This window comes from Methylobacter sp. BBA5.1 (genome assembly GCF_000746145.1).
Taxonomy (GTDB): Bacteria; Pseudomonadota; Gammaproteobacteria; order Methylococcales; family Methylomonadaceae; genus Methylobacter; species Methylobacter marinus.
On record NZ_JQKS01000027.1, the window covers coordinates 1 to 57,671 of the forward strand.

Below are 57,671 nucleotides of genomic sequence, written 5' to 3' on the forward strand. Positions count from 1 at the left end.
TCCAAGGACAGGAAATGATCCCGTCATTTCTCTGCATTCACCCCATCCATGGGGATTATGGAGGCGGTAGAATTGCGTCTGGAACAGCAATCGAGAGCACGAAGTTTTAAGTTTTTGATTAAGTTAATTTTTTCTTCGTGTCCTCGGCAACTGCTCCTGCGTTGCTCTACCTCCTGCATCCCTGCAGTCGTTCGTGATCTTCGTGGTGAATAAGGCTTTTTATGACGTTTTTCACTAATTCTTTCACACTCTCAGGAGCATGGGAACCAGAAAAACCGCCGTATCGGTCAGACAGATGCCAGCCTCTCAGGTCTCTTCCTTGTCGACCCACTTGGTAACGGCCGGCGGTTCATAACCGCCGAAGCGATCGAGCAGTGCCTTTGAATCGCGCTCAACGATCAGTATTGAATGGTGCGCTGGCTTGATGAATTGTTCCGCGACGGCATGGCCCAAGAACGTGGCCAGCGAATCGAAATAGCCGGCAATGTTCAGCAAGCCGCAGGGCTTTTTGTGCAGCCCGAGTTGTGCCCATGTCCAAACCTCGAACAGTTCCTCAAGCGTTCCTATGCCGCCGGGCAAGGCAATAAATCCGTCGGAAAGCTCGGCCATCAGCATTTTGCGCTCATGCATGGATTGCGTGATGTGCAGTTCGGTCAGTCGCTTGTGCGCGACTTCCCGCCGCACCAGTGCTTCGGGGATTACTCCCACGGCCTGGCCGCCGAGTTGCAGCACGGTGTCCGCCAGCAAGCCCATGATGCCGACGCTGGCACCGCCGTAAACCAGTCTTATATTTCGATCGACCAGCGACCGGGCAAGCTCGCGGGCGGCGTCTGAATACGCTTCTTGCCTGCCGGGGCTGGAGCCGCAGTATACGCAAATACTTTTCATGAATCTGATCCTTTTTATTGATGGGATATGGTGCTTGATTTCACGCGCGATAAGCTATGACGGCTTATAGCCTATTGCTGGTGCAAGGCCCGTACTGAACGCCTTAAAGCGCCTGCTGTGGGGCTGCCGGACTGTGCAGCTTATCGCACGGGGCGGGTTGGGCACAATGGGAAAAGGTTGGTTTTCAGCAGACCGCCGGCGGAAGGCCCGTCCGCGAATTCGAAGGGAGGCTCAGCGGTCGCGATTGATGCATTTTACTTCATCGCCTATGGCTGCCCGGCACAGCCTGCCGCACCGGTAAATTGCCTAAAACAATTCGGCGAAAAAATTGTCTATCAGATATTGCCGATTTGACGCGGCCGGTTATTGCAGTCTGCGCTTGAGTTCCATGCAGCGCCGCGGAACTCCGGAATGTTCACATTGCCGTCATGATGTACCCTTACAGGAATGGCTTGAATGACTAGACGAAATGCGCTTTTTATCGCCAATAAAAAAAGTGGCAAAGCCGATAATGAGCTTAATGGCGCCGTTAAGATTCTTAAAGACGCGGGACTTAACCTGATCGAACAGGAAGCTGAAAATCCCGCCCGGATCAATGACTTGATCAGGCAACACCGTGATCAGGTCGATAGCGTGATTCTCGCCGGCGGTGACGGCACCATGGGCGCCGCTTCGGGCACGCTTTCCGAATGTGGCCTGGCTCTGGGTATTTTGCCGATGGGTACGGCCAATGACCTGGCCCGCACCCTGAAAATTCCGGAATCCATCGAATCCGCCGCGGCCATCATCGCCAACGGCCGCCTGCATGCCATAGATTTGGCCAGGGTGAATGGCCATTGGTTTGTAAATGCCGCGCATATCGGACTGGGCGTCAAAGTAAACCGCGGCTTGACCCGTGACCTTAAATCCCGCTGGGGACGGTTCAGTTATGCGAGAAGTCTGATCGATGCATTTAACTCGATGCGTCCCTATCATGCCGATATCGTCTGTGATGGAGAAGGTATTCGCATACGCTCGATTCATATCACCGTCGCCAACGGCCGGTTTTATGGCGGCGGTATGGCGTTATCCCAGGCAGCGTCGGTCGATGACCATCAATTGAGAATTTTTAGTCTGGAACCGCAAAGCTTCTGGAGTTTTCTCAGTCATTCAGTGGTCATTCTGGGCGGCCAGTTGAAAGGCCGGGAAGGCGTCTGGCTTCGCGGCGGCGAGAACATCCGAATAGATACTTCAAGAAAAATGCCGATATGCGCGGATGGGGAACCTGTTTCCTGGACCCCCGCTTATTTCGAACTGCGGCCGAACAGTCTGCAGGTCTATGTACCGGATGAATATTTCACACAGGAGGAGGCGGACAATGCTGAGGACTGAAAAACAGGTGGCGCTTGACACCGTCATCAACTCCAGCCGCGGATCGATCGATCATTATCGCTGGGTCGCGGACGCCGGCGATGATGAACAGATCAAAACCTTGCTCGACAGGCTGGCGCTGGAGCGGGAAAGGATTGTCGATAAGCTGGCGCCGCAGATGTATAAGCTCGGGGACATGCCGTCCGCGCCTGACCCTGAAAAACTGGCGGTCGAGGAAATGCTTACCCAATTGAAAGCCACATTTTCCGGGGATGAAAAGGATGTGCTGTTGGACAGTCTGGACGAACTCGACTCACAGCTGCTTCAGGAAATCAGCGAGGCCGTCAGACTGGATTTCGATGCGGAGACACTGGCCATATTGCGCGAACTTGAAAAATCGGTAGCCGAAGCGAGGAAGGACAGGGGGAACTGAGCGTTTGATAATGGCTGGTTCAGCGCATGGACGGCTTCCAGCAGCCAGTTTCATGCGAGCTGGAAATGTTATTGCCAAAGCGAAAGGCGAGGTTGTAACTTGCAATGCCTGGGGGATTTTTAAGGGCGGCAAGAATTTGGGCCAAATTTTGCCGCGAGATACCGTTGGATCATGGATTCCCCACTGTATCGCCTGGCTGCGGAAGCCGGCAGAGAAACAGCGGCTTGTCCGTTGCAATGCTTCATCAGGTGTTTACAGGTCCGGCATCTCCTCGTACTGGATGCCGGAACCACAAATTTCCCCTCTCACAGGCCAGTGTTGAGGGTCAATCAAAATCAGCTTCAATAAACGATCATTGCGGCCGATGATGATAGCCACTCCTAACGCTGTGATTTTTGAAAGGGATAAGCCATTTGCCTCAGGTAGCCATTCGGTACCGGATGGCCTTTAATGCCATAACCGCCGGGCCATTCATGGCTAGGCATATAATACGTGCCGAACAAGCGATCGAATAATGGAAAGTGAATGGCAAAATTGATGTCAATCGCTTCTTCCTCAATACCATGGTGCCAATGATGAAATCGTGGCGTCACAATGAAAGGCTTTAACCATTCCACATTGAACCGGATATTCGCATGAAGATAAGTGGAATAGAGATAGACCAGCAACAGATAGGCTTGTATGGCTATTTCCTGGTAGCCAAATGTCATCATGGGAATGACCGTGACGCTGCGCAAACCAATGATTTCAACAATGTGCATTCTGGAACCGGCCAGCCAGTCCATTTTTTGCGCTGAATGATGCACGGCATGAAAGCGCCATAGCCAAGGGATACGGTGGAAAGCCCGGTGAAACCAATATTGGATGAAATCCGTTAACAACATGATTTCGATAAACTGAAGCCAGACAGGTTGCGATCCGACCGCATGGCGGAAGGCGCTCCAGTCGGTATGGGCAACTATGGTATTCGATGGCCATAGCGACAGGTACGTTAAGGTTTGCACCAGCAGGCTGCTAATCAGAAAATACAGCAGATCTTCGCGCCATTCACTCCTGAATAAGGGTTGATCGCGTAACCGGCCAAAAAAGATTTCCAATGGAATAAACACGATACCGGTCATCAAGAGATTTAATACAAACCAGTCCAGGCTGATAATGGCGGTCGAGGCCGTCGAATCATGTGTTGTCGGCATGCTGCCGATGAGAGACGCCATGAATACCAAAACAATGGCACTGATACCTAAAATTCTGTTCTGGCGCAGAACCAGGCTAATGCAGGCCAATAAAAAGCTGGATAGCATGATGCCCTGAGTCAATAAGTCGAACCAGGATTGTTCATACAATGTTCGAAATTGCTGAGCGGCAAGCAAATCCGGGAAGTGCGCGCTTAAAATAACACCTGAAGCCACAACCGATAAGGCTAAAGCGCCCACGCCGCTAATCCATCCCGAGCCAAAAGATCTGGCCTCCACAGGTGATTCCAAATCAGATCGAAGCGCCCGACGTAATTGATTAATCATTCTTTATCACTCTTTTGAATTAAAAACTATCATTATTTGAATATCCAGCGACAGAGCCTTATATGCGCAACACGATAGAATGCGCGGGTCGATAGGATACTGCCGGCGTCAGACCTGTTCTGAGCACAGTTGAAGAGAAGCGCATCGATCGCTATTGATGCGTTTCTTCTTCGTCGGAAGCTTGGGCTACACATCCTGCCGGCCCGGTTCAGTGGATAAGGCGTTGCGGGCAAGAAGTGGTGGCGCCGGTCAAAAATTATCAATCGCTGGCGATTGGCTATAAGCGTTAAAAAACTGCCTGGCAGTACGCCCGCTTTTAGCCGCATTTTGATGAGCGAAATCCAGCGCGGCCTTGTGCAAGGTCTCCCGATCGCCGGTGAACCCGGAGAAATAGCTGTCGACAATCTGAAGGTAGTCCGGGGTTTGCAGGGGATAAAAGGCGAGACGCAAGCCGAACCGGTCAGAGAGCGAGATTTTTTCTTCGATGGCGTCGGAATAATGCACTTCGCCGTTCACCAGCTGCGTCTCCAGATTGTCGCGCATGTGTTCAGGCAACAGATGCCGGCGGTTCGACGTCGCGTAAAACAGCACATTGTCCGGCGGCAGTTCGATGGAGCCTTCCAGCACGCTTTTCAACGGCTTGTAGAGGCTGTCGCCGCTTTCGAAAGACAGGTCGTCGCAATATATGATGAAACGGTGATCGTGCTCACGAATGTCGTCGACGATTTCCGGCAGGTATAAAAGATCTTCCTTGTCCACCTCGATGATGCGCAATCCCCGATCTTTATAGTCGTTCAGCAAGGCTTTGACCAGAGACGATTTGCCGGTGCCGCGCGCGCCCCAGAGCAGGGCATTATTGGCAGGCTTCCCGGCCAGAAAGCGTTCGGTATTGGTTATCAGCTGTTGTTTTTGAGCATCAATCCCTAATAACTGCCGCAGGCGAATCGGGTCTGTATGCCGAACCGGGCGTAAGTAGGCCTGGCGCTGGCGCCAGATGGCCGCATAAGTGGTGTTCCAGTCGATCATCGGTTTTGTTTTAAAGGTTGCTGAGGGTGTCTTGGATTGTATGCTATTCAATTCGGCGAAGGCAATCAGAGAACCGGGCGGGCAGGCATGGGCGGTTCCGAATGCTGGGTTTATTAGGATGCTGCCGACGCCAGGAGGCGCATTTATCGCGATTGCCGCTCCCCAATGCATCCTATCGAGCTGTAGACTCGCGCGAATCACGGAAACATTGTGACAATAGAGCAAGGAAAGAGGGCTTGATTACGCTATATCAAAACATCCAGGCCAAAGCCGTTTTTCATTATCCAGCTTCACTAGCCCTTGTTCTTGTAGAGCGGTTAAATCCCGCCGCTTGGTTTTATCAGTTCGGTTTTCATACAGGGCCATGTACCAAGGCGCTTGCCGTAAGACTGATAACGGAATCGGTCCCGTATTCAAGACTTGGCTGACAATGGCGTACTGCCGAGCGTTAATTGTTTTCTGGTCATACCGGCGCTTGATTTCTATTTCAAACAGCAAGATGTTAATGAGATTATTGGCTCGGTCATGCAATTTATTCAGGCTGATGAACATGCCTTGCAGAAAAAATTCCACAAAGGCGGTATTGGGAAAAGGGCGCTTTTTCATGGCCTGTTTGCGGCACAGATTAAATAGGGCGAAGTATTTGTCTATGTTTTCAAAATAATAGTGCGCCAGAGCAAAAGGCGCGTATTTAAAACCCTCAGCTTGGAGCAGCGTGGCTTCCAGCACGCGGCCGACACGGCCATTGCCGTCCCAGAAGGGGTGGATCAATTCATAATACAAGTGCACCAAAGGCGCCCGAATCAGCGCGGGAATCTTCTGGTCCTTCAGTTGCTGGTGCCAGTCCACCAGGGCTTCCAACAGCTTGATAATATCCTTGCCGTATTGAGGCGGTTTATAACGTCCACCATGTGCCGGATCACCGACATAAGTGGTGATTGATTTTGAATTATCGCGCAAAACCCCAGCTTGGTTGCGCTCATGAGGTAATTGGTCGGTTATGGCGGCATGCATGGTTTTAATAAATTCCACATCCAACTGCCAGTTGGGATCAGATGCCGCCTGACGGCTTAATTGATAAGCCTGTTTAAGGTTAAGGACCCGGCGTTGTTCGATGTCCTGAATTTTCGATGGATCGAGTTCCAGTGCTGATTGTGTTTCGGTCTTACTAAGCGCGCCGCCTTCAATACTGTTGGTGCCGAAAACACTGCTGACGATGACTTCTTTTTCTAAATGATTGGCAATGGGCGACAATGGTGAGGTGTGAAAGCGCTGATGGGCATCATTCACCCGCAATAAAAGCGTTTCCAAAGTTTGCATGTTACAGCCTATTTGCAAATCAAATGGCCCGAAACGGTCAGTTTCTATGCGAGCTAGATAATCCTCATATTCCTCAAGGGAAAATATCACAATTTATGTCTCCAACAATGTCCATAATTTTTTAATTAAAAATAATTATAATACAAATAGTTGTAATAATTTTTTATATTTTATGTCTAAAAAAATGTCCAGATAGATATTCGTTCTAATTATAATTAGAGGCGGAGAGCGTGTCTATCAACGCCAGGAACTAAAGCTGGAACAAGTCGCATGGAGGCTATCAACGCGATAAGTACGTTGGCTTTATCAGGATGCTGCCGATGCCGTGAGGCGCATCCATCGTCTCGGAAGATAGCTCGGCATTTATATCGATCCGCTGGTTCGAATCCATCGAGTTTGACCGCAGCAGGTGCATCAGTCCTCACTCCACCTCATACTCCAATATCCCCTGCCGACCGGCCAGCAAGGTCAGCTCGGCTATCGTGGTCACGCCCAGTTTTTCCTTGATCGCGGTGCCATGGTTGCAGACCGTTTTGTAGCTCAGGCAGAGTTTTTCGGCGGCCTTGTGCGTGTTGTAGCCCCGAGCCAGCAGACAGAAGACATCGAATTCCCGGGGCGACAGCAGCCTGATCTTTTCCGAATCGTCGTGCCCGGTTCCCATCGTGATCGCCAGCTGCTGGGCCAGTTCCGGGTCTACATACGTGCCGCCGCGGGCGATTTTGCAGACCGCCGTCACCAGTGTTTCGGGCATGCTGTTTTTGGTGATGTAGCCTTTGGCGCCGGCCTTGATGGCGCGCGTGACATAAACCAGGCCGTCATGGATGCTGAACACCAGGATCTTGCAGTTCGGGTCCCGGCTTAGCAGCCGTCTGATCGTTTCAAAACCGCCGATGCCCGGCATCGACAGATCCAGCACCACGATGTCCGGCTGATGCTGGCTGAACAGCTGGCAGGCCGTCTCGCCCCGGTCCGCTTCATAAATCTTGCCGATGTTATCGGATAACGCCAGATAGGTCTTGTAGCCTGCCCGGACGACAGCATGGTCGTCCACCAATAATACATTGATCTTGTTTGACACTCGGTTACCCCCTACAAATTCGCCCATGATGCATGGTTTGCGCGGTAAAAAATATGGGAGCTTTTCCCGTTTTGCCGATGCGGGCTGTACAGGGGAAAATTTCATGGGTATTTGGCGCAATTTTCCCGGTCATTTCGGGGCTTATTCCGTAACCCGAGCACAGCCGCCTCCCGTATCATTTCCGCCCAGCATAGCCTTGCGCGCCGAAAATCCAAGGCATTACGTTTTGATCAAGAAAGCTGATTGCTGCAAGTTGACACAAATAAACACATCGGCGCGTTAAGGCTAGGCCTTACTAATCAGTGCATAACAATAACCTGGAGGAAGTATGCGGATTTCGAAATTTGCTCGTCATGTGGGGACGACTACGGCGCTGGCGTCGGGTATCCTGCTGGCCTTGTCGCAACCGGCGCAAGCCAATAAAGAGCTGGACCAGATGTCGCGCCAGAACACCAATTGGGTGATGCAGACCAAGGATTACAGCTCCACGCATTACAGCGAGTTGTATGACATCAATATCACCAACGTCAAGAACCTGAAGCCAGCCTGGTCTTTTTCAACCGGCGTGCTGAACGGCCACGAAGGCGGGCCATTGGTCGTCGACGGCATCATGTATGTTCATACGCCTTATCCGAACAACGTTTTCGCCATCGACCTGAATGATCCGGACAAAATCCTGTGGGAATACAAGCCCAAGCAAAATCCGGCGGCCCGTGCGGTAGCCTGTTGCGACGTGGTTAACCGCGGTCTGGCTTATGCACCGCAGGGCAAGAATTATCCGGCGACGATTTTCCTTAACCAGCTTGACGGCCATATCGTCGCACTGAACGCGAAAACCGGCGAACAACTGTGGAAAATGGAAAACTCCGACATCGCCATGGGCTCGACCCTGACTGTCGCGCCGTTTGTCGCCGAGGACAAGGTCATTGTCGGCACGTCCGGCGCCGAACTGGGCGTCAGGGGTTATGCGACGGCCTATAACATCAAGGACGGCAAGCAGGCCTGGCGCGTGTTCGCGACCGGTCCCGATGAAGACATCAAATTGTCGAAAGACTTCAACAGCGCCAACCCGCATTACGGCCAGTTCGGTCTGGGTCTGAAGACCTGGGAAGGCGACGCCTGGAAAATCGGCGGCGGCACCAACTGGGGCTGGTACGCTTATGATCCTGACCTGAGAATGCTTTACTACGGATCAGGCAACCCGGCGCCATGGAATGAAACCATGCGCCCCGGCGACAACAAGTGGACTATGACCATCTGGGGCCGCGACATCGATACCGGGGAAGCGAAATTCGGCTATCAGAAAACGCCTCACGACGAGTGGGATTACGCCGGCGTCAACTACATGGGCCTGTCCGAGCAGATGGTCAACGGCAAAATGACCAAACTGCTGACCCATCCTGACCGCAACGGCCTGGTTTATACCCTGAACCGTGAAAACGGCGATCTGGTCAATGCCTTCAAAATCGACAACACCGTCAACTGGGTCAAGCACGTGGACCTGAAAACCGGTCTGCCGGTACGTGATCCCGAATATTCGACACACATGGACCACGAAGCCAAAGGCATCTGTCCTTCGGCCATGGGTTACCACAATCAGGGCATCGAGTCCTACGACCCGAACAGACAACTGTTCTTCATGGGCGTGAACCACATCTGCATGGACTGGGAACCGTTCATGCTGCCTTACCGCGCAGGCCAGTTCTTCGTCGGCGCGACCTTGAACATGTATCCGGGACCTAAAGGCACGCTGGGTCAAGTCAAGGCCATGAATGCGGTCACCGGCGAATTCGAATGGGAAGTCCAGGAAAAATTCGCGGTCTGGGGCGGCACCACGGCAACGGCGGGCGACCTCGTGTTCTACGGCACGCTGGACGGCTACATCAAGGCGCTCAACTCCAAAACCGGCGAAGAGCTGTGGAAATTCAAGCTGCCTTCCGGCGTGATCGGCCATCCGATTACCTATAAACACGACGGCAAGCAGTATGTCGCGATTTACTACGGCGTAGGCGGCTGGCCCGGCGTCGGTCTGGTATTCGACCTGAAAGATCCGACAGCCGGTCTCGGCGCGGTCGGTGCGTTCAAAGAACTGGCGCACTATACCCAGATGGGCGGCGGCGTCATGGTGTTCTCGCTTTAAGTATCTGAAAACGTAGGGCGGGCGGATGTTTTTCGCCCGCTATTACCACGAGGACAATATGTCATTTAAAGTAACTATCTTAACTGCTCTCTCTTTGGCGCTGGGCTTTGCGGCATCCGGCGCTTTTGCTCAGGAACCGTTGAAAGTCTGCGCCGCGGAAGACGAAATGCCTTACTCCAATAAAAAAGGGGAAGGCTTCGAGAACAAGCTGGCGCAACTGGTCGGCGAGGAACTGGGCCGGAAAGTCGAATACGTGACCTGGACCGATCCGCGCTTCTACCTGCGCGATTACCTGGACAAAGGGCTTTGCGACGTTTCCATCGGCATGGATAGCGGCGATCCGCGGGTACTGACCACGCGGCCTTATTACCGGTCCGGCTACGTGTTCATCACGCGCCAGAACGACAATCTGGACCTGCGGAACTGGGACAGCGAAGTCCTGCGCAAGGCTGAGCGTATCGCTTATGTGCCGGGTTCGCCGGCTGAAGTCATGATGCGCGCGATCGGGCGTTACAACGACATGTTCAATTACGAACAGGAACTGGTCGGCTACAAGTCCAGGCGCAACCAGTACGTCAAGTACGACAACGCCAAACTGGTTTCCGAGGTCGCCTCGGGGCGTGCCGAAGTCGCCGTGCTGTGGGGGCCTGCCAGCGCCCGTTATGTCAAGGAAGCGACAACGCCGCTGAAGGTGACGGTGATTCCTGACAACAATACCCGCGCCGACGGCGAGAAGGTGGGCTTTCACTACAGCACCTCCATGGGCGTGCGCAAAGGCGAGGAAGCCCTGCTGGCGCAATTGAACCAGGTCATCGAAAAACGACAACACGATATAAGGCAGATTCTGGAAGCAGAAGGGATTCCCCTGCTGCCCGAAACGGAACCCGCTTTAGCCATGAAGAAACAGGATTAACAAAGAAATGAAACATAATTATTTAACAGCCGCCGCATTCGCGGTTCTGGCTTTGTCCAGCGCCGGCGCGCAGGCGGAGATCACGCTGCACCATGCCATCACCGGCGAAGTGCTGGACATGAGCGTCGCCAAATCCGGCGGTAACACCGAGGCGTTCAAGCAGTTCATGGAGACTGGCAAAAACCCCTATAACGGCGACAAGGAAGCGGTCGAGAAGGGTAAAAGCCTTTACATGACGGGCTGCTCCGGCTGCCACGGCCATGAAGCGGAAGGCAAGCTGGGGCCGGGATTGGCCGACGACTACTGGACCTATCCGGCCAACGCCACCGACAAGGGCCTGTTCGAACTGCTGTTCGGCGGCGCCAACGGCATGATGGGGCCGCAATACGTCAACTTCAGCACCGATGAGATGCTGCATATCATGGCCTTTTTGCGGGACATCTACAATGGTGATCCAAAGAAAGCCAAATGGTTAAAAAAATAACGAGGACACGACAATGAAAAAATTACTTTTACTCGGTGCCGCAAGTCTTATGGCCACACTGTCATTTTCCGCATCGGCCTATGACGGCACCAACTGCAAGGAACCCGGCGTATGCTGGGAACCTAAACCAGGCTATCCGGATAAAGTGGCGGGCAGCAAGTACGACCCGAAACACGATCCCAACGAACTGAATAAACAATCACAATCCATCCAGGAAATGGAAGCCCGCAATGAGAAACGCTGGGAGAACTTGAGCAAAACCGGCAAGTTTGTTTATGACGTAGAGGATATCGAATAAGGATTTCCTTTAAGGACAGGCACGAGCCCCCTCTCATGTTTGTCCTGCACCGAAGCCTGAAGCGATAGGCTTTGCCTCAGGCTTCATTCCTCATGCATTTTAAAGATAAGGATACGGCGGAGGATGACTTCCCCGAACTTTGGCAAGCGCGTGTAGGGGCGAATTCATTTATGCCCTTTAGGGTATTCGCCCCTTGTATGATGAATTTTAACATCGGCAAGGTCCATTTCCGATTCCGGGATGGACCGTAGGGGCGGACCTGCGTGTCCGCCCTGTGTCCGGTGCACGACAGGTTACCGGGAAACCATTGGCCGAGGGATAACCGTTGGGCAAGGGCGAACACATAGGTTCGCCCCTACATAAGCGCTGATTTTAGCCAAAGACGTAAACCATACTTACTCCGTTAAGAACCTCCCCTTAACGGAGATTTTTTTGTTAGCCAAACATGACAGACAACCAGCTCAACGACTGGCGCGACAAGGCGCTGCAGTTCGAACAACAGATCAACGGAATTGTGATCGGCCAGCCCTCCGTGGTCCGCAATATCGTCCTCGCCGTGTTCGCGCGCGGCCATGTATTGCTGGAAGGCCAGGTCGGCGTCGGCAAGACGACGCTGCTGCGCGCCATTGCCCATGGCCTGGGCGGCGATTACCAACGCGTCGAGGGCACGATCGATCTGATGCCCGCCGATCTCGTCTACTATACCTACCTGGACGAAGCCGGCAAGCCGCGCGTCGATCCGGGTCCGCTGCTGAAGCAGGGCAGCCGGCTGGCTACTTTCTTTTTCAACGAAATCAACCGCGCCCGTCCGCAGGTGCATTCGCTGTTGCTCAGAGCTATGGCGGAGCGCAGCATCAACGCCTTCAACCGCGATTACGAATTTCCCCACCTGCAGGTGTTCGCCGACCGCAACCGCGTGGAGAAAGAGGAAACCTTCGAACTGCCGGCCGCCGCGAAAGACCGTTTCATGTTCGAGATCGGCATGGCGACGCCGACGGACGACGCGGTACTGGATGAACTGATGTTCAACCAGCGCTTCCATGACGTCGACCGGCTTGTTGCCGGCATGGAAACCGGCGGCATCGCTTATTACGAACTCAACGATCTGGCGGTCATGCTGCAGGAGAATATACAGGGTACGCCGAAGCTGCGCGCCTACGCCCTGGCGTTGTGGAAAGCCTCGCATTATCCGCAGGATTACGGGATCGAATTGTCCGACGTGGACATGAGCGCGCTGCTGCAGGCCGGCGCCAGTCCGCGCGGCATGAGCTACTTCATCCGCGCCGCCAAGGTCCGCGCCTGGCTGGAAGGCCGCAATGCCTTGCTGCCCGAGGATCTGCAGGCGGTTTATCAGGTCACGATGGCGCATCGCATCTTTTTGAGCCCGATGTACGCCTACCGGAAGGACGAACTGATGCCCGAACTGATCGACGGCATTCTCAACCAGATCGCCGCACCGTGATTGAATGGATGTCAGAGTTGAAAAGGTAGGGTACGCATTGCGTACCTTTTGTGGCTGGGCAATTGGAACGCCCGGCATGGTACGCAATGCGTACCCTACAGTTCTCTGTAGGGTCGAATTCATTCGACCTGAGATACTTTAAGTGCGAATGAATTCGCACCTACACAGTAACAGCGATAGCTATCCAGGTGAGCAACCCATGAGCGTTAAAAAATACTTTGATTTAATCAAACCCAAAACGGAAATCGGCGATTTGACCGAACAGTACCTGACCTGGGCCGGCGTCAGTTTCATCTGCTTTTTTATTGCCGACGGCTTTGACCATCTGGCGGAAGCGTCCTACGCGGCCTATTACACGGGCGCCATCAACGAAGCCGTCAGCACCCGGTTCTGGGTATTGCTGGGCGTTACCGGCCTGTTGCTGTTCTCCATGGCGCTGCCTGTCGTTTTTCTGGCGCGCCGGCTGCCCGCGCTCGTTCAGGTCTCCCATTACCTGCGCCGCATCACCCAGGCCTTCTGTCTGATCGCGTTCAAGGTCGGCGCCCTGATTGTCGGCATATGGGCCGCGCATTGGCTGCACTTCAGCGACAAGGACCACATGCTCGCCTCGAAATCGCTGCTGATCGACGATATCGGCTTTTTCTCCATACTCGCACTCGGTATTTTAAACACACTGTACTGGCTGATCGGCGAGGGGATTTACAACCGCGACGACCGGAGCTATTCGGGGCTGGTCGGACTGATCCTGGATTGGCCGGTCAAGTACAGCCTGCCAGCCTACACCGTCTTCACCGGCGCCGTCATGTATCTGATAGCGAGCCAGCAATAAATCATGACAATCGCCCCAGAAACCTTCCGCTACCGGCTGGCCGGTCCCGCCGGCAGCGTTTTTCCCGGCGCGCATCCGGGACAGATGGTCAGCAGCGGCCAGCTGTTCAAACGCCATGAACCGCTGATCGCGGCGCCCGACCCCCGGCGCATCGATCTGCGCGCCAGCGTGCTGGACCCGTTCGGCAGCTATCAGGTGCGCGTCTACCAGCAGAAAAGCACGCTCGATGTCTACCTGATCGCCGACCTGTCCGCGTCGATGTCGTTTTCCGGCAGCCTGAACAAACAACAAATCCTCATCGATTTTCTATTGTCGGCCGCCAGCTCGGCTTTCAGTTACGGCGACAGCTTCGGCTTTATCGGCTGCGGACGACAGCTGGAGCAGCGCTGGCTGCTGCCGGGCTGCCGGCAGATGGGGCGCATTCGGGCGCTGGCGAAAAATCTGGAAAATCATGTCCTGGCACAAGGCTGCGAAAGCCTGCCGCAAACGGCGCGATTGCTGCCCGCGAGCCGGGCGCTGGTGTTTCTGCTGTCCGATTTTCATTTCGGCACGGACCGGCTCAAAACACTCATGCACGGACTCAGTAGGCACGACGTGATCCCGCTGGTGCTGTGGGACAGCGCCGAATATCTCGATCTCCCGCCCTGGGGGCTGATCAGATTCCAGGACATGGAAAACGGCGCGACGCGCACCCTGTTCATGCGCCCGGCGCTAAAGCAGAAAATCGTCCGCGCCTTCGAGCAGCGCCGGCGGCAGCTGCAGCAGGCATTCCGCGCCTTCGGGACCGAGCCATTGTTCATCGACGGGCATTACAAGGCCGAACACATCGATCATTATTTTCAACAGAGGGCCGCATGAGAACCCTATTGACCGGCATCCTGCTGTCGCTGATGCTGCTCGGCTGCTCGGACAGGCCGGCCGTCAGCGATGTCGAACTGCTTACGCCGCGCCCGTTCGGCTATGTCATCGGCGACGAGATTCAGCACCGCATCCGGGTCGAAACCCGCAACGGGGTCAAGCTGCAAGCCGGCAGCCTGCCCCGGCAAGGCGCGCTCAACCGCTGGCTAAACCTCAACGATATCAAGGTCGAAGAAAGCAGGGCCGGCGGCGGTTTCCGCTATACGATCGACCTGACCTATCAGGTCTTCTATGCTCCCAATGAAGTCAAAATGCTGACCATTCCGGGCTTCAACCTCGTGCTCGGGCAAGGCGACAAGACCGCCGAACAGGCCGTGCCGGCTTGGCCTTTTACCTTGTCGCCCCTGCGCGAGCTGGCAGTGAGAATGGACGACACCGGCGAATACAAGCGCCCCGACGCCCTGCCGCCCGCGCTGCGGACCGACGGTCCGGTGCTCGGCTTGCTCGTCGCCGGGCTGATCGCCTTGGCTAGCGGGGCGGCTCTGGCCTATTTGTACGGTTATCTGCCAGGCCTGCCGCGGCGCAGCATTTTCAAGCGCGCCGGCGGAAAACTGGCGCGCCTGTCCGGCCAGGAGCTGGAGCAGGGCCTGACGGTGTTCCATGAGGCCCTGAACGCGCTCAATCGCCAGCCGCTGTTCAAACACAAGCTGGCCGGCTTTTACCGGCAGCATCCGCAGTACCGGCAACTCGGCGACCAGCTGGACTGGTTCTTCAACTGTTCAAACCGTTATTTCTTCGCCGGCGAGGCCGAACCCGGTCCGGAAGCCCTGGGCCGGCTGAGAAAGCTCTGCGCGGCCTGCCGCGAGATCGAACGGGGCAGCCGATGAATTTTGCCGTGGAGACGCCGTGGGTCCTGGCGGGCCTGCTGTTCATGCTATGGCCCTTGTTCGATGACGGAGTGCGGCACAGCCCTTATCCGTGGCTGGCGATGCTGCCGCCCGATGCCTTTTCCACCGGGCTGACCGTTTTGCTGCGCATACTCGGCATGGCGACGATCGCGGCGCTGGTACTCGGCCTGGCCGGCCTGCACCGGACCGAGCAAAGCATCGAGCGCATCGGCCACGGCGCCAACATCGTCCTGTTGCTGGACCGAAGCAACAGCATGGACAACACGTTCGCAGGCAAAGCGCCGGACAGCGCGGAAGAATCCAAGGCTGCGGCGGCCCGGCGCCTGCTGACCGAATTCGTCGCCGGGCGCCCGCACGACATGCTCGGCATCGCCGAATACAGCACTTCGCCGCTGTTCGTGCTGCCGCTGACGGAAAACAAGCAGGCAATCCAGGCGGCCATCAACGCCACCGCCGCGCCCGCGCTCGCCTATACCAATATCAGCAAAGGCCTGGCCATGGCCGTGTCCTTTTTCGACAACAGGGAGCTGACCGGCTCGCGCATCGTGCTGCTGGTGTCCGACGGGGCGGCGGCCATCGATCCGGACAGCGAACTGCAGCTTCGGCAATGGTTCAAGCAGCAGCAGATCCGTCTGTACTGGATTTTTCTGCGCACGGCCAACAGCCCCGGCATTTACGAATTGCCGACGGACTCGCGCAACGACAATGCCGATGCCATGCCGGAGCGCTATCTGCACAAGTTTTTCACCAGCCTGAACATTCCCTATCAGGCTTATGAGGCGGAAAGTCCGGATGCCCTGCAGAATGCCATTGCCGACATCGATCGGCTGGAACACCTGCCCCGGCATTACCGTGAACGCATCCCCAGACAGGATTTGTCGGGGCTCTGCTATCAGTGGGCAGCCGGGCTGATGCTGGTGCTGCTGGCTTTGAAACTGTGTGAGGTAAGAAGGTGACAAGAACCTTGAGGAACGCCGCGTTGTGGGGCGTGCTGGCGGCGAGCAGCTTCGCCGTTATTTATGAACTGTGGGCACTGTACCGGATCGACCGGGAAAACGCCTGGATGCAGCAGCTGGCTTCGGGCCATGATATCGATATCGGCAAACTGGTCGGCGCGGAACCGGAAGTCAGGCTGGCGAGAGCGGTTTACTTCAAGAACAAGCACCGTTACGACGAGGCCCTGGCGACGCTGAGCCTGATCATGGATACGGGCGACCGTGCGCTGCAGGCCAAAATCCGCTATAACCTCGGCAACGTCTATCTGGAGCAGGCGGTCGAACAAGCCGAAGCCAAACATTTCAATGAAGCCTTGCCGCTGGCGGGACTGGCGAAGCAGGCCTACCGGCAGGCGCTGGCGCTGGACAGCCGGTTCTGGGACGCCAAATACAACCTCGAGGTCGCCATGCGCCTGCTGCCGGAAATGGATCGGGTCAACATCCAGGACGACAGTCCCGACAACCGCAAATCGAAGCCGTGGACGACCGTGCCGGGCTTTCCCAGAGGCCTGCCTTGATGAGCTTTTCCGGCGTACACAAGGATTACCGCTTCTGGTGCCTGGTCCTGGCGCTGGCCGCCATGCTGGCGCTGTTCGTGCATCCCCGTGAGCGGCAGAAGCGTCCGGTCTATAACCTGGCCTTCATCGTCGATATTACCCGCAGCATGAACGCTCAGGATTACCGACTGGACGACGGCCCCGTCAGCCGCCTGCATTACGTCAAACAGACGCTGCGCGAGTTGCTGCCGAAACTGCCGTGCCAGTCGAAAGTCGGTCTGGGCATATTTACCGAGCGGCGCTCGACCCTGCTGTTCGAGCCGATCGAAGTCTGCTCGGGCTTCGCCGAGCTGGACGCCGCCATCGCCGAACTGGACTGGCGCATGGCCTGGGCGGCGGACAGCCGGGTCGCCGGCGGCCTGCTCAGCGCGTTGGAAATCCTGCGGAACGGCGATTCCGAAGTGGTGTTCGTGACCGACGGACAGGAAGCCCCGCCCGTCAATCCGCGCTATCGCACCGATTTTTCCGCGATCAAGGGCAAGCTGGACGGCATGATCCTCGGCGTCGGCGGCCTGCAGCCCGTGCCCATCCCGAAATTCAACGCCAAAGGCGAAGCCGCCGGGTTCTACAGCGCCGAGGATGTGCCGCACCGTTCCTCGTTCGGCGAATCCAACCTCAATCCCGAGGAAATCGAAGGCTACGACGCCCGCAACGCGCCGTTCGGCCGGGAGGCGGCGACGGGCAGCGAGCACCTGGCCTCCCTGCGCGAGCCGTATCTGCAGCAGCTGGCGTCGGAAGCGGGCCTGCGCTATCACCGGCTGACCGATATCGATGCCTTGAACGAGGCCCTGCAAACGCCCGAATTCGCCGTGCAGAAACCGGTGGACGCCGATGTGCGCTGGAAAGCGGCCGTCGCGGCGCTGGCGCTGTTGCTGCCGATTTACGGCGGCCTGCTGAAACGATACTTAAACAGAACAATAAACAGAGTTTGACTATGCAAAACTTAACGAAGACCCCGTCCTTTTCATCGCGCGTGCTGCTGTTCGCCGCAGCCCTGGCAAGCAGTCCGGCCTGTTTTTCAGCAGCGCAAAAAGAAGACATCCCCAACCTGGTCGGCATCTGGACCGGAGAAAACAACACCTATTCAGAGCAAAAGGGCAATTCAAGCTGGACCAAGACGGTCGAGATTGACGAGCAGCAAGGGCGCCTGTTCAAAGGCCATTTCGCTTTTGCCGGGGGAACCAAGCGCTTTTTCGGGGTGGTTTTTCCTGACAACGCCTCGTTTGCCTGGGTGGGCGCGGACAGCAAGGGCTACAATCATGGCCGTATTTTCAGCCAGGATCATGTCAGCGCCTGCTATGTCGAGTCCGGGGAGGAAGCGACTGTCGGCTGTGCCGATCTGGTAAGGAAAAAGCCCTGAAGCTTCAAGCGGGACGGGGTTTTCAACCGCGGCCCTAACCCAGATATTTCATGGAACCACAGAGAACACGAAGAACACGAAGAAAATCATGGCGTTATCATTTATCACCGATAACTTCATAAGCTCATCATGAAATATTTCTAAGTATTTGAATTGAAAAGCCTTCGTGTCCTTCGTGTCCTTCGTGGTGAAATATTCAGGCTAACATTTCCGCAATGTTTGAGCCTGGATGCTCCCGTTAATCAAGGCTGCGCGTTTCGGACGGGCGACATTGCCCCGTCTCGTACTTCACAGGCCGATAAGGTCGACCAGCGTGTCGTATTCATAGTGCGTCTTGTAATCGAGCATTTGCCTGGGCGTCACTGTCTCGTCGAACACATTGTAGAGAGCATCATCAATGCGATGAAACTGAAGTGAGTCTGGCGCGTCCATATCAGGAACGTATGAAGATGCAGGATGCCTTTCCTGCCATGCGGCCCAGATGCGGTCCACGTTACAGTGGTGGAGGAAAAAAACCGGGTCATTGGGTGACGAAGACAATTGCATATCGCCTCCGACCCATACATGGACGCTATTATGTGTGCCGGCCGCCCCAATCCAGCCCTCGAGATAATTCCTTGTCCCGCTTGCGGATGATGAGTTAAACGGCATTTGGTCGTACGCCACCTGATTCCTGATGAACGTACGCACCTGGGTTCGGGTGGGAAGCCTGCCGCTAGCGCCAAGGTTGCGTTGCAGCTGTTGATTCACTACCTGCAGATTACCGGTGACCGGGTTCATCGCCAGACGGACCCGCCAATTTCCGCCAACGAACTGTCCCAGATTCTCATTGGCCCAGATTGATGATGTGTTTGGGTTTGTCAATTGAGCGTCGGCATTCCAGTCCCAATAGGGGATTCGAAAGTTCGCATCATCTACCGCCTGTTGTAAAAATCTTTCCAGGGCAATAAGAAAGTAACGATGCCACGGCAGGAACGCCGGTCCGGAATGTGCGGCGTTCCGATCGGTCTGGCCGGGAGGTGTCATTAGCATCATCGATTGATGGTGCCAGAAAACAAAAACATCATAGATGGATAGGTTAGGCTGGCCCGGCCATGGAAACTGCTCAGGGTCTTTGAGCCGATTGACGCCTTCGATAAACTGCCGTGCCGCAGTGGCATCACTAAGAAAGTTGTGGCGGATCATGAATGCCTCCCGTGCCCGTGTTCCTGCCCTTTATTGCCGGCCTTGCTACCGACATCGGAGAACGAATCAGGGTAATAGTCGATGACAGCCTTCATGAGATCGATGGCCGAAGCGTAGGTGACAAATGGTGTGGCGTGAGTGTATACGCGGCCATCTTCATCTACTGAAAAATGAGAGCGGACCGGCTGCCCGTCCACTTCCACCTGGTAAGTGGTGGTTATCTTGACTTTATGCCCGTCGTGGGAGAATTCGCGGATGGCGGTGGCTTCGTGCCCGGTATGTGGAGAAATATACGATGGAAACTGTTCCTTCACCCAGTCGGGATGCGAGTTGATTTCATCGGTTGGCGAGTAGCGGGCCAGAACTGATGTATCGAATTTGCCTATCGCTTTCTTGCGCTTTTTGGATTTCGCTTTCGGCTTTGCGGCTTTGGAAGAATCAGTCTTTTTGGTCATGATGAATCCCCATATCGGGAGAAAATTAAGCCTGGCTAGCTCTATTTCAAAGTTTCATACTTTTGGTCTTTAATAACAATAAAATTACAATTAAAAATCGTAATAAATAATCAAGTTCATACATTGCGGCCATCTCAGAATACGATTTGCAATTATCGGCGGTATTTCCTCCGGCAAAAGCAAGCGGGCTACGTTGTTTTTTTAAGGATTCATCGAAGTTTTTGTATGATGCTGACAGCGCTTTATTGATAATGAAATGTCCTCGAGTAACTGTGCATTAGCGCATTGCCATGGCATCGCTCGCGATACGGTCGAGCGGCGCAGGGAAGAACTGCATGACCCGAGAATCCGCATTGAGCGCAGCGAACGGTCCATAGTCCGCCGCGAGCCGTTGGCGTTCTGTGTCGAATTCTATCGGCTCGGCCATGGGGCCCGATTCTCGCTCATGGTGATATAACGTAAAGCCATCCGGGCGCGGTTGCAATACGTTCGTTTTGTGATATGAAGATGCGCATTGATCGCGATTGATGCGCTTTACTGCGTTCAGGACATCCTTTAATACAGCGACCATGGCAATAAAAGCGATTGCAATTAACCGGTGACATCGTTTGCTCCGTATTTTGCGTGAATATACTAAACTCTTTAAAACCTTGATATCTAAAAGAGACAAAATATGAGAGCCTTGATCTTCCTCTGCCTGCTCATGCCATTGCAGGCTTTTCCCGATACCTCGCTGTGGCGCGTCAGCCGGGGCGATACGGAATTATTTATCGGCGGCACTGTGCATGTGCTCGGTAAAAGCGATTATCCCTTGCCGGAAGAATTCGGCCTGGCCTATGCCAAGGCTCGGATGCTGGTGCTGGAAACCGATCTGGATGCCCTGCACGAACCGGAAATTCAATCCCGGTTGCTCGGCAGACTGATGTATCCCGAAGGGCAGAGCCTGGAAAACAACCTAAAGCCCTCTACTTACAAGGCGTTGGAAGCGTATCTGAAAAAGTTGGATATGTCGGTTGCTTCCATTCAGCAATCTAAACCTGTCCTGGTGATGATGACCCTGATAATGACGGAATTGCAGCGTCTGGGACTGGCGGATGCCGGCGTGGATGCGTTTTTTAATCAGCAGGCTTTAACCGACGGCAAAAGCCTGGGGCAGTTGGAAAGCGTTTCTAAACAGATGGATGTGCTGGAGAATTTGGCCAAAGGCCATGAAGATGAGCTGATCTTGAACACCCTCGACGAGTTAGAGCAGTTGCCCGTGCTGATGGGTGACGTGAAAAAGGCCTGGCGCAACGGCGATTTAACGCAGCTGGAAGCGCTGGGAATTACGCCTATGCGTAAAGACTATCCCGCCCTTTATCATATGCTGCTGGTGGAGCGTAACCTGAGCTGGCTGCCGCAGATTGAAGCGTTTCTGAATACGCCGGACACGGAATTGATTTTAGTCGGCGCGCTGCATCTGGCCGGAGAAGACGGTCTGCTGGCGCAATTGCGTCAGCGTGGTTATAAGGTGGAGCCGTTTTGACGAGTATAATCAATGCGGTACGGATTTACTTCTGGCCTCCAGAGGGTTATTCGTATAGTGCGAATAAATTCGCACCGACGGGATTGCCGAAACAACCACAAGGTCCATTTCCAATTCCGGAATGAACCGTAGGGGCGGACCAGCGTGTCCGCCCTGTGTCCGGTGCACGACAGGTTACCGGGAAACCATTGGCCGAGGGGAAACCGTTGGGCAAGGGTGAACACATAGGTTCGCCCCTACAGTTTACCCGGCATATTAATATTGACTGAGCACTAGCCTACCTACCGTCCTGAAAAAATTCCAGAGCATAACGGCTTAGCCCGGCTTATTCGACGCCAGCCCGATCAATCCCTGAATGTATTCCAATGTTACGTCTTCATGGCGGGTCGCCAGATACATGGTCTTGGTCAACGGCAGGCCGTTGAAGCGCAGGCTGTCCAGCGACAGCTTGCCGGCTTTTTCCGTCAGCAGCCATTCCGGCAGCAGGCAGACGCCGCGCTGGCTGGCCGCCAGTTGCAGCATGATGTCGGTTTCCTCGACGGTGATGTGGTTCAACGGCTCAATGCCGGCGGGCTGCAACACTTTCCGGAACATGTCCAGGCGTTCCCGGTCAACCGGATAGGTCAGTACGGTTTCCTGCCGCAGGTCCGACGGCTCGATAAAGCCGCGTCCGGCCAGCCGGTGCCGGCTGGCGACGATGAGCACCAGTTCAAAATCGAACAGGGTCTGATAGTGCAGCGCGCCGTCGAAGGCGGGATCGGAGGTCAGGACCGCGTCCAGCTTGTAGTGCCGGATGGCTTCAAGGGAATTGAACCGGTAACGGGAGGTGACTTCGACCTCCAGTTCCGGCCAGGCCAGCAGATAGGGCTGGAGAATGGTGCGGAACCATTCATAGCAGGCATGGCAGTCGATGCCGACGGTCAGTTTGCCGGTTTTTCCGGCGCCCAGCAGGGTCAGGTGCTGTTCGGCGGAGTCAACGGTGGCGATGACCGATTCGGCGACCTCGGAGAGGTATTTTCCCGCCTGGGTCAGCACCAGCAGCCGGCCCTGCTTGCGCCACAGGACGACGCCCAGGCGCTGTTCCAGGTTCTTCATCTGATGGGACAGGGCCGATTGGGTCAGGTGCAGTTGGTCGGCGGCCGCGCTTAACGTGCCGCTCTGTTTCAGCGCCAGCAGGATGCGCAGATGAATCAGTTCCATTTATGAATTTTTCTCATGAAATAATGAGAAACTATCAATATTTATCATGTTACGCAAGCCTTACAATGCGCCTGTCCCTTAATTCACGACGAGAGCAATAACAATGATAAAAACGCATAACCTGGGTTTTCCCCGCCTGGGCGAAAACCGCGAACTGAAATTCGCCCTGGAACGCTACTGGCGGGGCGAAATCGATCAGCCGGACCTGGACGGCATTGCCGCCGACATCCGGCAGCGCCACTGGCGGCTGCAAGCCGACTGCGGACTGGATCTTATCCCCGTCGGCGATTTCTCTTACTATGACCACGTGCTGGATACCAGCGTCATGCTCGGCGTCGTACCTGAGCGCTTCGGGCCGGCGGCGCAACCGGTCGGTCCGGAGGCTTATTTCAGGATGGCGCGGGGCCGGGCCAGGGACGGACAGGCGTTTCGGGCCTGCGAAATGACCAAGTGGTTCGATACCAACTATCACTATCTGGTCCCGGAAGTGGCGCCGGACCAGTCGTTTGCCCTGTCCAGCACCAAGCTGTTCGACGAGACGCGTGAACTGCAGGCGCTGGGCCATCAGCCGAAACCGGTGCTGCTGGGGCCGCTGACCTGGCTGTGGCTGGCAAAATCCGAGACCGGCTTTAATAAGTTGGATTTGCTGGAGCGCCTGCTGCCGGTTTACGGCGAAATCCTGCTGCGGCTGGCCGGGCAGGGCGTGGAGTGGGTCCAAATTGACGAGCCTGCTCTGGTGCTGGATCTGCCCGTCGCCTGGAGCAGCGCCTTCGAAGCCGTTTATCATCGCCTGCAGAACAATGGCGTCAAGATTCTGCTGGCCACATATTTCGGCGAGTTGAATGCGCACGCCTCATTGGCCTGCAAGCTGCCGGTCGCGGGACTTCATATCGATCTGCTCAAAGGCAGCGGGCAACTGACGCACGTCCTCGACAATTTTGCCGATCACAAGGTGCTGTCGCTGGGGCTGGTCGACGGGCGCAATGTCTGGCGTACCGATCTGGATGCGGCCCTGGCGACCGTTGCCGGCGTGCGGGAGCGTTTCAAGGGCGAGCTCTGGCTGGCGCCTTCCTGTTCACTGCTGCACGTGCCGATCGATCTGGAACTCGAGGCTGAGCTGGATCAGAAGGTTAAGCCCTGGCTGGCGTTTGCCCGGCAAAAGCTGACGGAACTGGCGGTATTGCGCCAGGCTCTCGAACAAGGGGCGGATGCCGCCGAGCCGGCATTATCGGCATCAAGAACGGCGGTCCGCGCACGTCGGGAAAGCGGCTTGCGGGATAATCAGGCGGTGCAGGCCCGGGTGGCGGCCATCGATGAAACCATGGACCGGAGGCAGAGCGGCTTTGCGGTACGACGGGAACAACAGCAGATCAGGCTCAAGCTCCCCCGCTATCCGACCACGACGATCGGATCATTCCCGCAGACGCCGGAGATCCGCAAGGTGCGCCACGATTTCAAACAGGGCCTGCTCAGCGAACAGGACTATATCCAGCTGATGGAACAGCAGATCGAATACTGCATCCGGGAGCAGGATGAACTGGGCCTCGATGTGCTGGTGCATGGCGAGCCGGAGCGCAACGACATGGTGGAGTACTTCGGCGAACAGCTGGCGGGTTTCCTGACCACTGCCCATGGCTGGGTGCAGTCCTACGGCACGCGCTGCGTCAAGCCGCCGATCATCTACGGCGACGTCAGCCGGCCTGCGCCCATGACCGTACGCTGGATCAGTTATGCGCAGAGCCAGATCGGCAAGCCGATGAAAGGCATGCTGACCGGCCCGGTCACGATTCTGAATTGGTCGTTCGTCCGCGATGACCAGCCCCGTTCAGTCACGGCCTACCAGCTGGCGCTGGCCTTGCGCGATGAAGTGCTGGATCTCGAACAGGCCGGCATCCCGGTGATCCAGATCGACGAGCCGGCCTTCCGCGAGGGACTGCCGCTGCGCCAGGCGCAATGGACCGAGTATCTGGACTGGGCGGGGCGCGCTTTCCGCATCAGCGCCGGCGGCGCTCAGGACGCCACGCAGATTCACACGCACATGTGCTATGCGGAATTCAATGACATCATCGAAGCCATTGCCGGACTGGATGCCGATGTGATCACTATCGAGGCGTCGCGTTCCAATATGGAACTGCTGGATGCGTTTATCGATTTCGATTATCCGAACGACATCGGGCCGGGCGTTTACGATATCCACAGCCCGAATATCCCGACGACCGAAGCCATTGTCGCGCTGCTGAAAAGGGCCGGCGAACGGATCAGCCCCGAGAAGCTGTGGGTCAACCCGGATTGCGGCCTGAAAACGCGGCAGTGGGAGGAAGTCCGGAAAGCGCTGGGCAATATGGTCGAAGCGGCGAAAATAATGCGTTCTGCCGAGGCCGAAGGGTAGCGCGTCGGGCTGATCGGATTTATCAACGAGCAATTTTCTGGAACGTTGTCCCGCTTGCATCTCCATTGTAGGGTACGCATCGCGTACCATTTTTGAGGATAATTCACTCGGAATGTTTTGAAAAAGGTACGCGGTGCGTACGAGACTGTGAAAGTATTCAATTTAAAAGATTTAACCACGAAGGACACGAAGCACACGAAGTTTTAAGTTATTGATTAATTATATTTTTTCTTCGTGTCCTTCGTGATCTTCGTGGTGAATAAGGCTTTTTATGACGCTTTTCACTAATTCTTTCACAGTCTGGTACCCTACTCAGTTTCAATGACGGATTGGGTATCCGCAAGAAGCGGGGATTTCATAAGTCAATCAGACAGCATGAATTGATTGACTAAAAGGCTGTTGATACCGGCATGCGGATGCTAATCTACTCCTGATCACTTGCTATCAGGAGAATGCGATGAATATTGCCCGGCAACAACCTCCCGACCCCGTCCGGACGCGGCTGCTCAAGGCCGCACTGGAATGTTTTTTGGCCGATGAATACCATAAGGTCACTACCCGGCTGATAGCCGAAAAAGCCGATGCCAACATTTCCATGATCCGCTACTACTTCGGCAATAAGGAAGGTCTGTACGAGGAGATGATCCGGGATACGCTGAGCCCGTTGCTGGATGTGCTGGACGGGCCGATGCTGTCGTCGGCGGAAGGATTCTCAGCCTTCCTTCGTCTCTATTACGACACGATGACCGAACGGCCGGAATTTCCCAAACTGATCCTGAAAGTGCTGGCTTTGAACCAGGGGCCGGGGCGGCGTTTTATCCAACAGATGCTGGAACGCGGGCGCACGCGGGGCGCGAAAAAGGTCGCCGACTTGAAAATGTACGGGCAGATCGCTCCGTCGGTGGACCCGGATGTCCTCAGGATGGCTTTCGTCAGTCTGGCCATGACGCCGATGCTGTTGAAAGATATTTTTGAGGAACAAATGGGCCACGCGTTGGATGCCGCTTTCCTTGAAGCGCTGGCCGATTTCAACGGCCGGCTTTTTACGGCGGGCCTTGCGCCGGCCGCGCCCCCATAACAGGAGGAACTTCCTTGTCGTTACAGAAAAATGCCGGCGCCGTTCGACGGTTTTCCGGCCTGATGAAATTCGCCGGCTGGCTGCAAAACATCCCGAACAAGATCACGCCGCCGCCGTTTCGCCTCATCCAGATCGGCTCGGCGTTCTGGCAGTCGCGGGCGCTTTACGTCGCCGCCCGGCTCGATATTGCCACGGTGCTGGGCAACGAGCACCTCACGGTCGATGAGATTGCCGCTCGCGTTGTTGCGGAGCCTGATGCCGTTTACCGGCTGCTCAGGCTGTTGGCGGCGCTGGGCGTGTTCGAGGAAGCGTCGCCCCGCGTGTTCCGCAACAATGGCCTGTCTGCCTATCTGCGCGAGGACAACCCGAAAAACGTGCGCGCGATGATTCTGATGCACAACTCGGAAGCGATGAGCCGGCCGTGGTACGAACAGCTGGAAAGGGGCGTGCGAAACGGTGAGGTGCCGTTCCAGCTAACGCATGGACAGGCAATGTTCGGCTATATGGATGCCCATCCCGAGTTCGATCGCTTATTCTCGCGGGCGATGGACAGCGTGGAAGCGCTGACCGGCGACAGCTTCGCGCGGGATTTTGACTGGGGACGGTTCGAGCGCGTCATCGATGTTGGCGGCTCGAACGGCAGTAAATCCCTTGCCATTCTGAAACATCACCCGCATCTGACTGCCCTGGTAGTGGACCGTGCTCAAGTTATCCGTGAAGCGGCGCAACACTGGACAGGGCGCGAGGAGCCGGCCCTGCTCGCCCGCCTGGAATTTCAGGCCGGCGATCTGTTCGAATCGGTTCCGGCGGCGGCCAGCGACAAGGACATTTACCTGCTCAGCGCCGTCCTGCACGGCTTCGATGACGATCATTGCGTCAAGGCTCTGCGCAATATCGTCAGCGCCTGCGCCGGAACGGGCGCCCGCATTGCCCTGATGGAGCTGGTTCTGCCCGAATCTCGGGCCGACTTTGCCGGTGCCGCAGTCGACATGCAGATGTTCATGGCTACCCGCGGAAAGGAAAGGACGCTCGATGAATGGCAAAAGTTGTTCGACCGCTGCGGCCTGGTGCTGGAAGAACAGGTGAGCCTGCAATCGTTCGCGAAAGTACTGGTGCTGCGGCCGGGGCAATGAAGGTCGTGTCCGTGCCTCGGGTTAAATCGCGCGCAAACATTTTATGAATCAAAAATTTAACCACAAGGACATGAAGCGCACGAAGTTTTAAGGTGTTGGTTAGGAGTGCGCATAAAATAACTTCCTCAAGTGCGCGGAGGAATTTCCGGTGTAGGTGCGGATTTATTCCATGCCTATTACTGAGGATTTGGTCATAAATAATTTCCCTGTTTAAACATAGGATGTGCCGACGACAGGAGGCGCATCGTTCGCGAGCGATGCGCTTCACTGCGCCGCCTAGAGCGCTTGCTTTGGGTCAGCACATCCTATGCAAGACTCTAATTTCAGGAAGTCATTTTTAGCCAAATCCTTAGTATCGCCAACTTTCACATTCCCGTATCTTTTTGATGACGGATTGATCTGGAGTTATGTGAATGCCGTGGTTGCGCGTGTCCGTTCTGGTCCGGTTTAAGGCTCCGATTCAGCCACTTGCCGCAGGCCACTAATGACTTCGGTGAAGCGATGCTTGAACTGCTGCAGGTCCTTCGGCTCAACGGATCGATTCTGCAATTGCTGGTGAAGTTTTACACAGCTGTCATTGACGCTGGAGATGGAGAGATTGGCGCAAATGCCTTTCAAGGCATGCAGCCAGGCTTCGGCACCGGCCCAGTTTTTTTGCTCCAGATAGTCTTCCAACAGGTTTTCCTTGCCCTGATAGCTGTTGTAGAACAGCTCGAGCAGTTTTTTGTATTTCTTTTCATCGTTATGCAGTCGCGACAGGCCGCTTTCGACGTCTATGCCGGGCAAGCGATAATTGGTGAGCGCCGGGTCGGCGCCGGCGGCGCTGTTGACTGCCGCGAATCTGGCCTGCCCCTTGCTGAGCTGGTGGAATATTTTCCTTAATTGTTCGATATCGATGGGTTTTGTCATAACGTCGTTCATGCCCGCCTGATAGCATTGACGGCGGTCGCTTTCGCCGGCAAAAGCCGTCATGCCGATGATCGGTAAAGATGTGAGCTGGAGTTGCTGGCGAATCCGCCGGGTTGCCTCGTAACCGTCCATTTCCGGCATTTGAATATCCATCAGCACCAGATCCACCTTTTCCTTTTGCAGGATTTCGATTGCTTCCCGGCCATTGACGGCTTCCAGAAACCGTTCCGCCTGGTCTTGAAGAATGTCCATGACCAGCAGCCGGTTAATGTGATAGTCGTCAACAATCAAAACGCAGGATAATTTAAACAATTGGACCGGCGGTTCGGCTTGGGGCAATATCCGGGGGGCGTTTTCCTGTTGCCCCGAGACCAGATGCCGATAAAGCAGTACCCGATCGAAAACAGGGGTTTTCAGGTAGCCTACCGGGGTGTCGGTTTCGGAAAACTGCTTGATGGCTTGTTCGCCCAGCAGGTTGTCCATCAGCGAAATCGAGAGTCCCGATAACCGGGGTTCGGCTCTGATCAGGCGGACCAGTTTCAAGGCATCAATATCCGGCAAATTCCGACTGATCAGCAAATGGCGGTAGTGATGGCGCGTCAGCTGATTTAATGCGCCGTTGCCTGTTTCCGCACTGTCGGCTTTGCAGCCTAGCGATTGCAAGAGTCCAACCAGATGCGTCCGGCTCTGTTGACGGGGCTCGACGACCATGACGTCCGGCATGGGTACGGACCGGTCGATGGCAATGGCATTATCAGTTTCAGCTTCGGCCAGTACCGGTTTAAGCGGTAATGAAAATGAAAAGCGGCTGCCCTGTCCGGGGCGGCTCTCAGCATTCAGATTGCCGCCCATCAGGGTCACCAGTTTCTTGGAAATACTCAGTCCCAGTCCGGTGCCGCCGTATTTGCGTGTGGTCGATACGTCGCCCTGGCTGAAGACTTCGAAGATTCTGTCGAGTGTTTTTCGGTCCATGCCGATGCCGGTATCGCTGATGCTGAAGTTTATTTGCGGCGATGGGCCATTCTTATCGGGGGAGATGGACAAGCGCACTTGCCCTCTTTCGGTAAACTTTAACGCATTGGTCAGCAGGTTAATCAGCACCTGCTTTAACCGCAGTGAATCGGTCCAGATATGCCGGGGCACTGTTTCGGAGACGTCGATAATGAATTCAAGCTCTTTTTCGACAAACTTGGCGGTCAGCATTTGATTGATGCTGGTCAGGATTTCAAACAAATCGCAGTCTTGATAATCCAGTTCCATTTTATTGGCGTCAATGCGCGAGAAATCGAGTAAATCGTCGATCAGGGACAGCAGCAAATCGACCGATTCAAGCGCGCGCTTCAGTTGCTGTTGCTGATGGGGGGACTCCGATGCATTCAGTGCCAGACGGGTAAAAACCACAATCGCATTCATCGGGGTGCGGATCTCATGACTCATATTGGCCAGGAACGCCGATTTGGCTCTGGACGACGCTTCAGCGGCTTCTTTGGCGTTTTCGAGTTGACGAGTCCGGTCATACACCAAATCCTGCAATTGCTCGCTATATTTTTTCAATTGCATTTGCGCCTGGTCGCGCGCCGATATCGCATAATGGATTTGCTCCAGCAATTTGTTAAAGGCGTCCGACAACCGTTCGATTTCGGCATAGCTTTTGTTCTCTACCCTCAATTCATAATTTTGCCCTTCGATAACGGTCCAGACGAAGTCGGCCAGCGATTCGATCGGTTTCGAGATGAGCTTTTGCAGGAGATAGGACAAGCACAAGGCCACAATCAGGGCGAGTATAATGACAATACCCACTACCAGCGCGGTGTGGGCCAGCAGATGCCGATAGCGCGAAAAGTCGGCATATAGAATCACGTGGCCGATTTTATTGGCTTGTGAGTAAATCGGCCGGGCATGGACAAGATAGCGCTCGGTTTCGCTGAAAATCGGGCTGTCGGTCAAAAACGCGTCAACGATCCGGGGCGCCTTCGACAAGTCGCTGTCGGGTCGCTGATAGCGTGCAAGGACCTGGTTTTCGTCGTTCAGCAATACGGCATAAATGACCTGGGGATCGTATTGCAGCGAAGCCAATGAGTTGCTGGCCTCGTCTTTGTCTTTAAACACGATGCTGGCCTTGGCATTGTCGGCAATGACGCCGGCCTGGATGGTCAGGCTGTTGGTCATGTCCTGCTTCAATTGCATCATTCTGAAGGTGATGAACAGCAGGCCCGCTATCAAGAGCACGATCGTGCTGGTCAGTACTATGATGAAAAAAAGTCGGTTTTTAATGGAGCGTTGGGTATGTATCATGGTTGTTGGGACAAATGTAATAATTGCGCTCTTAATTCCAAACCGGCCTCTTTGGCGGCTTGTTCATTGATAGCGAATCGAATCCTGTTGCCTTTATTGTAAAGAAATATCATACCGCCCTGACGATAGAAAGCCTCGGTTTCGCCGACAGTCAGGATCGGGTAGGAGGCGGCCGCTTGAAGAAAGGGTTGGGGCGATCGGATGTATTCGGGAAGATAAAGTAAATGGCAGGCGGATAAATCGTCACGCGGCTGTACCTCGGCCACTTCTATTTTATGCTGATTGATCGCTTTGCCGGCCAGGAGCGTCTCCAGGGATTCGGTTGTGCCTTGATCGCCAGCAATGCAAAAACGCATCGGTTCCGATCCGGCCGAGTCGAGGCTGGATGGCGGCCATTCGACGAACAGCGACAACCTGAAAAGGTAAGCCGCTTTAATCGTCAGCTCCCGTTGATCCATAGCCCAGCCTTGGCTCAATAGCAAAGCCAATACCAAAACCGACTTCATTAGCAACTGCATGATGCGCATATCCGGTTTTATCGTTTCAACTTATCGGGTCGGAGGGAAAGAATGAGCATCATCAATACTGGTAGGACAGCTTCAGCATGATTTCCCGGCTTGGTCCCGGCAAGGCAGGATGGCCGCCGTGGTAAGGCTGGACGTATTCGAAGCGTTCGTTAAAAATATCATAAACGCCTAATCCGACTTCCAGCCCCTTGGTCAGCAAATTTTGGTAGCGGAAATAGACGTTGGCGTTCCAGGACGGCGCGTGGTGTGTCAGGCGATCGCCTGTATAGCCGTAGCGATCACTAACGAATATCAAGGTCGGATTAATGGAAAACGACGGCGTAATGGCGGCATGCGCGTTCAAGGTCACTTTGTGGGTGGGAAAGCCGACATTCAGCCGGTCATGTATCTGGCCCTGGGCATCGATGATTTTATATTTGTCCGCCGTATTGCGGGTCGACTGATAATAAGAATAATCCAGCTTCAAATAGCCCCAGCCATTAGCGTTATAAAGCAAGCCGGTTTCGATGCCCCGGGTATTCTGGCCGGCGGCGTTGATGTAAAAATCGTCATCATTCTCATCAATCTGATACAGGATGATATTTTTGCTGCGGATATCGAACAGGTTGATGGTTAAATCCAGGTTATCGAGCAATTGATAGCCGAACTCGATTTCGGCTGTGTAGGTTCTCTCAGGATTGACCTGGCCGATTTGTTCCGCCGCCGGCCGGCCAAGATTGTATTCCGCGTTTTTTTGATAATTGCCGCCGGTCGGTATGCGGAAAGCCTGGCTGTACAGGGCCTTGAAGTGGAAGCGGCCGAAATCCTTGGTCAGGGCAAAGCGCGGGGCCAGGTTGGTGCCGTATTCATTGTAGGCGTCGAAGCGCAATCCGGCCAGCATGGTAACCCAGGGAAAGGCGTAGCTGGCCTCGGCGTAGGCGGTGTAATCGCTGAAGGTCGGCAAAGGCGTTTTCAGACCGCCCGCGCCGGTCTCGCGGAGGTCGAATTTATTGAAAGCGAAACTGTTGCCCAGCACCAGATAGTCGCCTTTTTCCGACGCCAGCGTGGTTTTGGCGTCGAACTTGTAAAAATCGACGAACACTTGCTCGCGCAATAACGGCGGTTGTCCGTCTAAATGCTTTCGGGTCCGTTCCCAGGGATTCTGGTGGGAAAACTGGGCGTTGAGATCCAATTGTATGGCTTCGGTAAAATCATGCTGGAAATTCAAGTTGGCCGCGTATGTTGTAAAGCGGTTGGTCAGGTACCGGCCCGGTTCGCTCATTGTGGCGGCAAAACCGTCGCGGCTGTTGACGCTGTAATCATCCGCGAGAAAGCGCAGGCCAATCTCCTTGTATTTAACGCCCAGGTTGATCATTCTTGAATCGAGTTCGTTTTGGTCGGCCATGTCAAAGCTTTGCCCTACCGCGTCCTGATAGATCCTATCGCTTCGATGGGCTCGACCGTATTTGCCGGATAGGCTGATTTCCCAGTCTTCCCATTTTTTTCCGGCGACCAGTTCCGCGTTTTTCCGGGCTTCGCCGCGCTCATAGCGGCCATACTGTCCGCTCACTTTGACGCCGTTTATCTGGGCCGCGCTTTTGCTGATGATATTGATCACGCCCATTTCCGCGAAATTACCGTGAATAATGGAGCCGGGGCCGCGAATGATTTCGATGCGGTCAATTTGTTCCGTTGAAAAATGATTGCCGAACTGGGTCGTGCCAAACCGATGTTCATTTAAATTAATACCGTCGACAAAAACCGCTACCTTGCCTTCATGCGCCTGAATGCCGCGAATGCCCAGGCCCACGACATTGGAGGTGTCGACACCGAAACTGAAACCGGGCACCAGTTGCAGCACGTCGATCAGGTCCCGGGCACCCATGTTGCGGATTTCCTGGCCCGAGATCACGGTCACAATGCCGGCGGCCTGGCTGGTGCACGTCGCCTTCTGGTTAGCGGATAAAAAAACCGGCACCTCGGCCAGTTCGGATAAATCCAGGTCGACAATATCGGTTTCGGAAATCGTATCGCAGGACAATGGGGCAGAAGCGAAAGCGCACTCGCACGGAATTGTAAGCGCGAATAAACCGCCCGCCAGATTTTTTATTATTTTACGTTTCATCGCTTATATGCCTCAAAACGAGGAATAGCTGTTGAGTTTCTTCAAGCGTTGATCAGTCTTGGATTAATCAACTCCTAACAAACGCGGCAATTGCCTGGTCAGTTCCGATCCGGAGGCGTGTCGCTCCGGAACGTTATCCATTGTTTCTGTTGTATTAACTTCATGGAGAATGCCGTTATTTCCATATCAGGCCAGCGTCAGCCCATCGCAATGAAGCGTTTTTCATCCTGTCTTCATAACTGGGAACGTGAATTTTTACAGCTCTCGCAACTGACTTGTCTTTCCGTCCTTCTCAGGCCTTGCCTACAGGGATGTAGGCAAGGGGCGTGAGCAAGGAGCGGAAGCTTTGCGCAAACAGCTACTCAGCTTGCCATGCGTTTGTTTCCGCGCCCTGAACATGAACAGAAATCCTGCATCAATCGCGGGGCTTGTTTCATTCCCGTGCCTAAGAGGCCGTAAAGCGAAATTGATATGCGGGATCGGTCAAAAAGTGCACTTTACCAAGTTCATGGCTCATTAGCTACTGTAAGGTTGAATCAGTTTTGATAATGAGCACTGTGCAAGCTCGGCGGTCGAAAGATCGTCGGTTCAAAGTTGCCGTGCTATTGTCTGGCGCGCTTCTAAAAGGCGCCCGCCGACAGGCGGGAATGACGCAATTTGGGCGGGGCTGACGATATCCGTTAGCTCTGTTTGCCGGACGATAGAGTATCCGCCTTGTTAAGGGCGGCGCCCATGTTCAGGTCGTGCGCCTGACAATCTAAAAGGGAAGAGGCGATGATGCCGGCTTGAAGACTACGGCTCGTTGCCGTCCGACTGCAGCAGGCTTTGCCACTGGGTATGGGAAAAAGCCAAACCCCGGTCGGAAAAATAGTCCGCGGCATTGTCCACCGCATCCTGTAACAAAGCCGACACATAAAGTTCGGCCTGTTCCGAATGCAACATTTTCTCCGGTACGGCAGACTCGATATAGAGCACGCCCTCGGTACTGGAAAAACGCGTCATGCGCATGCCTTTAAAATCGGGTTTGTGCGTTTTGCCCGGCAGCAGCAGCGTCAGGTCAACAGCCATTCCTCCATTATTTTCCAATGTCTTGCGCGCTTTTGCCAGACGCAGCGCCATCGTCATAATTGCCTTGTCGATGGCGCTGCCTTCCAGTTCCCGGCTGCCGATCACCGCGTTTAGATAGATACTCATCCGGTACTCCTACAGGTTGATCTGAATTTAATCGTTTGGTAGGAGCATAACTAGCAAGTTGAGTGCCATGGCCGGAAAGCCGGCAGCCCATACGAGACAGACCCTGTATGCGGGTTGCCGGCCGGCTGTAAGCACAAGGCGCAAGCCGTGCAGGAACCGGCGCTTTCGGTAGTTATTCGTCTTTACCTTTTAAATTGCCCGCATGCAGGCCGCATTCTTTTTTGGCCCCCGATTCCCACCACCAGCGGCCGGTTCGTTCGTGCTGGTTGGGCAGGATGGGGCGCGTGCAGGGCTCGCAGCCGATACTGACGAAGCCTTTCTCGTGCAGTTCATTGTAGGGCACCTGCCAGGCTTCTATGTAATCCCACACCTGTGCCGACGTCCAGTTGGCCAGCGGGTTGAATTTAACCAGTGTGTGTTCCGGCGTGGAGAGCGCGGTATCGATTTGCACTTCGGGAATGGCTTGCCTCGTATCGGGGCTCTGGTCCTTGCGCTGGCCGGTAATCCAGGCATCCAGATGCGCGAGTTTGCGTTTTAAGGGCTCCACTTTGCGGATGCCGCAGCATTCCTGATGGCCGTCTTCGTAGAAGCTGAACAGGCCCTTGCTTTTGACGAAGCGGTCCAGTATGTCCCGGTCCGGGGTCAACAGCTCAATGTCGATCTGGTAATGCTTTCTGACTTTCTCGATGAAACGGTAGGTTTCAGGATGCAGGCGGCCGGTATCGAGCGAGAAAACCGGTATGTCCGGCCTGATCTTGACGGCCATGTCGATCAGCACGACATCTTCGGCGCCGCTGAAGGAAATGGCAATGTTGTCGAACAGCTCCAGGGCTTTTTTGAGGATGGCGCGCGGGTTTTTCTGCGCCAGCTCGGTTTGTAAGGTCTCGATATTGAATGCGGTCATGTTGGTCGGTTTAACGTCAGCTTTGCGCGAAATAGTGTTTTAAAAACTCGTCAAAAGGCAGTTGGTCGCGGCTTTCGATTTCTTTTTGTTTGGCCAGCGATTGCTCGGCAAGTTCATTGAATTGCGCGGTATTGCGGTCATCCAGCTTGCGTTGCCGGAAGTACTGTTCATGCTCGGCCGATTTGTTCAGCGAGAAGCAGCCGAATTCCTGGTGCTGCTGCCCCATGTGCTCCAGTATGCGCGCCGAGGCGGTCAGGTCGGGATTGTCGACGATTGCTTGCTGCTGCTTCAGGGCCTGGCTGTAGGGTTTGTTTGCATCGTCGCCGTCCAGGATCTCGCAAATCGGCCACATGTCTTCCAGGATTTCGCTGGCCCAGTCCCGTAAAGGCATGGTTCGCTCGTCTCTGTTCAGTTCCAGTCCGGGCTTTCTGCCGAATTGCGCCACAGCCAGCTGATTGGCATTGTTGATCTGCTGATCCTGTTCCGATTTCAGCGGGCTGTCTTTCAACAGGCAGGTCAGCAGCAGCGCCTCTATGAAGCGGGCTTTGTCTTCGTCGATGCCGATAGGGTTGAAGACATCCAGGTCAAGCGAGCGCATTTCCACGTAACGGACGCCGCGGCGCTTGAGCGCCAGTGTCGGTTTTTCGCCGGATTCGGCAATCTGTTTAGGCCGGATCGTACTGTAGAACTCGTTCTCGATCTGCAGGATATTGCTGCTCAGCTGCAGGTATTGCCCGTCCACGACCGTGCCGATTTGTTCGTATTCCGGATAGGGTGTGGCGATGGCCTGGCTCAGGCTGGCGACATAACCGGCCAGCGAATTGTAATCAATCCGCAAGTTAGCCTGATTTTTGCTTTTATAGCCGATATCGCTCATGCGTAATGAGGTGGCATAAGGATGATACAGGGTGCCCGGGTCGAATTCCTCAAACCCGTCCATCAGGGACGGGCGGCTTTTGAAGAAACTTTTGCAGATGGCGGGCGAGGCGCCGAACAGATACAGGATCAGCCAACCCCGGCGCTGAAAATTTCTGATCAATGCGAAATAGGACTCGGATATGAAGTGTTCCAGGCTGGCATCCGGATTTTCCTGCGCGTACAGAACAGGCCACAAGGCTTCGGGCACGGAATAGTTGAAGTGGATGCCGGCAATGGATTGCATGGTCCTGCCATAGCGATGCCACAGGCCGTGCCGGTAGATATGCTTCATGCGGCCGATGTTGGATGAGCCGTATTGGGCAATCGGTATGCTTTCATCGCCGTCGATGCCGCAGGGCATGCTCGCGGCCAGCAGCATTTCGTTGTCCAGGTTGTCATAAACAAACTGGTGCGTTTTGTCCAGAAATGCCAGCGAGTCCTTGATGTCGGTAAACGGCGGCGTGATCAATTCAATGAGGGCTTCGGAATAATCCGTCGTGATATACGGATGGGTCAGGGCGGACCCCAATGCTTTCGGATGCGGGGTTTGCGCGATGAAGCCGTCTTTGGCTATGCGAAGGCTTTCCTTTTCGATGCCTTTAAATCCCCCGCGGAGCAGTTGCTGTTGGCCGTTTTCCAGAATCTGGACCAGGCGTGTTGAAAGCTTATTATTCAAATGAGTCATAGATTGGGCGTCTGTACCCTGCAGTCCTGATATAATCGGTCTATTATAGAAGGTATTAACTGATTGAAGAAATATTATCGCAGTGAAGGAAGCCGTGCACAGCAAGCCCATTGAAATACTCAAAACAATTTTCGGCTATGACCGTTTCAGGGGGCAGCAGCAGGCGGTTATCGAGCAATTAATCGCCGGGCAGGACGCTCTGGTCCTGATGCCGACCGGGGGCGGCAAGTCGTTATGCTATCAGATTCCGGCCCTGATCAGGACCGGTGTCGGCATCGTCATTTCGCCGCTGATCGCGTTGATGCAGGATCAGGTCAGCGCCTTGCTTCAGGTCGGCGTGAAAGCCGCTTTTCTCAATTCGACTCTAGCGCAGGATGACGTGCGCATTATCGAGCAGCAGTTGCTGAATGATGAGCTCGACTTACTTTATATCGCCCCGGAAAGACTGACGTCGGCGCGCACATTGGCGCTGTTCGAGCGCCTTAATATAGCCCTGTTCGCCATTGATGAAGCGCATTGCGTGTCGCAATGGGGGCATGATTTTCGCGCCGATTACCTGCAGTTGTCGATGCTGCATGAGCGTTTCCCCGCTATTCCGCGCATCGCGCTGACCGCAACGGCCGATGAGAAGACCCGGCAGGAGATCATGCTGCGTCTGGGACTGGAACAGGCGCGGCTGTTCCAAAGCGGCTTCGACCGGCCCAATATCCGTTACCGGATTGTACAGAAGCAGAACGCCCGGCAGCAGTTGCTCGATTTTATTCGGGCCGAGCACGCCGGCGATGCCGGTATCGTTTATTGCCTGTCGCGCAAGAAAGTCGAGGCCACGGCCGAATGGCTCAGAACCAAGGGCATCAATGCGCTGCCGTATCATGCCGGCATGGCCGCGAACCTTCGGCAACAGCACCAGCACCGATTTTTGATGGAGGACGGTCTCGTGATCGTTGCCACGATCGCTTTCGGCATGGGCATCGATAAGCCGAACGTGCGTTTTGTCGCGCATCTGGACTTGCCTAAAAGCGTCGAGGCGTATTATCAGGAAACCGGCCGGGCGGGGCGCGACGGACTGCCCGCCGATGCCTGGATGGCTTATGGCCTGCAGGATGTCATTACGCTACGGCAAATGCTGGCCGATTCCAATGCCGACGAAGCGCACAAACGTGTCGAATACCATAAGCTCGAATCGATGCTGGCTTTATGCGAGCAAGTGCATTGCCGCCGACAATCGTTGTTAAGCTATTTCGGCGACACGCTAGCGCAACCCTGCGGCAATTGCGACACCTGCCTGGAGCCGGTGGAGACCTGGGACGGCACGTTGGCCGCGCAGCAGGCATTGTCGTGCATTTATCGCACCGAGCAGCGCTTCGGCGTCAATTACCTGATCGATGTGTTGCTCGGCAAGGACAATGAGCGGATCAAAAGCTTTGGCCATCACCTGCAATCGACTTTCGGCATCGGCAAGGAGCTGGACGAAAGCCAGTGGCGTTCGGTATTTCGGCAATTGGTTGCCCGAGGGCTGGTGGCGGTCGATTTTGACGGCTACGGCGCCTTCAAGCTGACGGAGGCCTGTCGTCCGATTTTGCGCGGCGAACAGCAGTTGATGCTGCGCAAGGATTTAAAGCCGCAGAAGTTAAAACGCCGCAAAGGCGAAAGCCGGCAGTTTGGCGACAGCCAGGACGCCTTGCTGTGGAATGCGTTGCGCGCCAAACGCCGCGAGCTGGCCGATGCGCAGGATGTGCCGCCGTATGTTATTTTCCATGACGCCACATTGATGGCCATGCTGGAAGCCAAGCCCATGACACATCAGCAACTGGGCTTGTTGTCGGGCGTCGGCGAACGCAAGCTGGAGCTGTATGGCGATGAATTCCTGGCCGTGATCAGCGAATTTGCCGAAGTTAAAAATCAGGGGCCAATCGATTTATCCGATACCATGGCCGAATCGGTGGCTTTGTTCAGGCTGGGTTACAGCGTGGAACAGATTGCCCGGCAGCGGGAACTGCAGGAGACCACCATTTATAACCATTTGGCCGAGTCCCTGGAACAAGGGCTGTTGGCGCTGTCCGAGGTCGTTGATTTGCCGGAGCCGGAAATCAGGCTTATAGAGGATGCGTTTATCAGTTTACCGGAAGACCGGAAAAACGCGCTCAAGCCCGTTTATGAGCTGTTCGGCGGCCAGTACAATTACGGTATTCTGCGCTGTGTCAGGGCTGCCCTGTTGTATCAATCCCTTTTGTAGCGGCAAGGTGATAACCAGGCGAACCTTGTGACCTGGCTAAGTTTTTGATAGATTTGTCGGCTATCGTACTTTTCCCATCCTCATCCTGACCACATGATAAATCCAACAGCGCCAGATCCACTGACAAATAAATCGACCATCACCTGCGAAAACTGTAACCTGGATAACATATGCATCCCTAAAGGGTTGACCAGTTCCGAAATCGGTGAGCTTGGTTTACTGGTCAACCGGAACAATATCCGCCGGAAAGGGGAGGCCATCTATCATGCCGGCAGCCCGTTCAGAGGCATCATTGCCTTGCGCTCCGGCAGCGCGAAACTGCTCAGTTTCGATCAAAGCGGCAACGAGATGGTCGTTGATTTTATTCTGCCGGGCGAGTTGCTGGGGTTTGACGGCATGTCGTCACAAACTCATAACTGCACGGCCATCGCATTGGAAACCGTGAATTACTGCCATCTGCCGGCCCATAAAATTGAAGTGCTGGCCGTCAAAACACCGGGCTTGAGTCAAGTGCTGCTGCAACGGACCTGCGACCAGTTCGACAGCCAGGTACAAAAGATGATGCTTAGCCGACGGTCCGCGGAAGCGCGCGTGGCCTGTTTTATCCTGCATATTTCAGAACGGCTCAGAATGCGGGGCTACTCAGAGCTGGAATTCCGTTTGAGCATGTCGCGCGAGGAAATAGGCAATTATCTGGGGATCGCGCATGAAACGGTCAGTCGTATCATTCATCATTTTCAGTCACGACAGTTGATTGAAGTCAAATCCAAGCAATTGAAAATCATCGATAAAAAAAGGCTGTTTAGCTTTTATACGGAATAATCGCTAAACAGCCCAAAGCTCGTCGGATCTAAAAATTAGTAATTCTATGTAGGTAGAACTTAGGCAAATATGCTGCGTGAGAGGAATATTCAGCAATATTGCGCTAAGAGCGAGGCTATTTAAACAAACTTTGCTACATTAAAGTTGAGCTAGATCAAGAAATTGTTTGTTTGATAAATTGAAGCGTTGAATTTGTTATGAACGCATGGGTCGGACAACGCGTAGGGGCGCCCTTGGCGCGTTGGCCGCGTTCAATAACGCGGCGGCAGTCTGCTGACTGAGGATAATTTCCATGGCGATGGATTGGCGCTTGCTTCGATGGCATCTTCGATCTTGTCGTCCAGATCAGAAAAAAAGTCCAGGCCGGTTTGCGCTTCTATATGATCGACAGACGTCACGAATTGCATCAAAGGTTCCTTGCCTTTGACCGTCTGCGGTATTAAAAAGCCCAGTGCGACAGGGCGGGCGCCGGGACGGGGTTCGGCAATATAAATCTTGTAAAAGGCGTCCGGTATTTCCACTGTCCAGGCCGACGGTAATCGCTCGACGGTTCCGGTGAATACCGGTCCTGTAATCACCCAGACTTTGCCGAATATTTTGGCGAAATGCTGGATTTCGACTTCCTCCAGGCGCTGCCAGACGCGCTGGTTCAGTTTGGACTTTTGCGGGCTGATGTTGGTCATCAAAAAGCTGTCCGCTTGCGCCTGTTTGCCGTACAGGCGGCTGATGGCGTAATTCGGCGCCATATGACCACGGTCGTAGCCGCTCTGCAGATAGCTGTCATGACTGACACGGTTAATACTGCGCCAGTCCGTTTCGAAACGGTTGGGGCGTTTTAATGACGGCGTGTCTTCAGGGGCAGGGGTGAGCGCGTATTCCACCCATAAAGGATTGCCGCGCAAATCCGAGTAACCCAAAATAAATCCGTCATTGCGCAATATCCGGAACCAGGTCTCGTGGTTTGTCGCATCCAAGGGCTCGGGAGTACCTTGAAACAGCAGCGCCGGGCGGGCGATTTTGACTTCATAAGCATAGCCGCCCGCCCCGACTGCGATTATCAACAGCAACAGAACGGGATGCTTGCGGCCAAGGCGAAATAGGATCGGCAGTAATATAAGCCAGTTTAGGGTCTGTTTTTTTCTGCGCATGGCGAAGGATATTGTAAAAATCTATTACAGGGGTAAAGCTTCAGCGAGTGTAAAGAAAGATTAAGCCAGGGCTTCTGCGATCGGCTTGTTACTGAACTGATAGTGGTGTTTTAAACAATGGTCCAGCCATTTTTGCAGAAAATAGTTCAAGCGCCATTTGTAATTCATGATTTCCTGGCTCAATCCCGGGTCTTTAAAGGTTTGCGGCACGCTTTCGCGCGCATGGTCGCTCAATACTTCCGCGAGTTGAGCATCAAGATAAATCCTTATTTTTACGGCAGGCTCCAGAAGTTCATTGGGACTTTTCCTGAAGCAATGGCTCAGGTCCACCGTCATGGTGTACGGTGTGCGTTCGATGATTTCCAGATGCAGCGTCGATTTGTCAGGTGCGAGGCCAATGGCTTTTTCCTTAAAAGCCAACAGATCGGGAATCAGCTGAAACAGTTTGTGGTAGTTGGAGGCACAGACTTGTTCCAGGCAGAATGACTTGTTGATTGGATTGAGAAAGCCCATAACGGATATCAATTTTCACTATAGCAGGCATAGGCGCTGGCCGTCTCCCATAGTACGACCTGGGCAACGTTAAAGCCTGCCTGTTTCAAATGTTGATAAATCATTTTACTCAGCACTTCGGCGGTAGGGTGTTCGGCCAGTGCGAGGAAACGCTCGTTATTTTCAACCAGCATGGGGATGATCGGATCATCCTGATGCAGTAGAAAATTATGATCAAGGTGCTGATCGATATAGCTTTCAACGCAGTCTTTGATATCGGAAAAATCACAGACCATGCCTTGCTCGTTAAGTTGCTCCCGTTGTATGGAGATCGAGGCTTTGACACTATGGCCATGCAGGTTTCGGCATTTGCCCGGATGATTCATTAACCGGTGGCCGTAGCAAAAATAGACCTCTTTGGTAATTGTAAACATAATTAAACAGCTGTAAGGGTTTTCAATGGCAAAGGAGACTAATCCCCTTTTATGCTTTTAATGGTAGCGGCAATTTCGTAGCGCTCGTTGTCGCGTTTGGTACTTCTGACCACCTCGATAAAAGCCGTCATCGGCGGCGTTACCGTATTTTGAGGGACTACATTGATCTCCATGGCTTTACCCGGGTCAAAAGGCCGGTCGGCGATAAATGATACGCCGGCACCGCTGATAGAGGTGCAGCGGCCGTGGTAATGTTCATTCGAGTCGGCCAGTTTATAGGTAATGTCACAGTCTACCTCCATGCGAATGTAGTTGCGTTTTTCATCATATTCCATCATATGATTTCCCCCTGCCAAATAGTATTGGTTGTTGTGTTTACTATGAGTCGCATAGCTTTAGCGGCGCAGTGTACTATAAAAAGTACACAGGTGCGTGATGATTTCTAGCGGGATTATTAAGGAACGTGAATTTTATAATTCCCGCAACTGACTTGTCTTTCCGTTCCTCTTCGGCGTTGCGCAAACAGTTACATAGCTGGCTATGCGCTTGTTTGCGCGCCTTGAATAGGAACAAAAATCCTGCCTCACTTGCGGGTCTTATTTCATTCCCGTTCCTAATTGAGTTGCGCTACTGGATATTAGTCTGAATTTATGTAATATGGTACACCAAACACAACTGGACTTGAGTATGATCGAATGACAAAAGCAACAATTCTTACAGGAATTACTACCACGGGTACGCCCCACTTGGGCAATTATGTCGGCGCCATCAGGCCGGCGATTGCAGCCAGCAAAGATCCTAATGTTTCGCCGTTTTATTTCCTTGCGGACTATCATGCACTGATTAAATGCCACGAGCCGGAGCGGGTCCGCCAATCCAGCCTGGAAATCGCCGCGACCTGGCTGGCCTTGGGGCTGGATACTTCAAACGCCGTGTTTTATCGGCAATCCGATGTGCCCGAGATTATGGAACTGACCTGGATGCTGACCTGTGTAACGGCAAAGGGATTGATGAACAGGGCGCATGCCTATAAGGCGGCGGTTGCCGAGAATGAGGAGGGCGGCGAGAAGGATCCCGACAAAGGCGTGACCATGGGCTTGTTCAGTTATCCGATTTTAATGGCCGCCGATATCCTGATGTTTAACGCGCACAAAGTGCCGGTCGGCAAAGACCAGATTCAACACATTGAAATGGCCAGGGATATCGCCGGACGGTTCAATCATCTTTACGGCGAGCATTTTGTCTTGCCCGAAGCCGTCATCGATGACAATGCCGCAACCCTGGCGGGGCTTGATGGACGCAAAATGAGCAAGAGTTATAACAATACCATTCCCTTGTTCGAGCCCGAGAAAAAATTAAGAAAGCTGATTAACAAAATCAAGACCAATTCCCAGGAACCCGGCGAACCCAAGGATCCGGAAACCTGTACACTTTTTAGCATTTACCGGGCCTTTGCCACGCCGTCGGAAGTGGTCCAGATTCGGCAGCGCTATGCGGACGGGATCGGATGGGGTGAGATGAAACAGATCTTGTTCGAATATATCAATCAGCAGGTTGCACCGGCGAGAGACCGCTATGAGGCTTTGATGCAGGCGCCGGAGCATATTGAACAGCAATTGCGGGAAGGCGCCGAAAAAGCGCGTGAGATCAGCGTGCCTTTTATCAAGGAATTGCGCCAGGCCGTCGGTATTTCACGGATATCGGCGTGAAACGGACAAGCTTCAGCGGCTGGCTCAGTCAGGCTTTATGGCTGATCAGCCGCACGCCTCTGATCTGGATCGGATACATGCTGTTTATCGCGCTACTGTTAGGCGTCGGGCGTATATCGCTGGCTCTGGGGGTTTTTCTGTCGGTGACGAGTCTGTTTGTCGGCGTCGGCATGGCAAAATATACCGATTTGAAAAATTCGGCCGGACATTCGGTCGGCTTTTATTGGGCTGTCAATAAAAGCCTGCCGTTGGCCGTGCTGGCGGCTGTCAGCATCCTGATTTGCTGGTTTGTGTTCAGACTGGTTGCCAATGTTTATACCGGGGAATGGGAGAAAATAGTCCAGTTCTTCTTTTATTGGGAGTTGACGCCTGAAAACATGGCCGATAAATCATTGCGCCAGCTGGCGGGGTGGCTTTATTCCTCGGCAATCGTGACGCTTATTTTTGTGCTGTTGATGCTGACCACGTTTGCCAGTTGGTTCAGTTACCCGTTGATGCTGTTTAAGGACTATACCTGGAGCCAGGCAAAGGTACAGGGCAATAAGGCCGTGACCCGGCACCAGAATGCTATGTATAAACTGTTGGGGTTCGTGTTTGTCGTGGTGTTCATCGGCGGCGGTATGATGCCTTTGCTGACGCCGTTTTTATATGTATTGGTTTCAACGCTGATGTATGTCTCTTATCGGACAATTTTTGAGCCTGAATAGGGAACGTCAAGCATTTCCGGGAAAGCTCTGCAACAATGTCTCCACATTGTCGGCGGGCAATTCAATCAGCAGTTTAATCTGTTCGGCAAAATCCTGTTCCACAATCCGGCCATCGAGTTTTTTCAGTTGATATTCGAGCGGCTGCATTTGGCTGTAATCCAGCGTTAATCGGATTTTGGCCTGTTCCACATACGGATGGATTTCCGCTGCCTCAATCACGCTTTTGGCGCTATTGCCGTAAGCCCGCGTCAATCCGCCCGCGCCCAGTTTGATACCGCCGAAATAGCGGATCACGGCACTCAATACATTGATCAGTTGCTTGCCTTCAATATGCTGGAAAATCGGCTTTCCGGCCGTGCCGGCGGGTTCGCCCGCATCATGGAAGCGGCTGACGAAGCCTTGGCCGGTCTTGATGCGGTAAGCGAAAGCGATGTGATTGGCGTTGGGATGTTCGGCGTACAGTTTTTTAAGGTTTTGCACTGCCTCGTTTTCACTGTCGCACGGAACAATCACGCCGATGAAGCGGGATTTTTTCATGGTATCTTCTATTGTTCGTGTCGATTTGACACAATGCATGGCTGGCTCTCATTAATTGGCGACGACTTATGATAACAATTCAGCCGCATGCATCGGAAACAATTCGGCACCAGATTGACCGTATGGTACTGATCAAGGAATTTAAAACGTTTTTACCGCAGGCATCGATAATTTTTGAAAAGGAAGCCTTAAAGCCGTTCGAATGCGATGGCCTGTCGGCTTATCGCTGTTTGCCCTGGCTGGTCGTGTTGCCCGAGACGATCGAGCAGATTCAGCGCATCGTGCGCTTCTGCTATCAATTGGGCGTGCCGGTAGTCGCCAGAGGCGCGGGCACGGGGTTGGCCGGCGGTGCTATGCCGCTGGCGAATGGTGTTTTGCTGAGTCTGGCCAAGCTTAACCGCATGCTTGAAATCGATATCGCCAACCGCCTGGCCGTCGTGCAGCCGGGCGTGCGCAATCTGGCCATTTCACAGGCGGTTGCGCCTTTCGGGCTGTATTATGCGCCGGATCCTTCGTCGCAGATTGCCTGCACGATCGGCGGCAATGTCGCTGAAAATTCGGGCGGCGTGCACTGCCTTAAGTACGGATTGACGACACATAATATTCTGCGCGTGAAAATGCTGACCATGGATGGCGAACTGGTCACTATCGGCTCGCATGGCCTGGACAGTGCCGGGCTGGATTTGCTGGCGTTAATGGTGGGCTCGGAGGGCATGCTGGGCATTATTGTTGAGGTAACGGTCAAGCTGTTGCCGATTCCGGAACAGGCGCAGGTTGTGCTGGCAGCTTTTGACGATATCGAAAAGGCCGGTCAGGCGGTTGCGGAAATTATTGCGGCCGGTTTGATTCCTGCCGGACTGGAGATGATGGACAAGGCGGCGATTCAGGCAGTCGAAGACTTTATTCATGCCGGTTACCCTAAAAACGCAGAGGCAATACTGCTATGCGAGTTGGATGGCACACGGCAGCAGGTCGAAGAAGAACTGGACAAAGCGGTGGCCTTGTTAACGGACAGCGGGGCGGTAGAGGTCAAGATTGCTCAATCGGAGCATGAAAGGCAAAAAATGTGGGCAGGCCGCAAGTCGGCATTTCCCGCGGCCGGACGTATGTCGCCGGATTATTATTGCATGGATGGTACGATCCCCAGGCGCTTTCTGGCAGAAATGCTGAAAAATATCAGTAGCTTATCTGAAAAATACGGCCTGGCCGTTGCGAATGTTTTTCATGCCGGCGACGGCAATCTGCATCCTTTGATTCTGTATAATGCCAATCATGAAGGGGAGCTGGAAAAAGCCGAGCAGCTTGGCGGCGAGATCCTGAAACTGAGCGTTGAATTAGGCGGAACGATTACCGGTGAACATGGGGTGGGTGTCGAGAAGATCAACCATATGTGTATTCAGTTTGCCGATAACGAACTCACTCAGTTTCATGCTGTAAAAAGTGCATTTGATGAAAAAGGCCTGCTTAATCCAGGCAAAGCGGTGCCTACATTGCATCGCTGTGCTGAATTCGGCGCGATGCATGTGCATCACGGCGAGGTGGCGCATCCCGAATTGGACAGATTCTGATGCGGTTGGCAGTCGCTATATGATTTGTGCCAGGCCAAAGGCGGCACCGTAAGTCAATATGAAATACAGGAAAGATAAAGTAATCGCGGCGGGAATATTAATGGATAGGGTGCATCGGATCAGATAGGTGATTAACGCATACTGCCATAAGGCCAGGCCGGCAAATGTGTAATAGCTTAAAGCGCTATCGGTGGTGGTTAGCCAGACTATCACCGGTACAAGAAAAATGGCGACTACGTTTTCAGTAAATAAAAAAGCGGTTGCGATTTGGATAAATACATACAGGGATTTGTTGATGAGCAGCATGGTCCCTATAAAGAGAAGGGTCAATCCTGTCTCCAGGGTAACTTCATAAAATGATTCGACAGGATCGTCGATCATATTCACCTGGATAAAAAATTCAACGATGTAATAGAACCAAAGATTTTTTTTAAAAAAATCAACCGACCTGGGCAGCGCAAGCGGGTTGCTTTGAAACCAGCAAAGCGCCAGGTATTGCTTTAAAATAGCCATGTATCCATAAGACGTAATGCAGGGGGTAATCTAATAAATTAGATTAATGTGTTAAATCCAATGAATCGGAATAGTCCGTGAATGACCGATCATTATAAGTGCCAAAATTATCGTTTAATAACTGAACCAGTTCTTTGGTTTTTTCGGTTAATTGAGATAAGCGGGCTTTTGTCTTTTTGTTCCAGCCGGCAGGCTCGGTAATCGGCAGTAACATGCGCGAAAAGGTCAGGTTTTTTTCAAATAGCTTGCCCAGATTTTCCATTAAATGAAGTTCTTTTTGTCTGGCATTTAATTGATGAATGATGAATTTAGCTTGCAGTTTGCTGATGAGTATATGCAGTGGGACTATGATTGCAATCAGGACCAGCAGGACCGCAGGGCCAATGATCGGATCTATCAATAAATCCAGAATTCCCATCTGTATTTCAGCGAAAATGGCGAAGGTGACAATAAATCCCAGGATCAGCAAAGTGGAAAAGTGCACGCGGTCTTTCCAGAGCGCAATGCTTTTTGTTACTTCCGGAATCACGACGTGGTCAATTTCCCTGATATTTTTTTCCAGGGAATGCAGCACACGGTATGAGCGGTCATACGCTACATTGATCATGCGCTGATCTATCGCGGCAAAACCGGCCTGGTTTTGAGGGTTGGCTGTACTTTCCACGGTGGAAAGTACAATAAATTGTCCGGTATTCAGGCCTAATCCCGACAGTTTTCTTTGCCAGGAAGAAATGATTTCATTGTTAAGCGCCGGATTCAGCGCTGCCGCGGGCTCATTGATGATGTAAACGAATTTATTGGAATCCTGATGACGGATGATGGTTTCGACGAGTTCGTCAACCAGCGGGTTTGCTGAATCAAACGTATCGGTAAAAATTAAAACCAGATCCGAGCATTCGATAACATGCCGCGTCAACAACGAAGCAACTGAATTGGGCGAGACGGCATTAATATTGGGCGCATCGATAAACAGCTTGCCTTTTAAGCGTTCACTGTTGAGGGTTTTTAATTCCAGGTAAGAGTTGATGCGGTCGCCTTCGCCTTCCTGTTGCTGTTCAATTTTACGGCTGATCTGGTAGAACGGATACCGGTGGTCAACATCCAGCGCCGTGCCTGGCAGGATGGTTGGTGTTGATTGATTGTTGTGCAACAGGACGGTAAATTTGTGGCTCGACGGTTGCAATCCGGAGAGCATGTATTCGGGGCCAATATAGTTGTTAATGAATCCGGATTTTGCGCTTGAGTTGCCGCCGATCAGACTGACGACAGGCCACCAGGAATCCTTGCAAGCTGTTGTCTCATCGTTGCTGAGCAGCCCTAAGTCGTATTCAATTTGATCAAGCTCATGAAAGACTTTTGCCGCTTTTTGTAATACCGGCTGGTCACTGGCAAAGTTCTTTTCAAGGTTGAGCAAATATTTGCTTACTGTTTTTTCAGCCATCAGATTGAAACCGTGTTTGTTAGTTTTTATAGTTCTATTAGAGTCGGAAAAGTATACACTCACATGAACCCGATGATACAAAAACAGTAAAAATATTAAAAGTATTTTATCGTTTCTAATGATTATGTATTTGCCTGCTAAAATAGACTGAATTTATAGTATATTGATAAATTAACTAATTGAGTCTCAACGGCAGTGTAAAGAATCGGATGACAAAATGGAACAATAAATGGGTCAATTTTCATGGCCGCATACTGGTTTTTATGATGGTTTTGTCAGGATGTGCGACACCTTTTTGGGGCTATGGTGAGAATAAGTTGTCGCGGGAAGAGTTTGGGCATTACGTGGAAGATGTGTTCCGTTTACAAAACAGCATTACCAGTGAGGTGATGATGTTAACGCTGGAAAATGATGGAGATTCGACACGCTATATGAAGAAGATACTGAAAGCAGAGAAGCATATGCATGAAATGTGCGCCCCTCTGAATGAATATGCATCCCGCGACAGCGAAGGGTTGCGCATTGGGCTGTATTTGCGCCGACAAGTAGAGCGGTCTGCTGTCGATTGTGAGCGGGCCGCCCGACAAGTGGAGTCGCTGTTTAAAGAATTGTAATGTTGCCGTGAGGCTAGAGCCCTTTCAGGGCAATAGCACAGTATTTCGCGGCGTTTTGCTGTTATCTGTTTCCGGATAATCCAGTGTGTAATGCAGTCCCCGGCTTTCCTTGCGCTGTTGGGCACAGCGAATGATCAACTCGGCGACGATGACCAGATTGCGCAATTCCAGTAAATCGCTGGTCACGCGAAAGTTGCTATAGTATTCGGCAATTTCTTTTTTCAGCAACTGCACACGATTCATTGCCCTGTTTAAACGTTTGTCAGTTCGGACAATTCCCACATAATCCCACATGAAGTGGCGCAGTTCGTCCCAGTTATGGGACACCACAACTTCTTCATCCGAATCACTGACTTGTGACTCATCCCAGTCGGGAATATGCGGAGGAGAGGGGATAGCGGGTAGTTTCCGTAAAATATCCTCACTGGCGCGGTTTGCAAAAACCAGGCATTCCAGCAGCGAGTTGCTGGCCATGCGATTAGCGCCGTGCAGGCCTGTGCAGGCGACCTCTCCTATGGCATAGAGATTGGCAATGTCGGTACGCGCATGGCTGTCCGTTAACACACCGCCGCAGGTATAGTGCGCGGCAGGCACGACCGGAATGGGCTGTTTGGTGATATCAATATCAAATTCAAGACAGCGTTGATAAATTGTAGGGAAGTGCTCGCGGATGAATTGTTCCGATTTATGGCTGATGTCGAGGTATACACAATCAATACCGCGTTTTTTAATTTCGTGGTCTATGGCTCTGGCAACAATATCGCGTGGCGCCAGTTCGCCTCTGGGATCGAAATTCTCCATAAAAGACGAGCCGTCCGGCAGAATCAGCTTGCCACCTTCGCCTCTTACCGCCTCACTGATCAGGAAAGAGCGGGCCTGGGGATGATAGAGGCAGGTCGGGTGAAATTGCATGAATTCCATGTTGCTGACGCGGCAGCCCGCGCGCCAGGCCAATGCAATGCCGTCGCCGGTCGAGCTTTGCGGATTCGTGCTGTAAAGGTAAACTTTATTGGCGCCGCCAGTTGCCAGAACGACGACTCGCGCGGAGATTGTCTTGACCTGGTGGGTCTGGGTGTCCAATACATAGGCGCCTATCACGCGCTTGGCGGAAGCGGCGGAGTCGGGTGCCGTGATTAAATCGACGGCATTATGATATTCAAATAATTGGATATTTGCATGTTCTTTGGCGCGCTCGATCAATGACAGCGACACTGCTTTACCTGTGGCATCATTGGTATGTACAATACGCCGGTGAGAATGGCCGCCTTCCCGGTTTAAATGGAGTTTTGTTTCGCCGGCCAGCGTTTGTTCTTCCGTAAATAATACGCCTTGCTGGCGTAACCAATCTATAGAGCTTTTGCCGTGGGTAACGGTAAGTCTTACAATTTCAGGGTTGCAGAGTCCTGCTCCTGCATCCAGTGTATCTTCAATATGTGATTCAATTGAATCCTCGGCATCGAAGACCGCGGAGATGCCGCCTTGGGCATAATAGGTACTGCCGGATGTCAGGGCAAGTTTTGAAAGGACAGCAACTCGCGTGGAATGCTCGGCCAATTTTAGCGCTAGACTTAGGCCGGCGCCGCCGCTACCAATAATAAGGACATCATAATTTGTGGAATAAGGCATAAAAGAAGCTGTCATTAATGTAAAGAAAAATATTTTACTGTTCTAAGGTTACGGTAAATTAGCCCACTGACTATTAATTATGGATAATAAAGCTTTTTAGGGTGATAGCAATTTTTTTGTATCAAGAGAACTAATGCGGTTTAATTCTGTCTATTTCAACAATTAAAGAGCTGTAGTGAACAATCAAACAAGGACAAGCGAACAACTAGATAAAGAGCTGGTGTTGCGTGTGCAGCAGGGCGACAAGTCTGCGTATGATCTTTTGGTGATTAAATATCAGCATAAGATCATTCAGCTGGTGAATCGCTATGTCAAAGATCCAAGCGAAGCTCAAGATGTGGCTCAGGAGGCTTTTATTAAAGCCTATCGCGCATTAGGGAATTTTAGAGGCGACAGCGCTTTCTATACCTGGCTATATCGCATCGCTATTAATACAGCAAAGAATTACCTTGTGTCCCGGTCAAGAAGAAGCTTTGATTATCAGGTCGATATACAGGATGCGGAACAAATTGAAAATGTACCTCAATTACAGGGCATGGAAACGCCGGAAAGACTCTTATTAAATCAGGAAATAGTTGAGGTCATCAAAGCAGCAATTGATAAGTTACCTGAGGAAATGCGCACAGCCATCATGCTGCGGGAATTCGAGGGAATGAGTTATGAAGAAATTGCTGTGGCAATGGATTGCCCCGTTGGTACGGTGCGATCACGCATTTTTAGAGCGCGTGAGGCAATCGATAATAAATTAAACCCCTTGCTCGATTAAACGGTGATTTTCGATGCATGAAGATTTAGATCAAAAAATTTCTCAATTCCTTGATAATGAGCTTAGTGCTGACGAAGCTTTGAATCTATTACAAAAATTACAGCAGCACCCTGAGTTGAAAGACAAGATGAGTCGTTACGCTACAATAAGTCATGCGCTGAAAACTGACCTGTATACACCTTCAAGACCTGACTTTGTCGACCGAATCCGTCAGGAAATCCAACACGAACCCGTCTATATGTTACCGCAACACAAAAAGTTTAAGCGGAGCCATAAAATCAGCGCAATAGCGGCATCTATCGCCGCTATTGCCGTAATAGTGAGCCAAAGCGTGAATTACCGTGCAGGACAATACCCCGCCCCGCCAATCGAGGTGGCTCAGACGGAACTGCCGGAACCGCCAGCGGATTCGGCTGTTTATATGGATCAAGCTGAGCGGTATCCGGTAAATACACGATTTAATGATTATCTTCAGGCACACAACGGCAGTGTTTATACCAATGGCGAGGTGAATTTTCGATCCTTTGCCAGTGTAACTGTTTACAATCAGGAATAATTAAAGTGGTAAAACGTTTTTTTCTTGTGTTGCTTCTATCAACAAGAACAGTTTTCGCGGCAGATCTTGAACTCAATGCTCGGCAGGCATTAACAAAAATGACTCACGCTATGCGGGTCTTGAACTATCAAGGCACTGTGGCGTTTTTAAGAAACGGCAAGCTGGAGACCATGAAATATTTCCACGCGGCCGAAGAAGGTATTGAGCAGGAGCGTCTGTTATCGTTGAATTCCCCCTTGCGCGAAATTATCAGGGATGCCGATAAAGTCAGCTGTTTATTCAAGTCCACACAACAAGTTGTGGTCGATCATCGGCCTGTAGGGCGTTCATTCCTGGTCGATTTGCCTCAAAATCTGGATGAGCTGAGTGCTATTTATGATTTCGAGATTGTAGGCGAGGAGAATGTGGCTATGTTGCCGGCCTATGTTGTTGCTATTCAGCCCAAGGACGATTTCAGGTATGTCAGGAAAATATGGATAGAGCAACAACAATTTCTGCCCCTTAAAGTTGCCGTATATGATCTTTCGGACACCATTCTGGAGCAGGTTGTTTTTACGGATTTACAGGTCAAGGAAACGCTGCCTTTTGTCGAAGTCAAATTCGGAGAAGCCTCCGGAGCAGTGAAGCACATCCATCAGTTACAGTCTCAGGCCTCGGATAAGGCGGCTTTTGTTATAAACAGTCTGCCAACGGGCTTCCAGGAAATATTTTTTACTCGCCGACCCATGCATAATTCCAATCAGCCGGTTGACCATCTGTTATTGAGTGACGGTTTTGCCGCGGTTTCGATTTATATGGAAAATAAAAACACAACCATGCAGCAGGGTCTTCAAGCGGTGGGTGCGATTAATTCTTATAGTCGAACCATTGATGATTGGCAACTTACGGTGATGGGCGAAGTGCCTGCAAAAACGGTTAAATTTATTGCCGAGGGTATCAAGCTTCGACCCTCGAATAACTAATATAAATTACGGTTATGCGCCAATTATAAACGGTAATTATTTTTACAAATATCATCGATGCCTTCATCTTCAAACATAGATTGGTATTTTGCGGAAATCAACAAGCCCCATCCATTCGGCGGTTGTTCCGGAAAATGCCTAATAGCTGCATAAAACAGTCATCTATTTCCATACCGGCCCCGAGTACTGCGCAGTTGCAAAATAGCGGCGACAGAGGTGCTATATTAGAGCTTCGGTATTATTCTGATAAAAAGTGTTATTTTTGCAGGCGCTGGCAGTGAGGCAATTTTACCGCCCGCTTCTAAGCCCGAATACAGGTGCGCGACATTAACCTGTTTTTATTTTCAGTGATGAGGCTGATTTTTATGGATAAAAGGTCTGTAATTAACGATGTATTTTGTAAAAGTTATTGGTTTCTTAATTTATAAGCTATTCATTATCAATAGTTGGAAGTGGAGTTTTTATGCTCAATAAACTTATTTGGTCTTTTTTTCTGATTCTGTTCTTTAATCAAAATGCCCTCGCGCAATTGCCGGATTTTACCGGGATGGTAAAAAAGAATGGTGTGGCTGTCGTTAATATCAGTACGACCCAGAAGGCGCCGGAGGTCGATGATTTGTCGCAAGGACCGCAACTGCCCGAAGGTATTCCACCCGAAATGGAGGAATTGTTCAGGCACTTTTTCAATGGCCAGGGGGGCGGTTATATACCCAGGGAGACTAAATCCTTAGGCTCGGGCTTTATTATTTCTCAAGACGGTTATGTATTAACCAATCATCACGTCGTAAAGGACGCGGATGAGATTGTGGTTAAACTGTCCGACCGGCGCGAATTGCTGGCTAAGCTGATCGGTTCCGACGCGCGTACCGACGTGGCTGTCTTGAAAGTTGAAGCCACAAATTTGCCGACGGTTGATATCGGGGATCCCAATCAGTTGCAAGTCGGCGAGTGGGTTTTGGCTATCGGTTCGCCTTTTGGATTCGAGCAGTCCGTGACCGCCGGTATAGTCAGCGCCAAGGGCCGCAGTTTGCCGGGGGGGAATTATGTGCCGTTTATACAAACGGATGTTGCGATCAATCCAGGAAATTCAGGCGGACCGCTTTTCAATATGGATGGCAAAGTCGTCGGGATAAATTCCCAGATTTATAGCCGTACCGGGGGCTTTATGGGGCTTTCGTTCGCGATTCCCATGGATATCGTTAGCAATGTTGTCGATCAGATAAAGTCCAGCGGAAAAGTGGCTCGTGGTTGGCTGGGCGTGCAAATTCAGGATGTGACCCGCGAGTTGGCAGAATCATTCGGCATGAAAAGGCCGCAAGGGGCCTTGGTGTCCAAAGTGATTGCCGGCAGTCCTTCAGAAAAAGCCGGTTTACAGATTGGCGATATTATTACCGAGTTTAATGGCCAACGGATTGAAACATCCGGCGAATTGCCGCCTATGGTAGGAATGTCGCCTATCGATGAGAAGGCAACGGTTAAAATTATCCGGCAGGGCGAGACTAAAACGCTGACTGTGACAGTGGGGCTTTTGCCGGAAGAAAGCGAGACGCTGGCTGAAACCAAAATGGAAGAGAAGCCGGACAATCGCCTGGGCATCACTGTCGTTGACCTGACTAATGAGCAAAGAGAGCAATTACAGGTGATTCAAAACGGTGTCCTGGTACGCAATGTCGTAAAAGGCCCGGGCAGGGATGCGGGAATCCAGCGCGGCGATGTGATTTTGCGGATTCAGAATAATATCATCCGCGATGTGGCTGATTTTGATAAAATAGTCAAAAATCTTCCAGCCGGTAAATCAATCGCTGTATTGATTCAGCGTCAAGGTAGTCCGGTCTTTTTGGCACTTAAAATAGAAAAATAACACGTGGATTTAAAGCACATAAGAAACTTCTCCATTATTGCGCACATTGATCATGGCAAGTCGACGCTTGCGGACCGCTTCATTCAGATATGCGGCGGTCTGACCAACCGGGAAATGTCGGCGCAAGTGCTCGATTCAATGGATATTGAGAGAGAGCGGGGAATTACCATTAAGGCGCAGAGCGTTACGCTCGACTATAAGGCCAAGGATGGCGAAACCTATCAGCTTAACTTCATTGATACGCCGGGACATGTTGATTTTTCCTATGAGGTCTCTCGATCGCTGGCAGCCTGCGAAGGCGCGCTGCTAGTGGTCGACGCGGCGCAAGGCGTTGAAGCGCAGAGCGTTGCCAACTGTTACACGGCGATAGAACAGGGACTGGAAGTGCTCCCGGTTCTGAATAAGATAGATTTGCCTTCCGCCGAGCCTGAGCGGGTGATCACGGAAATAGAGGATGTAATCGGCATTCCGGCCGATGATGCGCCGAAGATCAGCGCCAAGACGGGTTTGGGCGTGGAGGCGGTGCTTGAGCAGTTGGTGGCCAGGATTCCTGCGCCAGAAGGCAATCCGGACGGGCCGCTGCAGGCTTTGATCATCGATTCCTGGTTTGATAGTTATCTGGGCGTGGTTTCTTTAGTCAGAATTGTCCACGGCAGTATCCATAGAAAGCAGAAGATTACCATCATGTCGACCGGCAAATCCTTCATTGCTGAAAAAGTCGGCGTCTTTACCCCCAAGCGCCTTGAGAAGGAGCGTCTGAACACCGGCGAAGTAGGTTTCGTCGTTGCGGGTATCAAAGATATTTTCGGAGCGCCGGTCGGGGATACAATTACCTGGACCGACAAACCGGCAGCGGAACAATTGACTGGTTTTCAGCGCGTTCAGCCTCGGGTTTTTGCCGGTCTTTATCCGGTCAGTTCCGATCACTACGAAGATCTGCGTGAAGCACTGAAAAAACTGAATCTGAATGATGCGGCGTTGCAGTTTGAACCGGAAACATCGCAAGCGCTGGGTTTTGGTTTTCGTTGCGGCTTTCTCGGCATGCTGCATATGGAGATTGTGCAGGAGCGACTGGAAAGGGAATACGATGTCGATCTGATTACCACGGCGCCTACGGTGGTGTATGAGGTCATTACTCATAATGATCAGGTACTGATGGTTGATAACCCGGCTAATTTGCCCGATATCGGGACTATCAAGGAGATCAGGGAGCCGATTATCCGGGCCAATATTCTGGTGCCGCAGGATTATCTGGGCGCCGTGATCACGCTGTGTATAGAAAAGCGCGGCGTACAGAAAGATATGCAATTTGTCGGCAGGCAGGTGTCGCTGCATTATGAAATGCCGCTGAGCGAAGTCGTACTGGATTTCTTTGATCGTCTAAAGTCGGTCAGCCGCGGATTTGCCTCATTTGATTATGAGTTCCTGCGTTTTCAGCAAGCGTCACTGGTTAAGCTGGACGTATTGATTAACGCGGATAAGGTCGATGCCTTATCGATCATTGTGCATCGCGATCAAAGTCAGAATCGGGGGCGTGATCTGGTTGAAAAGATGAAAGACCTGATTCCGCGGCAAATGTACGAAGTTGCGATACAAGCCGCCATCGGCTCCAAAATCATCGCCAGATCGACTGTTAAGGCCATGCGTAAAAATGTCACGGCCAAGTGCTACGGCGGGGATATTACCCGTAAGAAAAAATTATTGGAAAAACAAAAAGCAGGTAAGAAACGGATGAAACAGGTGGGCAATATTGAGATTCCTCAAGAGGCATTCCTGGCTGTCTTGCAGCTTAATAAAGAATAACTCAGAATTTTTCACCTTTACTACGCAGAACACTATGGACTTCGATTTTTCCTTTTTTCTTTTGGTCGCCACTATCGTCACGGGCGTAATTTGGGGCGGTTATCTTTTGGTACGCAAGCATAAGGCAGATGTTTCCGCTGAAGAAAAAGAACCTTTAATTGTTGAGTATGCGCGTTCTTTTTTTCCTATCGTATTGATCGTTTTGTTGTTGCGATCGTTTCTTGCCGAGCCTTTCCGTATTCCCTCGGGGTCCATGATGCCGACATTGCTGATCGGCGATTTTATTCTGGTGAATAAATTCACTTACGGCATACGTTTGCCGGTCATCAATAAAAAAGTGATTGAACTGAATGAGCCCCAACGGGGCGATATCGTTGTGTTTCGCTATCCTAAGGAACCATCCGTCGATTATATAAAGCGTGTAGTGGGATTGCCGGGGGACAAGGTTGCTTATTACAATAAAAAATTGTATATCAATGATGTGCCTGTCAACCAGGTGTCGTTAGGACCTTATCAAGGCATAGGTCAGGGGCAGGAGATGACCGGAGCCGAGCATCGGCTGGAAAAATTGGCCGACATCGAACACAGCATTCTGATTAGAAACGGGGCGCCGACGGTCGAAGGTGTTTTTGTTGTACCGGCAGGAAGCTATTTTGTTATGGGCGATAATCGGGATAACAGCAATGATAGCCGTTATTGGGGCGTTGTTCCGGAAGAGAATCTGGTGGGTAAGGCGTTTTTTATCTGGATGAGTTGGGATTGGCAGCATAAAGGCGTAGGTCTTGATCGGATTGGCACTGTGCTGAAATAAACTACACTTATCCTGATAATTGTATTAATCGTCTGGAGGAAATATGAATCTACCGCCTAAACATCAACAAGGGCTTACATTGATCTCAATGGCTTTCATTCTGGGCCTGATCGCTTTTTTTGTTTTATTGGTGCTAAAAATTGCA

At 52.7% G+C, this 57,671-nt stretch carries 54 protein-coding genes (1 of these 54 running past the window's edge); 32 read left to right on the plus strand and 22 right to left on the minus strand.

The genetic code is table 11. The features are described from left to right. Nucleotides 1-306: 306 nt before the first annotated feature. On the minus strand, nt 307-888 hold the full coding sequence (locus EK22_RS16260; RefSeq protein ID WP_020158049.1) for an LOG family protein: 582 nt from the start codon (nt 886-888) through the stop codon (nt 307-309). A 456-nt stretch (nt 889-1,344) separates the two neighbouring features. Between EK22_RS16260 and EK22_RS16265 the strand changes: the two genes are divergently transcribed. Together EK22_RS16265 and EK22_RS16270 are read left to right on the plus strand one after the other, a co-directional pair. After that, nucleotides 1,345-2,259: a lipid kinase gene (locus tag EK22_RS16265; protein WP_036252675.1), complete on the plus strand. Its 915-nt coding sequence runs from the start codon at nt 1,345-1,347 to the stop codon at nt 2,257-2,259. After that, on the plus strand, nt 2,246-2,671 hold the full coding sequence (locus EK22_RS16270) for a DUF2383 domain-containing protein (protein ID WP_036252677.1): 426 nt from the start codon (nt 2,246-2,248) through the stop codon (nt 2,669-2,671). The genes EK22_RS16265 and EK22_RS16270 overlap by 14 nt, the downstream gene beginning before the upstream one ends. Nucleotides 2,672-3,051: 380 nt before the next feature. Here EK22_RS16270 and EK22_RS16275 read toward each other — a convergent pair whose 3' ends face one another. From EK22_RS16275 to EK22_RS16290, 4 genes are all read right to left on the minus strand, one after another. Further along, on the minus strand, nt 3,052-4,191 hold the full coding sequence (locus EK22_RS16275; protein ID WP_036252679.1) for a sterol desaturase family protein: 1,140 nt from the start codon (nt 4,189-4,191) through the stop codon (nt 3,052-3,054). Nucleotides 4,192-4,440: 249 nt separating this feature from the next. Beyond that, complete coding sequence (locus EK22_RS16280; RefSeq protein ID WP_036252771.1) at nt 4,441-5,217, minus strand: ATP-binding protein; 777 nt, start codon at nt 5,215-5,217, stop codon at nt 4,441-4,443. A 240-nt stretch (nt 5,218-5,457) separates the two neighbouring features. Beyond that, nucleotides 5,458-6,537, minus strand: coding sequence for a Fic family protein (locus EK22_RS16285; RefSeq protein ID WP_200882615.1), 1,080 nt, complete (start codon nt 6,535-6,537; stop codon nt 5,458-5,460). 421 nt (nt 6,538-6,958) lie between these two features. After that, nucleotides 6,959-7,615 (minus strand): response regulator, encoded by a 657-nt coding sequence (locus tag EK22_RS16290; protein WP_036252775.1) that lies wholly within the window; start codon nt 7,613-7,615, stop codon nt 6,959-6,961. Between the two features lie 328 nt (nt 7,616-7,943). Between EK22_RS16290 and EK22_RS16300 the strand changes: the two genes are divergently transcribed. The 12 genes from EK22_RS16300 (at nt 7,944) to EK22_RS16355 (ending at nt 18,419) form a co-directional block, all read left to right on the plus strand. Continuing rightward, nucleotides 7,944-9,755: a methanol/ethanol family PQQ-dependent dehydrogenase gene (locus EK22_RS16300; RefSeq protein ID WP_020158038.1), complete on the plus strand. Its 1,812-nt coding sequence runs from the start codon at nt 7,944-7,946 to the stop codon at nt 9,753-9,755. A 58-nt stretch (nt 9,756-9,813) separates the two neighbouring features. Then, entirely contained in the window at nt 9,814-10,668 is an 855-nt protein-coding gene (gene moxJ / locus EK22_RS16305; RefSeq protein WP_036252777.1) for a methanol oxidation system protein MoxJ, read from the plus strand. Between the two features lie 7 nt (nt 10,669-10,675). Further along, a complete protein-coding gene (gene moxG, locus EK22_RS16310; RefSeq protein ID WP_020158036.1) occupies nt 10,676-11,152 on the plus strand; it encodes a cytochrome c(L), periplasmic in 477 nt (158 codons plus the stop codon). Nucleotides 11,153-11,165: 13 nt separating this feature from the next. After that, the gene (locus EK22_RS16315) at nt 11,166-11,450 is read left to right on the plus strand and encodes a methanol dehydrogenase [cytochrome c] subunit (RefSeq protein ID WP_036252683.1); all 285 of its coding nucleotides are present in this window, start codon (nt 11,166-11,168) and stop codon (nt 11,448-11,450) included. A 445-nt stretch (nt 11,451-11,895) separates the two neighbouring features. Further along, on the plus strand, nt 11,896-12,912 hold the full coding sequence (locus tag EK22_RS16320) for an AAA family ATPase (RefSeq protein WP_036252685.1): 1,017 nt from the start codon (nt 11,896-11,898) through the stop codon (nt 12,910-12,912). A gap of 199 nt (nt 12,913-13,111) precedes the next feature. Next, a complete protein-coding gene (locus tag EK22_RS16325; RefSeq protein ID WP_036252687.1) occupies nt 13,112-13,741 on the plus strand; it encodes a hypothetical protein in 630 nt (209 codons plus the stop codon). Between the two features lie 3 nt (nt 13,742-13,744). Continuing rightward, entirely contained in the window at nt 13,745-14,599 is an 855-nt protein-coding gene (locus EK22_RS16330) for a DUF58 domain-containing protein (protein WP_036252689.1), read from the plus strand. Further along, nucleotides 14,596-15,486 carry a hypothetical protein gene (locus EK22_RS16335; RefSeq protein WP_036252690.1) on the plus strand — a complete coding sequence of 297 codons (891 nt, stop codon included), beginning with the start codon at nt 14,596-14,598 and terminating at the stop codon, nt 15,484-15,486. Before EK22_RS16330 ends, EK22_RS16335 begins: the two co-directional genes overlap by 4 nt. Further along, the gene (locus EK22_RS16340; RefSeq protein WP_036252692.1) at nt 15,483-16,463 is read left to right on the plus strand and encodes a vWA domain-containing protein; all 981 of its coding nucleotides are present in this window, start codon (nt 15,483-15,485) and stop codon (nt 16,461-16,463) included. The genes EK22_RS16335 and EK22_RS16340 overlap by 4 nt, the downstream gene beginning before the upstream one ends. Further along, the gene (locus EK22_RS16345; RefSeq protein WP_036252694.1) at nt 16,460-17,020 is read left to right on the plus strand and encodes an MxaK protein; all 561 of its coding nucleotides are present in this window, start codon (nt 16,460-16,462) and stop codon (nt 17,018-17,020) included. Before EK22_RS16340 ends, EK22_RS16345 begins: the two co-directional genes overlap by 4 nt. Then, nucleotides 17,020-17,991: a vWA domain-containing protein gene (locus EK22_RS16350; protein ID WP_036252696.1), complete on the plus strand. Its 972-nt coding sequence runs from the start codon at nt 17,020-17,022 to the stop codon at nt 17,989-17,991. The genes EK22_RS16345 and EK22_RS16350 overlap by 1 nt, the downstream gene beginning before the upstream one ends. A 2-nt stretch (nt 17,992-17,993) precedes the next feature. Then, the gene (locus EK22_RS16355; RefSeq protein WP_036252698.1) at nt 17,994-18,419 is read left to right on the plus strand and encodes a hypothetical protein; all 426 of its coding nucleotides are present in this window, start codon (nt 17,994-17,996) and stop codon (nt 18,417-18,419) included. 288 nt (nt 18,420-18,707) lie between these two features. On the opposite strand, the gene EK22_RS16360 is transcribed toward EK22_RS16355, so the two are convergent. Together EK22_RS16360 and EK22_RS16365 are read right to left on the minus strand one after the other, a co-directional pair. Beyond that, entirely contained in the window at nt 18,708-19,604 is an 897-nt protein-coding gene (locus tag EK22_RS16360) for a tyrosinase family protein (RefSeq protein ID WP_036252700.1), read from the minus strand. Beyond that, on the minus strand, nt 19,601-20,059 hold the full coding sequence (locus EK22_RS16365) for a hypothetical protein (RefSeq protein ID WP_051961935.1): 459 nt from the start codon (nt 20,057-20,059) through the stop codon (nt 19,601-19,603). The genes EK22_RS16360 and EK22_RS16365 overlap by 4 nt, the downstream gene beginning before the upstream one ends. Before the next feature lie 256 nt (nt 20,060-20,315). On the opposite strand from EK22_RS16365, the gene EK22_RS24740 reads away from it, so the two are divergent. Together EK22_RS24740 and EK22_RS16375 are read left to right on the plus strand one after the other, a co-directional pair. Next, nucleotides 20,316-20,516: a hypothetical protein gene (locus EK22_RS24740; protein WP_161786456.1), complete on the plus strand. Its 201-nt coding sequence runs from the start codon at nt 20,316-20,318 to the stop codon at nt 20,514-20,516. Between the two features lie 216 nt (nt 20,517-20,732). Beyond that, nucleotides 20,733-21,584 (plus strand): TraB/GumN family protein, encoded by an 852-nt coding sequence (locus EK22_RS16375; protein WP_036252704.1) that lies wholly within the window; start codon nt 20,733-20,735, stop codon nt 21,582-21,584. A 315-nt stretch (nt 21,585-21,899) separates the two neighbouring features. Here EK22_RS16375 and EK22_RS16380 read toward each other — a convergent pair whose 3' ends face one another. Next, nucleotides 21,900-22,784, minus strand: a complete 885-nt coding sequence (locus tag EK22_RS16380) for a LysR substrate-binding domain-containing protein (protein WP_036252706.1) — start codon at nt 22,782-22,784, stop codon at nt 21,900-21,902. A 103-nt stretch (nt 22,785-22,887) separates the two neighbouring features. Between EK22_RS16380 and metE the strand changes: the two genes are divergently transcribed. The 3 genes from metE to EK22_RS16395 all read left to right on the plus strand — a co-directional run bounded on the left by metE (nt 22,888) and on the right by EK22_RS16395 (nt 27,384). Beyond that, nucleotides 22,888-25,173, plus strand: a complete 2,286-nt coding sequence (gene metE / locus EK22_RS16385) for a 5-methyltetrahydropteroyltriglutamate--homocysteine S-methyltransferase (protein WP_036252707.1) — start codon at nt 22,888-22,890, stop codon at nt 25,171-25,173. A gap of 457 nt (nt 25,174-25,630) precedes the next feature. After that, nucleotides 25,631-26,251 (plus strand): TetR/AcrR family transcriptional regulator, encoded by a 621-nt coding sequence (locus tag EK22_RS16390; RefSeq protein WP_036252709.1) that lies wholly within the window; start codon nt 25,631-25,633, stop codon nt 26,249-26,251. A 14-nt stretch (nt 26,252-26,265) separates the two neighbouring features. Beyond that, the gene (locus EK22_RS16395; RefSeq protein ID WP_036252711.1) at nt 26,266-27,384 is read left to right on the plus strand and encodes a methyltransferase; all 1,119 of its coding nucleotides are present in this window, start codon (nt 26,266-26,268) and stop codon (nt 27,382-27,384) included. Nucleotides 27,385-27,831: 447 nt separating this feature from the next. On the opposite strand, the gene EK22_RS16400 is transcribed toward EK22_RS16395, so the two are convergent. The 6 genes from EK22_RS16400 to gshA all read right to left on the minus strand — a co-directional run bounded on the left by EK22_RS16400 (nt 27,832) and on the right by gshA (nt 36,920). Continuing rightward, nucleotides 27,832-30,588, minus strand: coding sequence for a response regulator (locus EK22_RS16400; protein WP_036252713.1), 2,757 nt, complete (start codon nt 30,586-30,588; stop codon nt 27,832-27,834). Beyond that, nucleotides 30,585-31,094, minus strand: coding sequence for a YfiR family protein (locus EK22_RS16405; RefSeq protein WP_235209430.1), 510 nt, complete (start codon nt 31,092-31,094; stop codon nt 30,585-30,587). The genes EK22_RS16400 and EK22_RS16405 overlap by 4 nt, the downstream gene beginning before the upstream one ends. Nucleotides 31,095-31,167: 73 nt before the next feature. Beyond that, a complete protein-coding gene (locus tag EK22_RS16410; protein ID WP_036252717.1) occupies nt 31,168-33,219 on the minus strand; it encodes a TonB-dependent receptor plug domain-containing protein in 2,052 nt (683 codons plus the stop codon). Between the two features lie 792 nt (nt 33,220-34,011). Continuing rightward, nucleotides 34,012-34,413, minus strand: a complete 402-nt coding sequence (locus EK22_RS16415) for a hypothetical protein (protein ID WP_020158015.1) — start codon at nt 34,411-34,413, stop codon at nt 34,012-34,014. Nucleotides 34,414-34,585: 172 nt separating this feature from the next. Then, a complete protein-coding gene (locus tag EK22_RS16420; RefSeq protein WP_020158014.1) occupies nt 34,586-35,317 on the minus strand; it encodes a phosphoadenylyl-sulfate reductase in 732 nt (243 codons plus the stop codon). Between the two features lie 16 nt (nt 35,318-35,333). Beyond that, nucleotides 35,334-36,920 carry a glutamate--cysteine ligase gene (gene gshA / locus EK22_RS16425; RefSeq protein ID WP_081917932.1) on the minus strand — a complete coding sequence of 529 codons (1,587 nt, stop codon included), beginning with the start codon at nt 36,918-36,920 and terminating at the stop codon, nt 35,334-35,336. Between the two features lie 82 nt (nt 36,921-37,002). On the opposite strand from gshA, the gene recQ reads away from it, so the two are divergent. Both recQ and EK22_RS16435 read left to right on the plus strand, forming a co-directional pair. Next, nucleotides 37,003-39,156: a DNA helicase RecQ gene (gene recQ / locus EK22_RS16430; protein ID WP_081917933.1), complete on the plus strand. Its 2,154-nt coding sequence runs from the start codon at nt 37,003-37,005 to the stop codon at nt 39,154-39,156. A gap of 186 nt (nt 39,157-39,342) precedes the next feature. Beyond that, the gene (locus tag EK22_RS16435; RefSeq protein WP_235209431.1) at nt 39,343-39,978 is read left to right on the plus strand and encodes a helix-turn-helix domain-containing protein; all 636 of its coding nucleotides are present in this window, start codon (nt 39,343-39,345) and stop codon (nt 39,976-39,978) included. Between the two features lie 251 nt (nt 39,979-40,229). Here EK22_RS16435 and EK22_RS16440 read toward each other — a convergent pair whose 3' ends face one another. From EK22_RS16440 to EK22_RS16455, 4 genes are read right to left on the minus strand one after another with little or no spacing between them, the layout of a single operon-like run. Next, nucleotides 40,230-41,126 (minus strand): DNA/RNA non-specific endonuclease, encoded by an 897-nt coding sequence (locus EK22_RS16440; protein ID WP_020158010.1) that lies wholly within the window; start codon nt 41,124-41,126, stop codon nt 40,230-40,232. 60 nt (nt 41,127-41,186) lie between these two features. Next, the gene (locus tag EK22_RS16445) at nt 41,187-41,639 is read right to left on the minus strand and encodes a DUF1249 domain-containing protein (protein WP_020158009.1); all 453 of its coding nucleotides are present in this window, start codon (nt 41,637-41,639) and stop codon (nt 41,187-41,189) included. A gap of 8 nt (nt 41,640-41,647) precedes the next feature. Beyond that, nucleotides 41,648-42,052, minus strand: a complete 405-nt coding sequence (locus EK22_RS16450) for a 6-pyruvoyl trahydropterin synthase family protein (protein WP_020158008.1) — start codon at nt 42,050-42,052, stop codon at nt 41,648-41,650. Between the two features lie 38 nt (nt 42,053-42,090). Next, nucleotides 42,091-42,390, minus strand: a complete 300-nt coding sequence (locus tag EK22_RS16455; RefSeq protein WP_020158007.1) for a PilZ domain-containing protein — start codon at nt 42,388-42,390, stop codon at nt 42,091-42,093. A gap of 357 nt (nt 42,391-42,747) precedes the next feature. On the opposite strand from EK22_RS16455, the gene EK22_RS16460 reads away from it, so the two are divergent. Then, entirely contained in the window at nt 42,748-43,761 is a 1,014-nt protein-coding gene (locus tag EK22_RS16460) for a tryptophan--tRNA ligase (RefSeq protein WP_036252721.1), read from the plus strand. Beyond that, nucleotides 43,758-44,468: a hypothetical protein gene (locus EK22_RS16465; protein WP_020158005.1), complete on the plus strand. Its 711-nt coding sequence runs from the start codon at nt 43,758-43,760 to the stop codon at nt 44,466-44,468. The genes EK22_RS16460 and EK22_RS16465 overlap by 4 nt, the downstream gene beginning before the upstream one ends. A gap of 6 nt (nt 44,469-44,474) precedes the next feature. Here the strand turns inward: EK22_RS16465 and EK22_RS16470 are convergent, their stop codons facing one another. Further along, nucleotides 44,475-45,044, minus strand: coding sequence for an IMPACT family protein (locus EK22_RS16470; protein WP_036252723.1), 570 nt, complete (start codon nt 45,042-45,044; stop codon nt 44,475-44,477). Between the two features lie 29 nt (nt 45,045-45,073). On the opposite strand from EK22_RS16470, the gene EK22_RS16475 reads away from it, so the two are divergent. After that, complete coding sequence (locus tag EK22_RS16475) at nt 45,074-46,573, plus strand: FAD-linked oxidase C-terminal domain-containing protein (RefSeq protein ID WP_036252725.1); 1,500 nt, start codon at nt 45,074-45,076, stop codon at nt 46,571-46,573. Between the two features lie 15 nt (nt 46,574-46,588). Here the strand turns inward: EK22_RS16475 and EK22_RS16480 are convergent, their stop codons facing one another. Beyond that, nucleotides 46,589-47,086, minus strand: a complete 498-nt coding sequence (locus EK22_RS16480) for a hypothetical protein (protein WP_036252727.1) — start codon at nt 47,084-47,086, stop codon at nt 46,589-46,591. Nucleotides 47,087-47,129: 43 nt separating this feature from the next. Further along, a complete protein-coding gene (locus EK22_RS16485; protein ID WP_036252729.1) occupies nt 47,130-48,527 on the minus strand; it encodes a P-loop NTPase family protein in 1,398 nt (465 codons plus the stop codon). 209 nt (nt 48,528-48,736) lie between these two features. On the opposite strand from EK22_RS16485, the gene EK22_RS16490 reads away from it, so the two are divergent. Beyond that, nucleotides 48,737-49,141, plus strand: coding sequence for a hypothetical protein (locus EK22_RS16490; protein WP_036252731.1), 405 nt, complete (start codon nt 48,737-48,739; stop codon nt 49,139-49,141). A 24-nt stretch (nt 49,142-49,165) separates the two neighbouring features. Here the strand turns inward: EK22_RS16490 and nadB are convergent, their stop codons facing one another. Then, nucleotides 49,166-50,767: an L-aspartate oxidase gene (gene nadB, locus EK22_RS16495; RefSeq protein ID WP_036252733.1), complete on the minus strand. Its 1,602-nt coding sequence runs from the start codon at nt 50,765-50,767 to the stop codon at nt 49,166-49,168. 175 nt (nt 50,768-50,942) lie between these two features. On the opposite strand from nadB, the gene rpoE reads away from it, so the two are divergent. The 7 genes from rpoE to EK22_RS16530 all read left to right on the plus strand — a co-directional run. Next, the gene (gene rpoE, locus EK22_RS16500) at nt 50,943-51,533 is read left to right on the plus strand and encodes an RNA polymerase sigma factor RpoE (RefSeq protein ID WP_020157998.1); all 591 of its coding nucleotides are present in this window, start codon (nt 50,943-50,945) and stop codon (nt 51,531-51,533) included. A gap of 13 nt (nt 51,534-51,546) precedes the next feature. Next, nucleotides 51,547-52,089 carry a sigma-E factor negative regulatory protein gene (locus EK22_RS16505; RefSeq protein WP_036252735.1) on the plus strand — a complete coding sequence of 181 codons (543 nt, stop codon included), beginning with the start codon at nt 51,547-51,549 and terminating at the stop codon, nt 52,087-52,089. 5 nt (nt 52,090-52,094) lie between these two features. Beyond that, complete coding sequence (locus EK22_RS16510) at nt 52,095-53,051, plus strand: MucB/RseB C-terminal domain-containing protein (protein ID WP_235209432.1); 957 nt, start codon at nt 52,095-52,097, stop codon at nt 53,049-53,051. 463 nt (nt 53,052-53,514) lie between these two features. Beyond that, nucleotides 53,515-54,912 carry a DegQ family serine endoprotease gene (locus EK22_RS16515; RefSeq protein WP_036252739.1) on the plus strand — a complete coding sequence of 466 codons (1,398 nt, stop codon included), beginning with the start codon at nt 53,515-53,517 and terminating at the stop codon, nt 54,910-54,912. A 3-nt stretch (nt 54,913-54,915) separates the two neighbouring features. Continuing rightward, entirely contained in the window at nt 54,916-56,715 is a 1,800-nt protein-coding gene (lepA, locus tag EK22_RS16520) for a translation elongation factor 4 (RefSeq protein ID WP_036252741.1), read from the plus strand. A gap of 34 nt (nt 56,716-56,749) precedes the next feature. Continuing rightward, nucleotides 56,750-57,526, plus strand: a complete 777-nt coding sequence (lepB, locus tag EK22_RS16525; RefSeq protein WP_036252743.1) for a signal peptidase I — start codon at nt 56,750-56,752, stop codon at nt 57,524-57,526. 43 nt (nt 57,527-57,569) lie between these two features. Beyond that, nucleotides 57,570-57,671, plus strand: the start of a protein-coding gene (locus tag EK22_RS16530) for a DUF4845 domain-containing protein (protein ID WP_027147056.1). Its footprint extends 276 nt past the window's final position; only the first 102 of its 378 coding nucleotides appear in the window; its start codon is at nt 57,570-57,572; its stop codon lies off the right edge, out of view.

What these genes read in the sequence shown, in the direction of transcription:
- EK22_RS16410 (WP_036252717.1), bottom strand. Translation starts at nt 33,219, where the DNA reads ATGAAACGTAAAATAATAAAAAATCTGGCGGGCGGTTTATTCGCGCTT.
- moxG (WP_020158036.1), top strand. Translation starts at nt 10,676, where the DNA reads ATGAAACATAATTATTTAACAGCCGCCGCATTCGCGGTTCTGGCTTTG.
- EK22_RS16445 (WP_020158009.1), bottom strand. Translation starts at nt 41,639, where the DNA reads ATGGGCTTTCTCAATCCAATCAACAAGTCATTCTGCCTGGAACAAGTC.
- EK22_RS16405 (WP_235209430.1), bottom strand. Translation starts at nt 31,094, where the DNA reads ATGAAGTCGGTTTTGGTATTGGCTTTGCTATTGAGCCAAGGCTGGGCT.
- moxJ (WP_036252777.1), top strand. Translation starts at nt 9,814, where the DNA reads ATGTCATTTAAAGTAACTATCTTAACTGCTCTCTCTTTGGCGCTGGGC.
- EK22_RS16390 (WP_036252709.1), top strand. Translation starts at nt 25,631, where the DNA reads ATGAATATTGCCCGGCAACAACCTCCCGACCCCGTCCGGACGCGGCTG.
- EK22_RS16420 (WP_020158014.1), bottom strand. Translation starts at nt 35,317, where the DNA reads ATGACCGCATTCAATATCGAGACCTTACAAACCGAGCTGGCGCAGAAA.
- EK22_RS16350 (WP_036252696.1), top strand. Translation starts at nt 17,020, where the DNA reads ATGAGCTTTTCCGGCGTACACAAGGATTACCGCTTCTGGTGCCTGGTC.
- EK22_RS16515 (WP_036252739.1), top strand. Translation starts at nt 53,515, where the DNA reads ATGCTCAATAAACTTATTTGGTCTTTTTTTCTGATTCTGTTCTTTAAT.
- EK22_RS16470 (WP_036252723.1), bottom strand. Translation starts at nt 45,044, where the DNA reads ATGCATTGTGTCAAATCGACACGAACAATAGAAGATACCATGAAAAAA.
- EK22_RS16355 (WP_036252698.1), top strand. Translation starts at nt 17,994, where the DNA reads ATGCAAAACTTAACGAAGACCCCGTCCTTTTCATCGCGCGTGCTGCTG.
- EK22_RS16460 (WP_036252721.1), top strand. Translation starts at nt 42,748, where the DNA reads ATGACAAAAGCAACAATTCTTACAGGAATTACTACCACGGGTACGCCC.
- EK22_RS16335 (WP_036252690.1), top strand. Translation starts at nt 14,596, where the DNA reads ATGAGAACCCTATTGACCGGCATCCTGCTGTCGCTGATGCTGCTCGGC.
- EK22_RS16315 (WP_036252683.1), top strand. Translation starts at nt 11,166, where the DNA reads ATGAAAAAATTACTTTTACTCGGTGCCGCAAGTCTTATGGCCACACTG.
- EK22_RS16260 (WP_020158049.1), bottom strand. Translation starts at nt 888, where the DNA reads ATGAAAAGTATTTGCGTATACTGCGGCTCCAGCCCCGGCAGGCAAGAA.
- metE (WP_036252707.1), top strand. Translation starts at nt 22,888, where the DNA reads ATGATAAAAACGCATAACCTGGGTTTTCCCCGCCTGGGCGAAAACCGC.
- EK22_RS16320 (WP_036252685.1), top strand. Translation starts at nt 11,896, where the DNA reads ATGACAGACAACCAGCTCAACGACTGGCGCGACAAGGCGCTGCAGTTC.
- EK22_RS16400 (WP_036252713.1), bottom strand. Translation starts at nt 30,588, where the DNA reads ATGATACATACCCAACGCTCCATTAAAAACCGACTTTTTTTCATCATA.
- EK22_RS16340 (WP_036252692.1), top strand. Translation starts at nt 15,483, where the DNA reads ATGAATTTTGCCGTGGAGACGCCGTGGGTCCTGGCGGGCCTGCTGTTC.
- EK22_RS16330 (WP_036252689.1), top strand. Translation starts at nt 13,745, where the DNA reads ATGACAATCGCCCCAGAAACCTTCCGCTACCGGCTGGCCGGTCCCGCC.
- lepB (WP_036252743.1), top strand. Translation starts at nt 56,750, where the DNA reads ATGGACTTCGATTTTTCCTTTTTTCTTTTGGTCGCCACTATCGTCACG.
- EK22_RS16270 (WP_036252677.1), top strand. Translation starts at nt 2,246, where the DNA reads ATGCTGAGGACTGAAAAACAGGTGGCGCTTGACACCGTCATCAACTCC.
- EK22_RS16455 (WP_020158007.1), bottom strand. Translation starts at nt 42,390, where the DNA reads ATGATGGAATATGATGAAAAACGCAACTACATTCGCATGGAGGTAGAC.
- EK22_RS16300 (WP_020158038.1), top strand. Translation starts at nt 7,944, where the DNA reads ATGCGGATTTCGAAATTTGCTCGTCATGTGGGGACGACTACGGCGCTG.
- EK22_RS16365 (WP_051961935.1), bottom strand. Translation starts at nt 20,059, where the DNA reads ATGACCAAAAAGACTGATTCTTCCAAAGCCGCAAAGCCGAAAGCGAAA.
- EK22_RS16480 (WP_036252727.1), bottom strand. Translation starts at nt 47,086, where the DNA reads ATGGCTATTTTAAAGCAATACCTGGCGCTTTGCTGGTTTCAAAGCAAC.
- gshA (WP_081917932.1), bottom strand. Translation starts at nt 36,920, where the DNA reads ATGACTCATTTGAATAATAAGCTTTCAACACGCCTGGTCCAGATTCTG.
- EK22_RS16285 (WP_200882615.1), bottom strand. Translation starts at nt 6,537, where the DNA reads ATGCAAACTTTGGAAACGCTTTTATTGCGGGTGAATGATGCCCATCAG.
- EK22_RS16265 (WP_036252675.1), top strand. Translation starts at nt 1,345, where the DNA reads ATGACTAGACGAAATGCGCTTTTTATCGCCAATAAAAAAAGTGGCAAA.
- EK22_RS16475 (WP_036252725.1), top strand. Translation starts at nt 45,074, where the DNA reads ATGATAACAATTCAGCCGCATGCATCGGAAACAATTCGGCACCAGATT.
- EK22_RS16490 (WP_036252731.1), top strand. Translation starts at nt 48,737, where the DNA reads ATGACAAAATGGAACAATAAATGGGTCAATTTTCATGGCCGCATACTG.
- EK22_RS16415 (WP_020158015.1), bottom strand. Translation starts at nt 34,413, where the DNA reads ATGAGTATCTATCTAAACGCGGTGATCGGCAGCCGGGAACTGGAAGGC.
- EK22_RS16360 (WP_036252700.1), bottom strand. Translation starts at nt 19,604, where the DNA reads ATGATCCGCCACAACTTTCTTAGTGATGCCACTGCGGCACGGCAGTTT.
- EK22_RS16325 (WP_036252687.1), top strand. Translation starts at nt 13,112, where the DNA reads ATGAGCGTTAAAAAATACTTTGATTTAATCAAACCCAAAACGGAAATC.
- EK22_RS16440 (WP_020158010.1), bottom strand. Translation starts at nt 41,126, where the DNA reads ATGCGCAGAAAAAAACAGACCCTAAACTGGCTTATATTACTGCCGATC.
- EK22_RS16275 (WP_036252679.1), bottom strand. Translation starts at nt 4,191, where the DNA reads ATGATTAATCAATTACGTCGGGCGCTTCGATCTGATTTGGAATCACCT.
- nadB (WP_036252733.1), bottom strand. Translation starts at nt 50,767, where the DNA reads ATGCCTTATTCCACAAATTATGATGTCCTTATTATTGGTAGCGGCGGC.
- EK22_RS16450 (WP_020158008.1), bottom strand. Translation starts at nt 42,052, where the DNA reads ATGTTTACAATTACCAAAGAGGTCTATTTTTGCTACGGCCACCGGTTA.
- EK22_RS16380 (WP_036252706.1), bottom strand. Translation starts at nt 22,784, where the DNA reads ATGGAACTGATTCATCTGCGCATCCTGCTGGCGCTGAAACAGAGCGGC.
- EK22_RS24740 (WP_161786456.1), top strand. Translation starts at nt 20,316, where the DNA reads ATGTCCTCGAGTAACTGTGCATTAGCGCATTGCCATGGCATCGCTCGC.
- EK22_RS16505 (WP_036252735.1), top strand. Translation starts at nt 51,547, where the DNA reads ATGCATGAAGATTTAGATCAAAAAATTTCTCAATTCCTTGATAATGAG.
- EK22_RS16375 (WP_036252704.1), top strand. Translation starts at nt 20,733, where the DNA reads ATGAGAGCCTTGATCTTCCTCTGCCTGCTCATGCCATTGCAGGCTTTT.
- EK22_RS16280 (WP_036252771.1), bottom strand. Translation starts at nt 5,217, where the DNA reads ATGATCGACTGGAACACCACTTATGCGGCCATCTGGCGCCAGCGCCAG.
- EK22_RS16485 (WP_036252729.1), bottom strand. Translation starts at nt 48,527, where the DNA reads ATGGCTGAAAAAACAGTAAGCAAATATTTGCTCAACCTTGAAAAGAAC.